Origin of the sequence: Paenibacillus agaridevorans (genome assembly GCF_003112455.1) — a bacterium.
Taxonomy (GTDB): Bacteria; Bacillota; Bacilli; order Paenibacillales; family Paenibacillaceae; genus Pristimantibacillus; species Pristimantibacillus agaridevorans.
Genome location: NZ_BDQX01000315.1, coordinates 24,121 through 79,209, shown reverse-complemented (window position 1 = coordinate 79,209; position 55,089 = coordinate 24,121). Strand labels below are relative to the sequence as shown.

The window sequence follows — 55,089 nt, the reverse complement described above, 5'->3', positions numbered from 1 at the left end:
GGACCATCGGCGTTTTTAACGCCTACAGCTGCTCGTTCGCCTACTTTTTGGAGCCATAGGCGTTGTTAACGCCTATGGGCGCTAATCAGAGTTACTTTCCGGTCCATCGGCGTTTTTAACGCCTACAGCTGCTCGTTCGCCTACTTTTTGGAGCCATATGCGTTATTAACGCCTATGAACGTTAATCAGAGTTACTTTTCCGGTCCATCGGCGTTTTTAACGCCTACAGCTGCTCGTTCGCCTACTTTTTGGAGCCATAGGCGTTATTAACACCTATGCACGCTAATGAGAGTTACTTTTCCGGTCCATCGGCGTTTTTAACGCCTACAGCTGCTCGTTCGCCTACTTTTTGGAGCCATAAGCGTTACTAACGCCTATGGACGTTAATCAGAGTTACTTTTCGGTCCATCGACGTTTTTAACGCCTACAGCTGCTCGTTCGCCTACTTTTTGGAACCATAAGCGTTACTAACGCCCATGGACGCTAATCAGAGTTACTTTCCGGTCCATCGGCGTTTTTATCGCCTCTCAGCACATTTGTGCATATCTCCCTAATTTTCTTAAACAGAGGGGGCTTCTGCACAGCAAATTGTACGAAAATACACAAATTCTCGCTTCACATCTTCGTTTGGGACCTCTTTGAACCAATATTTGTGTATATATGTACAAATGTACGAATGAATGGCCCTTACCTCATCTTAATTGTGTATTTTTGCTCAATTGTTGTACCGTTTGTGAAAATATCCAAGGGCGCACACTAGCACCAGCACTCCAGCACCAGCACCACCATCGCCTCAATTCCCCCCGCACACAGCCGTTATATTGGCACAGACTGTGGCAAACTAATCTGCTTCCGAAATCAAAATTCATTAAAAAAGAGGCCCAAAGCATCTCTGCTTAGGCCCCTCTATTTCACAACGATTCCTTAATCACCCGCTTGTAATACAGCACGGAGAGGATTCCGAAGACGGAATACAGCGCCGTGTACAGCACCATGACAATGAGCATGGGGGCCGTGAGCTCCGTGCCGAATAGGAACCAGCCGGATTTCACGGCAAAGTAACCGTGGCTCAAGCCGACAATAAGCGGAATGCCGAAGTTAAACAACTGCTTGTACGCGATTCCGCGGAGCAAGTCGCCCTGCGTAAATCCCAGCTTGCGCAGTATCGTATAATTCGGTTTCTCCTCTTCGCTCTCATCCATCTGCTTGAAGTAAAGGATGCAGCCGGACGTGATCAGGAACGCAAGTCCGAGAAATCCGACGATGAACATGATCAATCCCATATTCAAACGTCCGTTCATCATAAGCTCATGCTGCGAAAACGACTCCTGAGAAGAGGATGGCTGCGTATCCGCATAGGCTTGCCGCGCCTCTTCCTTACGCGATGAATCCGGTATGTCCACGCCGTAATAATCCGCATATCTTGTATTCTGAACAGCCGGATCCAGATTCTGAAGGAGCTTCTCGTACACGCTGTCATCGACGATCGTCGTCGGTATTCCCTGTCCGTATCTGTAGATCAAGACGCTTTGTTCCTTGGTGCCGACGAGCTTTTGTTGAAGGCTGCCGTGCAGCCCCATAAATTGAAAATCGCCGGTCGACTTGAGCGACATGAAATTCTGCATCGCTCCGCTGTAGCCCATAAAAATCGCTTCGTTCGGCTCCACCTCTACTCCCTCCACCATGGCCTCGCTGAGTACCGGGGAGATAAACGTGTTGCCCTCCAGCGAGTCGAGCACGTTGGAAGACGCGATGCCCGTAACGTCGATTTCCATGTAAATCGGCACTCTGCGAATAACGTCGTAGGCAACTTTCCTGGCATCAAGCTCCGCGATAAAACGATCCTTCGCCTCTGCGTTCGCGAAAGCAAAATCATTCGGAACATCTCTTTGTGCTTGCGCTTCGGCCGAGTAATAAGAAATATAACTTAACGACAATAATCCGATGGCGAGCGCGGATACGGTCGTAATGACGGTGAGCAGCAATGCGTTCGACTTCATCCGAAACATGATGGAGGATATGGACAATACTTCCCCAATGGACAAGTATCCTTGTTTGCTTCTGCGGACGGCGTTGAAGATGACGCTGACCGAACCTTTGTAGAACAGGTAGGTCCCGATAATGACCGCTGCCAGAATAAAGATCATCGCCATCATGAGCTCGCCCATTCCCATGAACCGCCCTTTGAACAGCTCTGCAGATACGTAATAACCGACCAGGATGAAGACAATACCGCATAGTCCGAACACGAATTCCAGCATGGACCGCTTCTGAGTCCGCTGCTGCGCGACGGATACGGCGCGGAACAAGGAGAGAATCGTCTGCCTTCTAATAAATGCATAGTTCATGAGCATGATCAGAAGGTAAATGGCGGCAAACACGATAATCGTCTGAACAAGCGCTTCCGAAGAGAAACGCAGCTTGGCCATCTCATCGACGCCGATAATGCGGAACAGAATCATCAGAATCAATCTGGAAACCGCGAATCCGGCCGCAATGCCGACGATCATGGATCCGAAATACAAAATCAGATTTTCGGCGGTCATGATTCTGAAGATACGTTCCTTCGTCAGACCGATCAGCTGGAATAACCCGATTTCCTTGCTTCTTCGTTTAATGAAGATCGTGTTGGCATATAGCAGAAATACCGCGACGATGGCCACGAGCAGCACTGACGCTGCTCCAAGAGCGGCCGCTCCCTTGACCGAACCTTTGGCTTCGTCCATGGACGGATCGTATTGCAGCGTAACGAACGAGAAATAAAGAGCGACGCTGAAAATGAGCGCGAACACATAAAGAAAGTAGTTTTGAATGTTTTTTTTCAAATTCCGCAAGATGATCGTATTCAGACTCACCCTTGAACACCGCCCAGCACGCCTTGGGTTTTGATGATGTCGCCGAGCAGCGTCTGCCTGGATTCCTCGCCCTTGTGAAGCTGGCTGTAGATTTGGCCGTCCTTGATAAAGACGACGCGGCTGCAATAGCTGGCGGCTACCGGATCGTGCGTGACCATAATGATCGTCGCGGCGTGCTTCGCGTTCATGTAGCTGAGCTTATTCAGCAGGTCGGAAGCCGACTTCGAATCTAGCGCCCCGGTCGGCTCGTCCGCGAAAATAATGCCGGGATCGTGCACGAAAGCCCGTGCCGCGGAGGTCCGCTGCTTCTGTCCTCCCGAAATTTCGCTAGGATATTTGTCGGCAAGCTCGTAGATGCCAAGTTCGGTCGCAATTTGCTTGAATTTTTCAAGCGCGGCCTGTTTGGATACATCCCGGATGGATAACGGCAGAAGCACATTTTCCTTCACGGTCAGCGTGTCCAGCAGATTGTACTCCTGAAAAATAAAGCCGAGGTGATGCTTTCGGAATTCCGCGAGTTTCTTCTCCTTCATGCCCGTAAACTGTTTACCCTGGATCTCGATAGTCCCTTCGCTCAGTTGATCGATGGAAGAGAGCACGTTAAGAAGCGTTGTTTTGCCGGAACCGGACGCTCCCATAATGCCGACGAATTCTCCTTTGGTTACCTTTAGGTCGATCCCCTTAAGCACTTCCTGCCTATTGAATTTATTGCCGTATGTTTTGTGAATTTTTTTGGCCTCTAAAATAATCATGGGGTTACACTCCTTCTTTCGGATGCCTTTATCGTACCCCAACGGAACCTGGATTTCCTGCGATTTAACGAACAAAATAAAAAAGCATGTGACATTGTTGTCACATGCCCATCATTACATCAAAATCGTTGGCGACGGGGAACAACAGCCGGAACGTCGTGCCGCTGCCGTAGGTGGACTCCGCCTCCATTCGGATTCGAAGCGAATCCGCCGCTTTTTGCGCCAAATAAAGTCCCATGCCGGTGGCCGCGCTATCCTGATGCATCGTCGTGGACGTAAATCCCCGTTCGAATATGCGGGGCAAGTCCTTGGCGCTAATGCCGCGGCCTTGGTCCTGGATCTCGACGACGACATGCCCGTTCTCCTCGCAGCTGCTCACCTTTATGTCGGAGGACTCGCTGTATTTAACCGCGTTGGTTAAAATTTGCCTCAATATAAATCCCAGCCATTTGGCATCGGTCAGCACCTGCTCAGCCTGGAGGGATACGTCAAAGCCAATCCTTTTTTGCATGCACCAGGATCTCAAATCCTTAATTTCCTGGAACAGGATCGGCTCTAGCTTCGCGGACTCGACGTACAGGTCGTTCTCCATAAAAGGAATCCGCCTTTGATGCAGCTGCCGGTCCAGCAAATGATGAATGCGAAGCCATTCGTATTCCAGCTTGCTTTTGGCCGATTCCTCGGTTAAACGGTCGATCACGAGCCGCATGGCGGTAAGCGGCGTTTTTACCTCATGAATCCAGGCCGTCAATTCGTCCTTCTCCTGTTCGAGCAGCAGCAGATGTCCGGACGCTTCGCTCTTGTAATGAAGAGCTTGCGCGGACATGGACTCCTCCACCACCCGTTCGAACGGACTGCCGGCCTCCTTTAGGGATTCCGGACCGCAGGTGTGATCCCAGGCCTCCAACTGCTTGATGAATTTGGTTTCCTTATAGTATCTGGCAACCAGAAAGACGATGCAAACCATCGAGGACAACAACGTACTGTACAAGATCGGCATCAGCGGGATGGAGACGTCAATGGACGCTATGAACAGGGGCAGCAGGTGGACGACGGCAAGCAGCAGCAGCCAGCTTCGCCTTTCCGCGATGTATTTGCGAATCATGCCCCCGCCTCTTCCGTTGCCATGTAACCTCGGCCGACCTTCGTCTCGATATACGGGTCCAGTCCGATACTTTCGAGTTTTTTGCGCACACGGTTTACATTGACGGTAAGCGTATTATCGCTCACGAACTGCTCGTTGTTCCATAGGCTCGCGATCAGCTCGTCGCGGCTCACGATTTTATTTTTGCGTTCAACGAGATAAGTCAGAATAAACATTTCGTTTTTTGTCAGCTCTGCCGTTCCCTCGTCGTTCGCAATCGTATTTTTCATATAGTCGACGGCGGCCCCCCGCCACGTTTTCAGCTGGGTCGGCTCATTATTGTAGTTGTATGTTCTGCGCAGAATCGCCTGTATTTTGGCAATAAGCACGTCAAAGTGGAACGGCTTCTGCACGAAGTCGTCGGCTCCGAGCTGCATCGACATCACCATGTCCATGGGATGATCGCGGGAAGAAAGGAAGATGATCGGCACATTGGAATGCGCGCGAATCATCCGGCACCAGTGGAAGCCGTCGAATTTGGGCAGTTGGATGTCGATGATGACAAGCTCGGGACCCGCCTCCGCGAACTCCTGCATAACTTTATCAAACTGCTTAACGCCGAAGACCTCGTAGGACCATAAGGACAATCGCTCCTTGATTTCCTGGAACAATGTCGTATCGTCCTCTATGAGCATGATTTTGAACATCGTTGGTCACCACGTTTCTTAGGCAAACTCTTCTCGCTTACCTTACATTTCGCTCTTGCGATTCATATTATAGACGCCGTTCAGCATGCCGTGCAAGATGCCCGCAATGGGGAATACGGCCCAATTGACGTCCCAGCGATGATAGACAAAGCCAGTGAACAGGAAAATAATCGTCGCCAGCGGCCATATTACAGCGCCCACGGCTCCCGAAATTCTTTCCTCTTCCTTCTTGGCGGCAGCGAGAATCGGCTCTTCCAGAAGCTTCGTATATGCTCCCTGAATATTCCCGTAATAGACAAACAGGAACACCGCAACGGCCGCCAACAGCAAGAAAGCGGCAACGCCATAAGGAGCGTATTCTTCGTTGACATAAGATGCGGCGAAGATCAAGATGGGTGACAGCACGCTCAGGCAGACTCCGGTGATAAGAGAGAAACGATAAGTCGGAGCGTAATGAGCTTGACCTTGCCGCAACTCCATCTTGAGCGCATAGGATAATTGGAAACCTTGCTCCAAAGTCTTGAACCGGCTGAGCTTCATGCCGCTGTTAAAGAACATCCCTACTCCCACGGCGCCCAGCATGAACATACCGATCAGACCCAGCATCGAGCCTCGTTCAGAGTCGACCGTTGTTTCGAATAGCGTATCCAGAAAAATCAGCAACGCCACACCGCTTGCGCAGAAGAAAATTCCCAGACCAACCCACAATCCGGCGCTTCGCTTGGCAGCCGTATACGCGTAAGCCTCATGCTCTGTCAGCATAGGTGCTGCCCGCTCCGGTTCGACTGCACGAATGCCAAGTTCGGCAGTCAATTCCTCGATATTGCCGAATTCCGAAATGACGATGCCGATTGCCTCGTTCTCCGACTTGCCCTCCTCCTTCAGCTCCCTGTACTTCTCCTCCATCCCGGACAACAGCTCCTGCTTCATGCGCATGACTTCCAGTGTCTTGGGCAGACTGGCAAACATATGGTCCAAGTAGACGCTGATCGTTTCCATGATCCTTCACCACTCCTTTATAAATTGGTTGACAACAGCCTGCGTAACCATCCATTCTTCGCATTTCTCTTTGTAGTAGGAGAGACCCGGCGGAGTAATCCGATAATACGTGCGCCGTTTGCCGAGGCTCTCATCCCGGTAAAAGGATTCTATATAGCCGTTCTTCTCCAGTCTAGCGAAGGCGGAATACAGCGTGGTTTCTTTCATGACGTACTTCTCCTGCGTCAGCTGCCGGATCTGCTTGGATATCTCGTATCCGTAGGATTCCCCGCCCAGCAGCATGTAGAGGATCATCGTATCGTTATAACCGCGTATAACATCACTGCTGATCACTTCCGGCATCCTCCCCGATTACTTCATCTGTCGTAGTAAATGCAGTATAGCATAATTACTACGACAGGTGAAGTAGTAAGGCACGAAATGCTGGATTTTTTTCGCTTGCGGTCCCCTGGCGCAACTTAGGCAGCCACAAAATCACACTTCGACTAAATGGGGCGCCGATTTAGCACGCTTGGATCGCTGGGGTACACAGTATGCTTAGAACTTTTGCATAATTAGCATTCCTAGCACGATTTGGACACTATGTACGATTGGGACACTTTGCACGATTGGCAAGCTTTTTTGCACGATTGGGGCGATTTTTACGATTGACACACTTTGTACGCTTGGAGTGCTTTTGCACACTTTAGCCTGCAGGCTTGCCGCCTAACGGACATGAGCAACGCTATTCTACCGATTTGAGAGGTTTGTCAAATCTAACGGACTCCAGCGACGTTATTCCCTACTTTAGAGGATCATTTAGTATAATTTCGACCAATTAGCGTTTTTCCTGTCCGTTACAATTTGATTATTGTAAAAAACGGGCAATTAGCGTCTCTCATGTCCGTTAAAAAGATCAACGCTACTAGCCCATACCTGTTGTCTCCGTCCAGAAGCGCAACCCCGTTTTCTCCCATGAAAAAGAGGACATACCGTTTGGGTACGCCCTCCGACAATGGGTTCTTGTAACCGATCCTTCATTACTTGCTACTCGACGAAGTCATCCTCATGCTTTTGCCTGGCAAGCTGAGACTTGGGAAGCCCCGACTCCCTCGTCTTGATCCTGCAATAGGAACAAGAACAGTGAATCTTGCCTTTCGCAAACTTCCCCGTGTGTTTCGAGAACCATCCGATTTGTTTGGCAAGTTTGCTTTTCCGCTGGATGATCCAATAAGCTCGAACGTCGGTCAGGGAAGCCCGGCGCTTGAGCTTTTTTAAATGCCGAAAAACGCCGCCGCCGTCTTCGTCGTCGCCTTGGCGACCTCTTCGGCAGGTCTACCGACGCACCGCGCCACGGCTTGCAGAATATGCGGCAGAAACGCGGGCTCGTTCCTTCCATTCGCCGGCTTTTCCTTCAAGTCCCGCGGAGTCAGGAACGGCGCGTCGGTCTCGATCATCAACCGGTCGAGCGGAATGAGACGGACGAGCTCCTTGAGATGCCGGCCCCTTCGTTCATCGCAAATCCAGCCGGTAATTCCGATATGGAAGCCCATCTCGAGGTAGGCCTCCAGCTCGGACCGGTTCCCCGTAAAGCAATGGACCACCGCTTGTTTCACCGCATGTTCCTTAAGGATCGCCACAAAATCCGGGAATGCCTCGCGTTCGTGCAGAAACAGCGGCATGTTCAGCTCAGTGGCCAGCCGAACCTGCTCCGCAAACCATCGACGCTGGACGTCTCTCGGCGAGAAATCGCGGTTATAGTCCAGGCCGCATTCCCCGATGGCAACGACCTGCGGCAGCGCCGCCAGCTCTTTTAGCTTCGCAATTGTCTCTAGCGTACAACTCTTCGCATCATGCGGATGGATGCCCGCAGTAGCGTACAGCTGTCCCCGGTATCTTGCCGAATAGCGGGCAGCGTCTACGCTGTTTCTTAAGCTCGTTCCCGTAAGGATAAGCGGGGCAACGTTGCTTGCTATCGCCCTTGCGACAACCTCGTCGCGGTCTTGATGAAAGTTGCGATGCATCAGATTGACGCCGATATCAACGATGGGATGATTCGTCATTTCCGTCCTCCTTCCCCTTGCTCTCTGCAACCGAGCAGCACTCCGGCGGCACATGATCGGCCAGCCATACTTCGTTCCCCGCATAATAAAACAGAACGCCCGACTGCTTCGCTATCAACGCGTCAATCTCCAGCATGACAAGCTCTCCTCTGCGGCTTCCCGCGAGCGTAGCGAAATGAGTGCCTTCCGACAAATGGACATATTGCCGGGTCATCGGTTTCAGCCCTTCCTTCACTATCGTCGGGAGTGCCTTCCGATTCGTTCCGTGGTAGAGAATGGACGGAGGGTCGGCGGGCGCGTAGGCGACTTTATTATGGCTGTGGCCGTATCTCGCTCTGATGCGGCCGTCCTGTATGTCAAATCGTTGTTTGTCCGAATGACGGACCACCTGCTCGATATCCTCTTGTTTCACCCAATCCCATCGGGGCTGAGCCCGAACGGCTTCCAACAATATATCCAACGGACACGAGCCGTCCACGGGATCGAGGACGACGCCGAATTGCTCCGGTGCGTGTCTAAGCAGCTTGGTGATCATCTTGCTGAGGCTTTTTTCCGCCGATTCATCTATCATGATCCACGCTTCACTTCCTTATGGCTATCATACTAATCTCGATATTCGCATTATAACCTTTGCTTTTGCTCGCGAGGAGGGATTATTTGGTTAGAAACAAACATTACGAACGAACGCAAGCCTCGCGGCATAGGCGCGCCGGCTTTATCTCCAACCGCCCTCAACGCCTTGCTTGCGGTAGTCGGAGGGAGTAAGCCCCGTGTCCCGCTTGAACAGCCGGTTGAAGGAGCGGTAATTCTCGAATCCGATTTCCTCCGCGATCTCGAACGTCTTGCGATCCGTCGTGAGCAGCAGCAGCTTCGCTTTCTCCAGCCGCAGCTTGTTCAAGTATTGCACGAAACTATCGCCCGTCGTTTTCTTGAACATGCTGCTGAAGTAAGGCACGCTGTAATTGATGGACGCCGCGAGCTCCTCCAGCTTGAATGGTTCGTGCAGATTTTCGTGCAGCCTCTGCACGATCTTGGCAATCCAAGCATCGAGCTTCCGATTGTCTCCCTGCAGCAGCTTAAGCTTGCGGAAGAAGGCGACCGTGGAATCGTGTACGGCGTCGAAGGTCTGGCATTGCTCCAGCCTTTTGCGGAAAGCCGCTTCCAGATCGGCCATACCCTCGGCTTCGTTGGTGAATTGGCTGAGGTCAAGGAATATGCGGAGATACAGCGACTTGATCTGCTCGGGCTCCCAGCCGTGTTCCATAGCCTGCTTGCGGAAGGAGCTTCGTTCGTGCTCCACTGCGGAGGAAACCAGATGCGACTCCAGCAGCGCCCCCTTCAGCACCTTCCCCCAAAAGCGAATGTATTGTTCCGGGATATGGACATACGCGATACGTTCCGGCGCGAGGGATCCGCTCCCAAGAGCCGGAAGGCTATCGTAAAAAAACGGGTAAGCGGCGGACACCCACGCCTTCAGCTCGCCCATCCGATCCCGCAGCCCCGACGGGAATCTCCTGATTATGGAGAGCGAGTCCATCTTCAAGTATTTCGAGAAGGAATCCACGACCTGATCCAGCAGCGTCTCGAGCGAGGACTCGCTCGTCGGGGCGAAGATCGCGACGAACCTGCCCTTGTCCAGGGCGATCACTTTGTGCGGGCCCAGCGCGCCGAGCAACTCGTTTAGCACGTTCACTCCCGCGAACTGCCACAGCTTAAGTTCCTGCGGCTGCTCGATCGAGAAACGCAGCGAGCTGCGATCCAGCTCCAGCATCAGCGCAAACGACTGGGAGCCGCGAGCCGGGATGCCAATCCTCTCCAGCGATTGCAGCCATTCGTCTCCGGCTGCCGGATTGCGGAGCATCTCCAGAAACAGGTTTTGCTCGATCACGATTTCATTGGATCGCACCTTCTGTTCCAGCTCCAGCTGCTTCTCCCTCGTCTCGTCCCGCCCGACAACCTGCTCAGTCAGCTCTTCTAGCGTACGAGCCAGCAGTTCCGGATCGTTTAGGCAATCATCCTTGATCAGATAAGCGGCCGCCCTGAGCTGAATGGCCTGCTGCGCGAACTGAAAGTCCTGGTGGCAGGTCAGAATAACGACTTGCGGCATTGTCCCGCCGCCGCTTTCGATCGCCCTAAGCATCTCGAGTCCGCTCATGCCCGGCATCGTAATATCGGTTACGACCAGCTGCGGCTTATGCCGATGGTACAGCTCCAGGCCGTCCGCGCCATCCTCCGCCTCTCCGACAAGCTCGAACAAATCGCCGCGTTCCTCGATCATTCCGCGAAACACCGTTCTGGCGGGAATTTCGTCTTCGACGAGAAGTACCTTATAGCCGCTCATGCTCTTCCTCCTTGATCTGAATTTGATCGGCCTCCAATTCGATGCGAATGAGAAGCCCCTCTCCCTCGCCACTGACCAGCTCCATGGCCGCCGACTGGCCGAACATCAGCTTCAGCCGCATCTTTACGTTCTGCAATCCGATGTTTTCGCTTGACTCTTCACGCATGAGATGCACCCGCAATTTCTCCATTTCCGCTTCCGGCAGTCCGAGGCCGTCGTCCCGAATCTCGAGGACGATTCGTTCCCGTTCCCGATCGGCGAACGCCTTGACGGAGATCCGTCCGGTCTCGAACTTTTTCGGCAAGATGCCGTGGAACACGGAGTTTTCGATAAGGGGCTGCAAGCTGAGCTTCGGGATCTGCATCCTGCCGAGCGGCTCCTCGATCTCGTAATCCAGGGCGATCTGGCATTTGTAGCGCATATTAAGCAGACCGACATAATCCTTCAGATAATCCAGCTCTTGACCGAGCCGGACGGTTTGGTCGTAATTTTCCATGGAATAGCGCAGCAACCCGACGAAACGGCCCATCAATGTGTTAATCTTGTCATAGTCCTTAAGCATGGCGAACATTCGAATCGTATTCAAAGTATTGTACATAAAGTGCGGGTTGATCTGCGATTGGAGCGCCCGGATTTCGAGACGGCGCTTAAGCTCCTCCGAATCCTGCAAATCGTTGACCAGCTCCTGGATTCGGATGGCCATCGAATTGAGCATGCGCCCGAGATCGCCGATCTCATTGTTCGCGAACGTGTCCACCCGGGCGTCGAACTGTCCCTTCTTGATCGCGTTGACCTGCCGCTTTACCGCCTGAAGCGGCCGATACAAGTGATATCCGAAGCCGAGAACGGACGCGGCGCCGAGAACGATTAGAATCGCCAGAAAATATACGACTGTCTCCCGGATAATGCCGGTATTCTGGGTCAGCTCTTTGGACGGGATCTCGGAGACGACAATCCAGCCGTCATAGGTTCCGGTCTGCTTGACCGAAATAATCGAAGAAGCCTCCGCGAATTGATTGGGCTTGCCTAGCTCCCGCCAATGCTCGAGGATCGTTGCGACCCGGCCCTTGTCGTCCTCGTCGCTCAGCTTGCTCGTCGTGGCGATCGGACTCCCGGACGGCGTAAGCAGCGTAATGGAACCTCGCGAGCCGAGCTGGATATTTTCGATTTGCTGCTGAAACTGGTTGTTCTTCATGGAGATCATCATAACGCCCTTCATCTCCTCGAACTTGTTGTACGGAATCCGCGCCATATAGATGCTGGAATCGCGGAGCATCTCCATCTCCGGGATGGAATCCTTGTCGAGAAACAGCTCCGTTCTGGGGGAGCTTAGGAAATGGTCGATCAACGGCCCGTAGATCGAGTGCTCGATCCGGGACGGGGCATCCGTGGAAGACAAAATTTCGCCCGTAATGGCGGAGTATACCTGCAGCCCTTCCACGTTGCCGATCACCACGGAAGCCGTGGTAAGCACCGAGATCAGCTCCCTTTTGAGCACGACGTCTTCATAATACAACTCCGATGGGGAGACCAGCGCGTTCTGAATCGAGGACAAACCCGAATATTGCACGCTCAGCTCGCGGAACCGGTTCATGGACAGCTCTACCCGGTCGATGAGCTGATTGACCAGTTGGGCGTTCAGCTTGTTCACCTGCTTTTCCACCGTCGAGCTGGATACCGAGATGGATATATAGGAGAGCAGAAGCAGCGGAATAATCGAAACGGCGAGCATGATCAAGATCATGCGTACATAAAAACTCCGCGTCAAAAAACCAAAAAAAGGTGACGGCATCCTTCTATCCCCTTCGTCAAACATGGTTGGCACGGGCGCCTCATCGCGCGCTCCGTGTTGCCGAAACCGCGTTTTAAACGGCCGCCTTCGGCTAACCTAAGTATAGTACAATCTCTCCGGCCAATGATACTCGTTACGCTCACCATCTTAAAAACGGTGACACTTTCGCTTGTTTCCGTCATGTCAAGGATGACCGCCGCTCCACTATAATCGAAATTGTAACCGCAAGGAAAACTTTGAAATGGGGGATACACATGCAAATCAAAAAAAATCTCGCGCAAGTCGTGACCGCATCCGTGCTGATGACGACCGTGCTAGCCGGCTGCTCCGGCAACGGCAACAGCAGCGCAGGAGAAACGGCCAATCCAACCAATGCCGCAAACGGTCAACAAACGGCAGCTCCGAGCGCGGAGCCGACTACCATCAAAGCGATGACCATCACCTTCGGCGATCCGCCGTCCGCGAACAACAATCAGGCAAAAGCCGATCTCGAGAAACGCGGCAATGTCAAGCTCGATCTGACCTTCGTACCATCCGAGGCATACGGAGACAAGCTTGCCGTCGCCGTATCGGCCAATGATTATGATCTGCTGCTGATCGACAGCGGCAAGGACAACAAATATACCAACCTTGTCAAAATGGGCGCCTTTCACGACTTGACGGATTACATTGCCGGTACAAAAAATATTAGCCAGATCGAAGACGCGGTATGGAACAACACAAGCGTGCAAGGAAAAATCTATGGCATTCCGAGACCGCGCGGTCTGTACGGCGGCGGAGAAGCCAGCGTCATTATGCGCAAGGATTGGCTGGACAAATACAATCTCGAGGTTCCTACAACGATCGACGAGTTGACGAACGCCCTCCAGGTATTCAAGGACAACGATCCTGCAGGCGGCGGAAACACAGTGCCTTTGACCGTCTACGGCGTGGACGGCGTATCGGGTCCAGGGCCGTTCGGCTCCGTCTTCCCGATGTTATTCGCCTTTGGCGTGCCGCATATTTGGGCGCTTGACGACAGCGGCCAGCCCGTTCGCGATTTCCAAACAACCGAATACAAAAACTATCTCGATTGGCTTAAAGACACATGGAGCAAAGGTCTGATCGATAAGGACGCTCCCGTTCTCAAAAACCAACAGCAAGCTCGCAACAAGTTCCAGGCCGGCGTAGCCGGCGCGTTCGTAACGAACGTAGGGGACATCTCGGAGACAAGTCTCGAGAAGATGAAGCAAGTTGATCCGAACGCCGAGATCGCGGTGATTGACGTGCTGGAAGGACGCGAAGGACAGAAGGGCGTAGCGCTGATCGGCGGCTACTACGGGATTTGGGCGATTCCTAGCTCCGTGCCGAAGGAAAAGGTGCAAAAAATTATCGACTTCCTGGACTTCACGTCCGCCGAGGAAAACATCTCTTTCTCCAAAGCAGGCGTTATCGGCGTACATGCCAGCGACTTCAAGGACGGCCTTCCGGTACAAACCGAAGACCAGAAGAAACTCTTTGATCTGGAGAAACCAAGCGCGTTTGTTCTGCAGAACCGCGTAGATCCTTACATCTATGCCAACTCCAAGGTTCCGGAAATTTTGGAGGTTCAAAAAGCATCCTTGGACGTTATTGCGGGCTACGGCATTCCGAATCCGTTCTTGAGCTACAGTTCGGCAACAGCGGCCAAAAATCCGGACACTTATAAAAAGATGAGCGCGGCCATGACACAATATGTGCTGGGCGAAACAACCTGGGAAGCCGTACAAAAAGAAATCGACGCTTGGACAGCAGGCGACGGCGCGGTTATCGCCAAAGAACTGCTGGAGGAATATAACGCAGATCAACAATAAAGACGACGTCTGCACAGAGACAAAAGATAGGGGTGCGAGACCCCTATTTTTTGTCCACGGATAAGGAGGAACGAGAGCTTATGGTGAGAAGCCATCGCTTTAATCGATTCAATCAATTATGGCCCTTTTATTTGCTGGCCGCCCCGGGCATTTTGTATTTTCTTATCTTCCATTACGTTCCCATGTGGGGATTGGTGCTCGCTTTCAAGGATTACAGCCCGTTTATCGGCATGATCAAGAGCCCATGGGTAGGCTTCGAGCATTTCCAGCAATTTTTCAGCACCAACAACTTTTTTGTTCTCTTGAAGAACACCCTGATGATCAGCTTGCTTAGCCTCGTCATCTATTTCCCGTTTACGATCCTGCTGGCGATCATGCTGAACGAGCTTCGATTAAAAATGTTCAAGCGCATTTCCCAAACGATCGTCTATCTGCCCCACTTTCTGTCGTGGGTCGTCATTTACGGCATTACGATTTCTTTCTTTGGCCCATCCGGGGTCTTTAACCATTATCTGGAGCAATGGTTCGACACGAGCGCGCTGTTCCTGGTCAGCAACGACTGGTTCCGGCCGCTGATCATCTTCCAGGCCATCTGGAAGGATGCGGGATGGGGCACGATCATTTTTCTCGCCGCGTTGGCCGGCATCAATCCCGAGCTGTACGAAGCCGCCAAGGTGGACGGCGCCAACCGTTTCCACAACATTTGGCATATTACGTTGCCGGGAATCAAAAGCACCATCGTCATCCTGCTGCTTCTAAGGTTGGGCTCTTCTCTGGATTCGAACTTCATGCAGATTTTCCTGATGACCAACAGTCTCAATTTGGATGTCTCGAACGTGTTCGACCTGTTCGTCTACCATACCGGGCTGCAGCAATTCAATTACAGCTTCGCCATTACGGTCGGCATGTTCAAATCCGTCGTCAGCCTTATTTTGGTGCTTGGCGCCAATTATTTGGCCAAGCTGATGGGCGAAGACGGCATTTTCTAAGACAAAGGTGGGACATCACATGAAACTTCGCATCACTTGGTTCGACAGCGCGCTTGCAGTCATCATCCTTCTGATCAGCTTGATGGTCGTACTGCCTTTTCTATATATCATCGCGGTATCCTTCAGTCTTCCGGGACAATCCATGTCGGGCGCGTTCTTCGTCTGGCCCAAGACGTGGACGCTCGATGCGTACAAATATTTGCTTAACGCGCACACGTTTATGACCTCGGTCAAAAATTCCGTTTATATTACCGCGCTTGGCACCTGCGTCAATCTGCTCGTATCATTGTCGCTGGCATACGCGCTTTCCAAAAAGATCATGCCGGGACGGAAATTGATCCTGCTGTTCATACTCTTCACGATGATTTTCCATGGCGGCATGATTCCGAGCTACCTTGTCGTCAAAGGACTCGGACTGCTGGATTCGTATTGGGCGATCGTACTGCCCGCAGCCTCCAGCGCCTTTAATATCCTGGTCATCCGAACCTTCTTTCAGAGCCTTCCCGAGAGTCTTGACGAAGCGGCGCGCATCGACGGCGCGGGCGAATTCCGTATTCTGTTTTCCATCGTGCTTCCTCTGTCCAAGCCGATCATCGCGACGTTCACGTTGTTTTTCATGGTGCAATACTGGAACGAGTTTTTCTCGGCCGTCATCTACATCAACGACACGACGAGATGGCCGATTCAGCCTCTGCTTCGGCAGATGGTTGCCATCAGCTCCTCCAACATATCCGCCGATGCCGCGCTCGACGCGCAGATGGCCGCCAATCTGGGGCCGAACGTACAGAATGCCGCGATCCTGCTGGCGATGCTGCCCGTTGTAGTCGTCTATCCGTTCTTGCAAAAATATTTCGCCCAAGGCGCTATGCTGGGCTCCATCAAAGAATAGCTGTTAATAGGAGGTATATAAAATGGGATACAAGGATCTGCGGCACGACCCGCACTATACGCAGCCGCTTCCCTCGGACGAGTCGTTTCTGCGCGAGGAACTGGATCTTGATCGCCCCGGGATGGAAGGCGTACGCGAAAGTTTAAACGCCGGCGACATCGACGGCGCCCGGGATGCTTACCTGGCCCTGATCGCATCGGGAGCGACAAAAAGGTATTACTTCGAGGCCGCCGATATGCCCGAATTGGCGAGTTACTCCCGCAAGCGGTATGCGGACGACCCTGAGGCCGTTCTCGCGCTGGAAGAATCGGAACTGTTGCTGAAGAGCAACTTCCCCCTCTTCAAGGGAAGAAGAATAACGTTCCCTGAAGGAACATACGACTGGAACGGCTGGTTGTTCGACAGCTCTCAGTACCAGCTGCATCTGACCCGCTTCGGCTATCTGAAGCATCTGTCCCGCGCCTATGCGCTGACCGGCAACGAAGCTTATGCGCGCTGCTTCAACGACATGATGAAGGATTTTATTCTCGACAATCCGATGCCGAAGGACGGCACCTTCCGCTCCGAGCATAGCACATGGGATCCGCTGTCGGTCGGCGTCAGGCTGTTTGTTCTGCCCGAGCCGTTTATGGCGCTGTTCGGTTCGTCTTCCTTCGAGCCGGAGGTCAAGATGATGATGATCAAGTCGTTCCATCAGCACGGTGTATATACCCGGAATTACCACGCGTCCCACGGCAACCACGTCTGCATGCAGCTTCGCGGCTTGATCACGCTGTCCCTGCTGCTGCCCGAGCTGAAGGACTCTCGGGACTGGCTGGCGTACGGCATGAAGGAGCTGCCCGGCTACATTCGCCAGAACGTTTACGAGGACGGCGTGCAATTCGAAGCCAGTCCCAACTATCATCAAATCGTTATGCGGGACTTGTACGAGCTTGTTGCGCTCCTGCAGAAGCTCGACATCCCGGCGAGCGAATACGACCAGACGCTCGAGAAGATGTTCGACGTGCTGATGCATCTCATGACGCCGGACGGTCAGCTCCCGAGATTTGGCGATACGGACGTCCTGTCGTCGCACGATCTCCGCGCGGTCATGAGTTTAGGCGCGTACATGTACAACCGACCGGATTTCAAATATCTCGGCTACGAGGAACTGCCCTTCTCGCTGCTGTGGAGGGTCGGGCCGGATGCGCCCGAGATCTACGGGAAGCTCGAAGCTCGGGCGCCGCAAGCGACGGCGGCTCGATTCCCCATCGGCGGTTATCTCATATCCCGCCAGGATTGGAGCGGCGACGCGCTGTACATGGCGGCGCGTGCCGGAGTAGGCGTCGCCGGGCACGCGCATGCCGACACGCTTAGCGTCATTGCGCTAGCCGGCGGCCGGGAGCTGCTCGTCGACTCCGGGATCGGATTGTTCGAGTGGAACAAGGAGCGCAAATATGTTCTTTCGACAAGGGCCCACAATACGGTCGTCGTCGACGGCGGCGATCAGCATGTCCGCAGCGCCCATTGGAACACGCCGCAGACGGCCCCCTGCCGCATCTGGGATTTCCGCAGCACGGAGCGCTACGATTATTGGTTTGCCAGCCATTACGGCTATACGCGGTACGACGATCCCGTGATCCATTCCCGCAAGGTGCTGTTCGTCAAAAACAGGTATTGGCTGATCGTGGATCTGTTCGAAGCGCGGGAGCAGCACGTCTACGAGCAATACTTTCACTTGCCTCCCGGCGCAGCAACCGCCGACTTCGGGCGCGGCCGTGTCCGGACGGACCGCGAGGACGGCGGCAACGTGCTGCTGGCCTATCCGGAGCTGGATTCCGCCCAGCTTGCGCTTGAGCCAGGCCTGTACTTTCTCCAAGGGCAATACCATGCGAAGCCGGTCGCCAAACGTACGCTGAAAGCCACGGGAAGGGCGGTTATGGAAACGGTCGTATTGCCTTACGGTCCCGCGAAGCCGAAGCTGGAGCTATCGCGGATCTCCGCCTTCTCGGAAGGCGCGGAGCTGGACCGCCTCGACGCGACCGCAATTCGTATCACGGGCGACGGTTGGACGGACGACATCTGCCTCGACCACCGCGGGCTGCGGGTTGCCGATTATCTCGACCATACGGGCAATCCCGTAACGGAAGGGTTGCTGCCGAAGCCGACGATTCGCGAGATCGAATACGGAGGACGGCGCGGCGTCGACGATGTTCTGCTCCATTCTCTGACCTAGACTTTCCTATAATTGAACAAACAAAAGCCCCGGACTCGCGACTTGATCGCTTGCCTGGGGCTTTTGCAACTATCATTAATTGGGAGAAGCGTCGCGCTTCAACACCCGAATGCCGTTAACAGGCAACGGGACGACCGCTTCCACGGGTTCCCCGTTTTCGAGATCGACGTAGGCCCGTCCGTCCAGCGCTACCTCCGCCGCCTTGTCGCCGAAATTCATCAGGAAAATAAAATCCGAGCTGCCGTCCGTCCGCTGCTGCGCGGTAACGCCCGCCGGCAGCTCCGTATCCAGCACGCGCGTTACGCCCGCTTGTGCCGTCACCGCTCGATAGAATTCAAGGAGGAAGTCGCCTTCAAAGCGAGTCGCCAGATAATACGCTTTTCCTTGTCCCAAGCTATTGACCGTAAGGGCTGGCCGCTCCGCGTAGAAATCGTCGGTGTAGCAACCCAGCGCTTCCGCTCCCTCCAAATGAATCAGCTCGCACAGCTCGCGGGATTGGTAACGGCCGGACAGCCCTAGCGGGTTGCCTTCTATCAGGGACAAGCCGTTGCGCTCGCGATCTTGCAGCGCGTCGATCTCCTCCGCCCAGATGCCGAGCGTCTTGCGGAGCGGCCCAGGAAAACCTCCCAGATGGCATAGGTCATGCTCGTCGACGATGCCCGACCAATAGGTAACGACAAGAGTTCCGCCGCGCTCCACGAACGACTCCAGCTTGCGTCCGGTTTCTTCTCTGCACAGGTAGAGCATCGGCGCAACGATCAGCTTGTAAGGCGAAAAGTCGTCCTCGCTGCCGATCACGTCAACGGGAATGCCCTGATTCCAGAACGCGCGATGATGGTCATGCACCGTCTCCTCGTAATGCAGTCCGGCATTGCGCGGGCCCTTGGCGTCCTTGACGGCCCAGCGGTTCTCCCAGTCGAACAGGATCGCGGTCTCCGAAGGAGTAAGCGAGCCCGCAACTTCCGAAAGGTCGGCCAGCGTTCCGCCTAATTCCGCGACGTCCTTGAATACGCGGGTATGCTCGTGACCGGCATGGTCGACGACCGCGCCGTGCAATTTCTCGCTGGAGCCCCTGCTTTTCCTCCACTGGAAATATTGCACGGAATCCGAGCCGTGCGCAATCGCCTGCAGGGAGGACAACCGGTGCATACCCGGCTTCTTCAGCTTGCTCACCGCCTGCCAGTTGGTCATGCTTGGCGTGCTCTCCATTAATAGAAACGGCTTGCGCAGCATGGAGCGGAACATGTCGTGCATGAAGGCGAACGTCGAAGCTACCTTGACGTTGTCCGGCTCGCTATGCCAGTCCGGATAGGCATCCCATGAGATGACGTCCAATATGGCGGCGAATTTGCGATAGTCCAGAGTCTCGAGCGTATACATATTGGTCGTAACCGGCAGGTCGGGATTAGCCCATTTGACGGCGTCGATCTCATGCTTGCAGAAGGCGACCGTCTGCTCCGTCACAAAGCGGCGCCAGTCCAGATTCAGGCCGTGAACCATCCGTTCCCCGTGAGGGGCAGGGGATTCGATCTGCTTCCAATCCGTATACGTATGGGCCCAGAACGAGGTCCACCAAGCAAGATTCAACGCGTCGAGCGTGCCGTATTGACGTTTCAGCCAGCTCCGGAACGCCTCCTGGCACAGGTCGCAATGGCACTCGCCCCCGTATTCGTTGGAAATATGCCAACCGACGACCGCGGGATGCGTCGCGTAACGTTCCGCCAGCTTGCTATTGATCATGGCGACCTTCTCCCGGTAGACAGGGGATGTAAAGCAGTGGTTATGTCTCCCCGCGTACAAATTGCGAACCCGGTTAGGGCCTACCCGAAGCACCTCCGGGTAACCCTCGGCCAGCCAGGCGGGACGCGCGCCGCTCGGCGTTGCTAGCCAGGCATATATACCGTTGAGACGGAAGCGCTCCAGCACTTGGTCCAGCCACTCGAACCGGAATTCGCCTTCGGAGGGCTCCAGCGCCGCCCACGAAAATATGCCGATCGCCATCACGTTGCAGCCGGCAAGCTTCATAAGCCGTATGTCTTCCTCCAGCACGGCGGGATCATGCAGCCATTGGTCGGGATTATAGTCGGCTCCGTGCATGAGCACGGGAAGTTTCGGGCTTACCGGAGCTTTTAAAATTGTCATCTACGTTCCACCTCATCATCTTATATTTCACTTATGCCTTGATCATAGTCCATAATGGAACGCTGATCATTGACCAGAACCGTCAATAAATCGTCCAATCTTATCATATAAGGAGTGTCGTTTCCGATGATGCCATTCTTGTTCGCCGACAACGCCAATCTGGAGCAGCGCCTCCCCCTGTACGTCAGGTGCGTGGGCAGCCATGAGCAGAGGGAGATCAATAGGCTCGGCAGCGGTTATCCCGCGCATCAGCTGTTCCTGACCCGGAGAGGCAAGGGGAGCTTCCGCATAGCCGATGGGCAAGAGTACGGGCTGTCGGCGGGCATGGCGCTGCTGATGCCTGCGCATACGAGACATCTCTATCAACCGGATTCGTCAGAGGATACCTGGAATCTCGGCTATATCGCCTTTGGCGGAAGCGCGGCAGACGGATTGCTTTCACAAATGGGCGTGAGCAATCCGTCGGCCGTCGAGAAGACGTCGCAGCAGGGTGAACCGGAACCGGTCGCCGTCCACACGCCGAATTTTGAAGAGCTATGGCTGAAGCTGGAGGGTATCTGGCATACGATAAAGCAAGGCGGCGAGCATGCCTACGAAGCTTCAAGGCGGTTGTATGATCTGTTGCTCGCCTGGATGGAGGGGCAATACCCGGCTGCAAAGCCTTCCAAAAAGAACATGCCGTCGGATCTGCCCAATTCCGCATTGCAGGCGGCCGTGCAATGGATACACGACCACTCGACCGAGCGGCTGCTTCTGTCCAACGTAGCCAAGGCGGCCGGCTATTCGGTTCAGCATTTTCACCGCCTGTTCGTCGCGGGCTACGGCATGACGCCTCAGCAATACATGCTGCAGCTGCGCATGAATCGATCCTTGCAAATCTTTAAGGACCATCCCGGCATTACGGTGGACCGGGTCGCGGAGAAGCTCGGCATGGACGTCAGCCACTTCATCCGGGTGTTCAAGCGCACGTACGGCACGACGCCGAAGCGGTATGCCCTAACGGGCAAACTCCCGAAGCCGAAGTAAAGCTCGCCTGAGCAGGGCGCAATCAAGTTCAAGTCTATTGGCAGCGAGGAAGTGCAAATTAGAGGCACGCCATAAATAAGACTATGAGAAAAACAGGCTATCCAGGAGCCAGTTTCCACTGGTTTCTGGACAGCCTTGTCTCGTGATCAAGTATTCCTCACGGTTACACTCCTGATTGCACTGGAAGTCACACCCGCATCATTAACAAGCTCCACGCGATACTCATACGTACCAGCTGGCCTGCCATTGATCTGTGTCTGTGCTATCTGCGCACCTGGCGTTGCCGCAACAAGAGACTGCTCGTCGATCAGCACTCCGTTCTCGTACAAACGATATGCGGTTCCATTCGTTCCCCACCACATATTCATTGTAATCTTGTAATTGCCGTCTCCATCCCAGTTATCATCAGAGAGAACCGGAACACCTGGCGCTGCATCAGTCACTGTGATTGTCAATATATTGCTAGTCGTCACTCCAAAACCGTTGATCAATTCTGAGCGATACACATAAATACCGTTCGCCCGGCCGCTAATAGCGGTTGCCGTTGTTTGCACTCCCGGCGACTGATCGCTCAGTAATTTTGTTTCTATTAATACATCATTCTCATACAAACGGTAAACAACACCGTTGTTTCCCCACCACATATTCATAGTGATGGTATAATCGCCATCGCGAAGCCCTGTATCATGACCATTATTATCGACCAATGTCGGCTTGCCCGGAGCAGCATTACTTGCCGCAGTACCGATGACTTCAACCAACACCGCCTCTGCTGTATGTGTGCCATAGGCTGCACTAATGACTGCTGTACCTGCTGTCTTATACAAGACGATCCCATCAAAGAGCACTTCAGCAACTGTATGATCTGAACTTGAATACACAACCTCTGTGCTTACATTTTCATCTGTACCGTCACTGTAAATAGCATGAACCGTTATCTGTCCTGAGCCGCCTGCCGGGGCGGACAAGTCCAGACCGCTCAACTCCAGACGAAGCAACTGCGGTCCTTCATTTGTATTCGATACAACCAGTTCATATGAAGCTGTCATTCCCTCATAGGTTGCAGTTATCGTCGTTGTACCTGACGTCTTCGCCGTTACAACACCACTAGCGCTTACCTCTGCCACTTCTGGATTGCTGCTTGTGTACGCAACTCCATCAGCAGCTGTCACTTCTTCACTGCTGTCATCGCTGTACGCAGCCGTCACTTGCAGTTGCACCGTCTCATTGACTTCCATCGAAGCAAGAGCGCCGACGATTTGAATGCTTTGCAGTGTTGGCTCTTCCTCTTCAGAAACTATTTCCAGTCGGATATCATCAAACCATATCGGTGAGCCTGCGTTTGCAGGTATGCGTACATATACTTGTAAAATCTCGGTCTGGCTTCGCGGAGTCAGCTCCATTTCGTAATAAACCCAATCTGCCACACCTTGAATCCCGCTTGCCCACTTGTAGCTTATTGTCGCTCCCGCATTGTTCGTTTCCCTTAGTCCAAAATCCACATCACCTGACGGACTGTAGATCCAGCCACTAAGAAGATACGTCTTGCCCGGAATAACCGCAACATCGTTGGATCGACTTTGCTTCACCGCAGAACCTGGCACAAACTTGAAAGAATAATTTCCGTCATGAGCTTTGTCATCAACACGTCCCACGTCATTACTACTTATTCTCCACTCTGTAGGAATTGCCGGGTTATCGGGCATCCCGTTCTCAAAACCCGGATTTCCAATCAGGTTGCTGGTATAATCTACTTGAAAATCAAAAGCTTTTACCAACACACCGCCTATGTTGACTGTTAATGCAGCATCGTACCGATCTTCTTCCAGTCCCGGAGTAATGGTCAGGTTTCCTGCAACGGTAATTTTTTCACCGGCAGGGATCTGAATCGGGTTGTTAAAAGCCAACTGCATCCCTTCCGGCACTATACCTTCCAACGAGAGTTCAAGCGGCTGCGTTTCTTTGTTGTGCAAGGTAACCGCAATCGGATGCGCTCCTCTGACACTTACACGTATATCCTTTGAATCCAATTGGACGGCAAGAGATTGGTTTAATATTTTATTGCCATCATTATAGAGGACATCGACAAGCTCGTTCGGGCCCCCCTCTTCCATCCTCTGTTCCAATAGGGCTAAGAATTGAGCTAACTGTTGTATATAAGACGCCAGTTCATTTTGATCATAATGACCTTCCGCCAGATCGAGATGCTGCAGCAAGGCTGACGCCAACACTTCTTCTTCTTCAGCCAAACGATCAACGAGCGGCCTCAAATCTCCCACAGAAGATGCGGATTGATAAACAACTACATCATCTAAATGTACAACAACATCTTCCGTATTGCTGACCTGTGTATTGATCAAAATGCTGGTAAGATCACCGCCATTAAAATGCTCCGGCAATTCTTCCAGGAAATTCACAGTTGCCCATGTTCCGGCTGTATCTGCAAAAGCGACTCTGTCCGATCTATATACAAGTTTTTTTCCGGCAGTATTGTAGGCCTCGATAACAATTTGCAGTGTTCCGCCGCTCTCCGAGCCCTCAGGGGTATAGTAACGAACCGAAGACGCCAGCAATCCTGGCGTGACCGGGATCGTCTGATACACCCCGCCAGCTTGCGTATTCTCAAAACGCATACTGCTATTTCCCTGCTCATCAGTCACCCTCGTAATTTGTGCGGATTGATGCGGATTCCAAATGTTCCAGGAATCAGGCCTGGTGCCGCCCCACGTAAAAGAAGGATTCATCGACAAGGATGTCACTGAATCAAGCGCCAGCAGCAATCTTGAAAACTCTCTCAGTTTAGGCGTTTCATAACTCTGCAATAGGGATTGCAACGCATTCGTTATCATCCCGCCCTCAGGCTCATACTGCTCAATATATTTCACCAAGTTCCAAAATTCATACGCGTTCCATCCCGACCAACTCTCTCCAACCGGAGTGGCAGGATATCGCAATGCAGGGATCTCTTCGTATTCTGCAAGCAACTCATTACGGCGTTGAACCACGTTCAACCGAAATTCCAACGTCTGCTCCAACTCATCCAATATGTCCAGAGCTTCCTGCTCCGTTGTTGGCATATCTATTTTACCCGGATAGCTCAAAACTGAAATTTCATAGTATTCAAACTGATGAAGCAACTGCTCCGCCCGTAATTTTTGCTGTTCCGTTTCTGCTTTGGCGAGCACCGAGTCAAGTAATTCTCTGCTCCTCCGAATCTCATCTTTCGCCAAAGCAAGATATCCATTTTCATTAAATGATAAGTAAATATAATCCTTGGAAATTTGGAACCAACCGCTATTTACCGCTTTCTCATACCAAAATGTTTCCCATATTTCAAAATATTCTTTTAGATCGGCAGCAGCTTCCTCGCCAACAGCGCGTTCATACCAATGTTCCAAAAGTTCATCTACATCTTGATCCCGATTCCATTGCAATTTTGCAATAATCCATGGCTGAGGTCCATCTCCCAGTACAGGGTGCATATCCCAATGATGCACCAGAACATTGTTTTCTTCTGCATATTCGTACAAATCAGCCAGTAAATGAGGATACACGCGAGGCAATGGGTAGTGGTAACTCAACATATAATCATACCAGCCCAGTTGTGAAGCAACCTCGCCCCACTGATCCATCAGATCCTGTTCTTTTTGCCTGACCTCATCATCCATCCAGGCAAGACGGTCTTTCGTAATTACCGGAATCACTCGTTCATTCAATTCAAATTGAGGAGGCTCTGCAACTTGATCGTAAGCGTAGACGCCAAACCATTTATCCGGATGTTCGACAAGCACGCGCTCAACCACATCATTAACCCATTTATAATAGATTTCAGACATATGGGTTCTGCCGTAAGAATTTATCCTGTCAGGTCTGTCCGGATGACCGGGCACATCTTCACAATAACCTTGTTTGTCATTGACGGCCAAAGAATACGAGGTTGCTTCAGGATTTCGATCAAAATAAGCGTTAATTCTTTGAACAGCTACGTCCACCGTTCCCGGTACAGTAAAGCAAGGCTGCCAGCCGTGTATCACTCCCGGTGCCGGAGGAGTATTGTTGGGATAGAACTCCGGATTGGTTTGCCCATATATTTCCACGTTCCTTGCGGCACATCTTCCCAGTCCTCAGTGGGCATCAACCAGGTTACTCCCACAAAACGTTCAAGGAAGTCAACTACGCCGTTGCGTGTTCCGATTGATGTCGGACCCACAATGGTAAGGGAATCACCGTCCGGGTGGATGAAAAAACCGTCCGGATGCAAATTTTCCAATCCGTCGGCAACATGCTGATCTGCCGGATAAGAGCCGGCGCCAATTTGAATGCGAACAACGGACTCATCATAAGCCGACTCATCAAATTGACCTAGCTTATGCACAGGCAGTTCTACTCCTGTCGACTTAGATAAATATTCGACCAAAGTGTCGGCGGCATCTTGCGTTACGGCATCAGCATCGTCCGCAATTAGAATAACAGCATGAGCTTCACCGTTACTAATAATCACCGTCCCTGCTATCTCTTCCGCATGCACATGCGAACGGTCGATCATTGTAAGCGTTAACATAATTATGATTAAAGATACAAAGAAAAATAGTATGACAGAAGGCATCTCTGATACTCTCTTCAAGTTCATCATCTTTTTCCTCCCTGTAATACAATATCGTTTACTCTGAAAACACCAATGCTATCCCCTCAACTCAAGTCATAAAACTTTCATTTCCCCTCCCTTGCTCTTTTGGTGGACTGATCATTTGCTCGCAAACATAAAGGAAATCGTTTTCTTTTATGCCCGTACAAACCAACTACTTTGGTTGTCTCCTCCAACCTGCCGAATACCCAAGTTTGATAGCTTTTATCTCATTTTTTTCATTCAAAGATATGCTCTTCAAACAGCAAGCACTCAGCCATGAGTCTTTTTGACTAAATTGTGGTTAGAAATATCAGAGAATAAAGTAATCGATTTCTGAAATATATTACCATGAAACCGCTTTTTTTGTACACATTTTTTATTTTTCGTGGTCAATTTACCATAAAACATGCGATTATAATTTACACCAAAAAACAGGGTCTGTTCCACAAGTCAAACTTCCCTTGCTATCGAACAGACCCATCGAATCGTTATTAAGTTACCCTGTGAACACCGACGCTCCTGACACAACAGTCTCTCTGACCAAAATCTTACCGCTCTGTTCATCATAATCGAACAACGTTAAATCGGCCGGACTGCCGACTTGCAATCGCCCTGCCTGCTCATCCCGCATCACCTTCGCGGGTCTTAACGTCACAGCTTCGACCGCTTCTGCCAATTCCATATCCGTATAACGAATCGCATTAGCGATACCAGTGTCGAGAGAGGCGGCAGAACCCGCCAAAATATCCGGATTCGCTGCCGTATGCAGCCAGCCGTTCTCATGCAGTACGACTTTACCGCCGATCAGACTGCTGTATTCTCCGGGAGGCATGCCTCCGAACTGTGTGGTGTCGCTCACCAGGATGCTTTTCTCCCGCTTGGCCCTGAGCATGGCCTTCAGCACCGGAGGAACCAGGTGGTGGCCATCCGGAATAAACGCCGCCCATAGCCGATCATCCGCCAATTGATGCCAAATGTAATTCGGATGGCGCGGCAGCATCGGATGCGAGCCATTGCCCAAATGCGTACATAACGTCGCTCCAGCACGAACGGCCTCATTCAGTTGCTCGGCCGTTGCCGCCGTATGCCCGATCGCCACGACTACACCGGAGTCCGCCAAGCGTTCGATGAACGCGGCAGCCCCGGCACGTTCCGGCGCCAAGGTCACCATGCGGATTCGTCCTTCGGCAGCATCCTGCAAACGCCTGAACTCTTCCCAATCCGGGTCCCGGGTATGGAAGCGCGGATGCGCGCCTCTGCTTCCGTCCTCACTGGATAAATACGGTCCTTCCATATGAATGCCGCTTATCGAAGCAGCCGCATATTGATTTGTACGGCTATAGTCGGCAATAACCGACATCGCTTGATGCATGCGCTCAAAGCTTCCGGTGATCACAGTAGGCAAGTAAGTGGTCACGCCTTTGGCATGCAGTGTTCGGGTCACGCCTTCCACGTCCTCAATGGTCGTCCGCTCTGCATTCAAGTCATATCCGCCAAAACCATTCACTTGCAGATCCGTCCAACCTGCCGAAATCCAGGGCAATGACTGGTGCAACAGCTGCTGGTCTACCGCCGATGGCGAGGAAAGGGCGGCTAACGGGGTCATCCCCGTAATCACACCGTGCTCCGCCTCAACTTGCACAGCTTCGCCTGTAGTTGTCAGTTTCCCTTGCCATTTCATCTCCGTCGCCTCCGCTTCAGCACCACGCATAAATGAGCGAAGAAGACTGTTTATCCAGATACAAGCTCCAATTGGCATGGGTTTTCATAATCGTGGCTGGAGTATTCACGTCAACTTCATTCTTCAACGTGTCTTGAATCGCACGCGCTTTCGATTGACGAGGCACAACCGATATAATATTGCGGCTCTTCAAAATTTGCTGCACCGACATCGAGATGGCTTGCTTCGGCACGTCTTCCATCGTTGCAAACCAGCCTTCGCCAACCTGCTGCATTTTACAAGTGTCCGATAAATCCACCACTTTGAACGGCCGCTCATCCTCAAAGTCTGCCGGCGGATCATTAAACGCAATATGCGCATTCTCTCCAATGCCAATCAACGCCAGATCGACCGGAGCCTTGCTGATTTCCCGGTTCAAGTGGTCAAGCACTTCATTGGTATCCCCTTCGCCATCCACCAGCCAAAACGTTCCTATATTTACATGCTGCAAGAAGCGTTCTTTCAAATATTTGCGGAAACTGGCGGGATGCTCTACCGGCAACCCGATATATTCGTCAAGATGGAACATCTCCACCTTCTCCCAGGCGATATCCATTTTCACAACATGCTCCAAAAATTCAAACTGCGATGCTCCCGTCGAAAGCACAATTCTGGCTGTGCCATTCACCGCTATCGCTTCATTGATGATTCTTGCACTCTCGCGAGCTGCCTCCAACCCGGACTGATCTGCTGATTCAAAGATATGAATTTTCACTATAATTGCCCTCCTACATAAAATTCCTCTAGCTGCACCATTCTTTTTTCTACTCTGGAACGTTCTGCGGCAAACGCAATCAGATGACTCTGTACCGATACTTTGGCTGATGTTCGTCCCTCACTCGTCCCCTGACCCGATGCCGCAGCTCGAACAGTTCGCCCAAAGTCCTGTACAAGCCGAGCATCGCCGCCGCCATGACCAACATGTCCATCCGCTTCCTCAAGCTTGATTACATCGGTTCGGTCGGCTCCGAACGTACGAATCTCGATTTCATTCGTTTCCATCGTCGCCCGAATCTCGCCCGTTGTCCCCATCAGTTTGAGCGTGCGGTTGCATTTCTCCGTAAATGCGGTCATCGTAAACACGGCTGTCACTTCATTATCAAATTCCATCGCCACGACTTGATGATCGACGACATCATTGTCGCTTTGGAATACACAACGCCCGAATGGACCTTCTTTCATTGCTTGATACATCGTTTCGAAACGGGGATCGGCACTTGCCGCTTCCGCTTTCCAGCCGCCATTTTCGATCATATAAGTATCCGGCGCGTAATAGACGCACGAATCGGCCACCGGGCAACCGTCGATACAATATTTAGGAGCCCCTTCCGGAGCGTTCTCTTTGTTGAAATAGGACAGATGTCCATAAGATGAAACGCTCAAACACTTTCCGCCTGCGAACCATTGGATAATATCTGTATCATGACAGGATTTGGCCAGAATCATGGGACTGGAATTGTCCACACGATTGAAATAGCCGCGCACGAAGCTGTGAGCCTGATGCCAATACCCGACATTCTCATTATATTGAATCGACATCAAGCGGCCAATCCGCCCTTCATCCAGCAATTGTTTGATCGTCTGGAAGAAAGGCGCGTAACGCAGCACATGGCAAATAGTCAGAATACGATTATGTTTATCCGCTACACGCTCAAGTTCCACACATTCTTCCCAATCCGGCGACATCGGCTTCTCCAACATGACATGATAGCCCGCTTCCATCGCCTTGATAGCTGGCACATAATGATCTTTATCTCGCGTGCAAATAAATGCCGCATCCGCTTGCTTGCCGGCTGCAAACAGCTCATCCCACGTTTTGAAGCATCTCTCTTCCGGGATATCAAATGCTTCTTTTGCGCGATTGCGCTTAACATCATCCGGTTCGGCCACAGCTACAATCTTCATCTCATGCGATCGCTTGCTGGCATATTCACCGTACCTGATTCCTCTAAGACCCGCACCGATCAATGCAATTGTAATTGGCTTCATCGAGCTCTCCCCATTTCCTTACCTTATCCTGAGCCTATAGCTGATCTATTTGTACGTCATAATATTGCAAAATTCCAGGTATTATCACGCTCATTACGTCGCGGTCATTCACTATTCCCTGAGCCAACCAATCAGACAGAGCGATGGATGGCGAGTTGCCGTCTGCCGACAAAGATACTTGGTGAAGTCTTGCATCCAGTTCGGTAGCCAGTTCAGCATATACGCGGAACAAACCTTTTGCGTACAGTTCAATCTGACCACCGCCGTTGTTGAACAAAGAAGCTGCAAAATCTGCTGCCCGAAGCACATCATAAGTACGCAGCGCCGCCAAGCTGTCACCCAGCCAAATCAATTCATCAGTAAACTTATGAAGCATGCCAAAGAAACGGTCATTGGATCGTCCATAAAGCAAGCCGGATGATTCATGCGGTCCCACAGCAGATACATTAAGAACCAGTACCGTACGCCCCGAAGCGCACATCGATTGAATCCAGCTCCACTGCGACTCCAAATTGGCCGTACCGCCCGGCCATAACGCAATTGTGATTGGTGTTGAACAGCTATGCCCATCTGCAACTTCCGCATGCTCACTTGAGCTGAACAAATATCCGCTGTTCATGACTTCCGGCTGCGACCACCATAACGCATACCTGATACACAGACCATCGCGAGACGGCAATTGGACAAAACGAGCGTTCAACTCGCAACGTTCACGGTCAGCCAGCACGGTGCGCTGCAACCATTCTCTGGCCGCACCCTCATTCTCAGCAGAAGCACGGGTCACTGCAAGCCGCGCGGCATGAACTGTGAAGGCATCACTAACCGTTTTGGCATCCGCATATTCCCGATTCGCCTGCCCGCTTGCTGTACACTTCAATTGCTCAGCCGCAAGCGGAGCAAGCTTGCTTCGCTTCATCTCGTTTCGATACAAATTCCGTTCGGCTTCATTACGCCCCAGCAAATGCTCAGCGAAGAAATCCGCCGCCTCTATAGCCAGCACATCTGTGTATTTATGCACGGAGTCATCTTCGGCCAAACGCAATCTTTTCCCGTATCCGAGCATTTCCCAGAACCGACAGCAACGCTGAACTGTGCGACGTGTTGCTTCAATCGGGAAAAAATCATATTTCACGGCACAGACAAGCAGCGGCTTTGGCGCAAAAGCCAGAAGCAGATCCTCATGATCAAATCCAAGGCCGCTTAGTCCCGGCCATACTTGCTCCGCATCCTGCACACCTCCGGCATGCATATACTGTTGTCTGTTCATAATAAAGGTCGCAGGCGCAGCGGCAGCAATCCGCTCATCACATACCATCATCATCGCTGTCTGCGTCCCGCCCCCGGAATTGCCTGTCACTCCGATTCGCGTATGATCCACATCCGGACGAGACTCCAGGTAGTCCACCGCACGCATCGCATCGTGAATAAAATAACGGGCAACGCTTTGCCCAAGCGCATGACACTGAACGCCCAGACGCTGATGTTCTGCCGTACCCCACACCTCTCGCCCTTCTTCATCATGCAGCAATGTCATACGTTCTCCTTGACCAATCGGGTCAACAGCGAAAACGATGAATCCTGCCTGCACCATACGCAAACACACTTCATGGTAAGTGCTGTCATGTTTGGCTTCCAAGGAATGACCGCTCAGAAACAAAATAGCGGGCGAGACTTCGGCTCTCTGCGCAGGCAGATACATATTTCCCGTCACATATTCCTTCGGTCTTGATTCGAAGACTATCTTCTCCACGGTATAGCCTTCGGCAACTACTGTATTCACAACAACAGCGTTCAAAGGAGCATCAATGGCAGGCAAGCCGCCAATCGACTTGATGAACGCCTGCTTCATTGCTTGTCGGCGTTCTTCCAAACTCTCGCAGTTATCTATGCGATCCCGCTGCTCATCGCCCGCTTCAAAAGCTTGATCGGCACGCCTATAGATATGTCGCGGCAACTGCTCCTTTGTCCAATACAACGAACATACATAACGTTCAAGCTCCCTGATCTGTTCTGTCATCTCCAACGCTCCTGTGCATAGGTAATTGAACCCTGTCGTCTTGTCTTAGTGATGCAACAACCGAAAGTCAGGTACCTGCAACAGTTTTCCTTCCGCAATAGAACGGTTCGCCGTCGCTCCGATCAAGCAAGAATACGCTCCCGCCAAACTGTCCGCTTGTTGACCTAGCGGGTCTTCCACACCGCCTGCGAATATCGCCGTGCGCAGCTTGGCATCGCCGCCGCCATGCCCACCCATTTGCGCGGACACCTCAATAAGTTCTGAAGTACCATCCAGCTTATAGTGTTTGATTGTGTCGACACCCACCGCGCTCATATTAGCATCACGATATATATTGCCGACTTCCAGCCTCCCCTTGCTTCCATTAATAGTCGCTCTCCACCCCTCATACGGACTGTAAGCTACCAAGGAATAATTGAGGAATACCCCGTTCTCGTATTGCAAATTGACGCTCATCGTGTCATAAATATCTACACGTTCATCGAACACGCAGCGGTCTCTCCAATAGCCGTCTTCATGCTCGGCTTCTGCGTAATATTTTGTCATGAACGGATCTTGCGTAATATCCTTGTAAAACTCGCAGGTTGCTGTATATTCACACGTCATGCAACGCTCGCCTTTTGGCTGACCTTGATCACCGTATACTTGCCGGGCTCCAAAAGCTTGAAGTTGCTTCGGTCTGCTGTCCACCCACCAGTTGATAATGTCAAAATGATGCGTAGACTTGTGCACCAGCAAGCCGCCGCTGTTCTTCATCTCGGAGTGCCATCTTCTGAAATAATCCGCACCATGATCGCGGTCAAGGAACCACTCCAAATGGACATGATGGACCTCGCCAATCGTCCCGCTCATGATTAATTCTTTTATTTTTGAAAAATAAGGCGCAAACCGCAAATTAAATGTCACCGTTACTTTTTTGCCGCTCTTCCGCTCAGCTTCCAGAATGGCCCGCGTCTTTTCTTCATCAATCGTCATCGGCTTCTCGGACACAACGTCGCACCCGGCTTCAAGCGATTCAATAATATATTGATGATGCGTGTAATCTGTAGTAGCAACCACAACGACATCCGGTTTAACTTCACCAAGCATATGATGGAAATCATTATACACAGGCACCCGACCGCACTCTTCGCTTAATAGTCTCGCACGCGTCTGATTGGTATCAAACACACCTTTAAAATCCACATACTCCTGCAATTCCGTGGCCATCGGCTTTGCGAACATATACAGCGACCTTCCGCCCGCACCGACAATTACATACTTTTTCTTTGTCATGATTGCTCTCTCCTTGTCCTAACCCTTCATACCTGTAGATGCGATTCCTTGCACGAACTGCTTCTGCGCAATAAGATACACAGCTACTACCGGCATTGTCGTAATCACCGCACCAGCCATAAGCAGTGCCTGATTCACATTTTCTGATTTCAAATACAAAATCCCCAGCGGCAGCGTATATAACTCTTTCGATTGCAAATAAATAAGCGGTCCCAGCGTATTATTCCAGGCGCCCATAAAGGTAAATACACCAAGCGCAGCAAGTGCCGGTTTGCATAGCGGCAAATAAATTCTTGCGAAGATGCCTGGAGGACTGCAGCCGTCTATGACCGCTGATTCGTAAAGCTCCTTGGGCAATGACTTGATGTACTGATGCATCAAGAAAATTCCGAACGCACCCGCCAGAAAGCTTGGAATAATAAGCGGAGAATAAGTGTTCAGCATGCCGAACTGTTTCCAGATAAAATAAGTCGGAATCATTGTTACTTGACCCGGGATCATCAAAGTCGCCAACATTATAATGAAAATAGTAGCACGCCCCTTGAACTCGAACATGGCTAATCCGAAAGCCACAACCGAACAGGACAATAATGCTCCTATCATATCCAAAGTTACAATCAAGAAGCTGTTAAACGTGTAACGAGCAAAATTAACTTTATTCCAAACTTCCACAAAATTCCCAAAATCAATAGGATTGGGTATAAGCTGCGGCGGCATCGCTGCCACTGCCCCACTTGTTTTCAACGATGTCGAAACCATCCAGATAAAAGGAAAAAACATAACAAAAGCGCCGACTATTAAAAACATGTAAATGATCATTTTAATCGGTAGGGGTGTCGACTTAGTCATAATGCACCCACCTTTTCTCAAAGTAACGTTGGAACAGCGTCACAACAAGAATAACAAAAAATAATATCCAGGCCATCGCTGATGCAGGACCCATCTTGAATAGTACGAACGAGTCTCGATAAACAACCAGATTTGGCACCACACTCTGTTGCGGAATCCCCGCCTGAATGCCCCCGAATAAACCAAGAAATATATCAAACGCTTGAAATGCAGATATCGTAGATAGAATCACAACCATATAAACCATTGGCGTCACAATCGGGAAGACAATATGAGTAAGCTGCTTCCAGCCGGAGGCGCCGTCAATCTGACCTGCTTCCAGCACTTCCTTCGGAACATTCTGCATGCCCGCCAGAAGTATAATCATCGATTGTCCCACGCCTTTCCACACATTCACAATTGCAATGCTGGCCATAACGACGAGCCATGATTTATTATCAATCCAGTGCACCGGATCAATATTGAACAGTCCAAGAAACCAGTTTATAACACCATATTGATGGTTAAACATCCAGGCCCAAACAACCCCGCCCGCAAGCCACGGCGTCACGACTGGCATGAAATACATGAGTCGAAATAAAGATTTGGCACGAAGCGCCTGGTTCAGCAGGAATGCGATCAAAAAAGCAAATAACGTTTGCAAAGGTACAAAAATAAGCGCAAATGCAAAAACATTTCGCATAGAAATCCAGAATTCATCTTTATTAAACATATTGATCCAGTTCGTTAACCCCGTCCACTTGGGAGCGTTGAACAAATCATACTGCGTGAACGAAATATAGGCGGAGAAAACAACAGGAAATATCAGAAATACAACAACATTAATGACAAATGGCAGAGTAAATATATAGCCCCAGTAATTTTGCTTACGCATGAAAGACCTGCCTTTCTATGCATTGAAAGGTGCTGGTCCCAGCGAGGCCGCACCTTTCAACATGATATGAACGATTAATTATTTATTTTCATCCAATACTTGCTGCACACCCTTATGAGCGGCCGCCAAAGCATCTTCTACACTTTTATTTCCTTGTACAATCGCCTCATTCACCTCTTGCTGAACAAGCAATCTCCACTCTGCCCAGCTAGCGTTCTCATCCAGTGTTACACCGCCCTCGGCTACACCTTCGGTGAAACCTTTCTTATTCAACGGTTTAGTCGTACTGTTGTCAAAAACAGTATAAGCGGATTGTTTTACTGGCAGCGATGAGCCACTTTCAGCTAGAATAGTTTGCGCTTCTTCCCCCAAATAGAACTTCAAGAATTGCCATGCAGCCTCCTTGCTGTCATCCGATGCTCTGGATGAAATTAGCCAGGAATTCGTAACAAACGGCACATAACGTTTGCCATCTACAGCTTTCGGCGCTTTCACTACATCCCAATCCGCATCCGGGAATTTCGAATTCATAGACACTTGCTCACTGTACTGCATCATATACATAGCTGATTTGCCTGTAGCGAACACTTCCAGCGCGCCGCCATTGGCTGTCAAAAAATCGTTATTTGTGAAATAACCATCTTGAATACCTTGGCGCAATTGGCTCAAGCCTTCAAGTGTTTTCGGATCATTTAGCATCGACTTGGTTTTTGTATCGTCAAGAACCATGCCGCCTGCTTGCTTTATCCAAGGGAACCAGCCAGTTGTAATAGAAGCAGTTCCAATAAAACCGAATTGCTTCACATTATTGCCTTCTTTAATCGTCAGCTTCTTCGCCGCTTCTATCAAATCAGCATATGTCCAATCATCTGTCGGCAAATCAACATTGGCCGCTTCGAACACACTCTTATTGTAGGCCAATGCTACGGAGTTGACGCCATGAGGAATCCCCCACACCTTGCCATCAGACGTCTGTGCCGAGAATAGAGCATCGACATAATCTGAAGCATTCAGATCGCGCTCAATGTAAGGTTTCAAATCTTCAGCGACGCCGCGTTTGCCATAGCCAAGAATGGCGGCATTCTCCTGGAACCACACATCAGGCATCGTGTTTCCCGCAATTTGCGTTGCGATCTTGGACGTGAAATCACCCCAAGGAGCATCTTCAATCTTTACCGTAATATGCGGATGAGTTTCTATGAACTTGTCAATAATTTCTTTCTTTGTAACTTCATAACTGCCCGGTAAACCAATCGTCAGTGACAATTGCTTAGGGGGCTTCTCTGACGGCGCAGCAGATTCAGTTCCAGACGAAGGAGCGCTCGATGGCGAAGTAGATGGCGTATTTTTGGAGCCACCGCCGCCAGACGAACAAGCCGTGAAGACCAGAACCAAAGCTAACATCATCATCCATAAACCAGATCTTTTTTTCAAAACATACCAACTCCCTTTTTTGAATTAATTGCTTTTCACTCAAAATCCATTCAGAAATCGTCATAAGCTTAGGAGCACTACGAATACGTTTGGTAATCGATTTCTATAAAAATTATAGCATGAAACCCCTTACAGAGCAATAACTTAATACAATTTTTATGGTTTATCTACAGGTTTTCTTTTGGTATCCGATGATTCACAATAAAATACTGCAATCGAGTACTTTTTGTTGCAGGACTTTAGCGTTTATCGCTATCATCCTCATATTGTTAAGTTAGCTGCATCTGGCACTGTGCAACAGAGCTTCGTTCTAGTAATTCAGGCTGAAGAATAATATCAAACGACGGAACGTCTGCTTCATTCATTTTATCAAGCAACATTTTACAAGCCAGCTTTCCCATCTCATAATCCGGTTGTTTAATTGTTGTCAGCTGCGGATTCATCATCTGGCCAAAGTCGATACCGTCAAAACCCATTACCGATATCTCTTGCGGCACACGAATATTCCGCTCCGACAATTCATTAATGACGCCGAATGCCATCATATCATTACAAGCAAATATCGCCGTTGGCGGCACAGCGCCATCCAGCAGCCTCTTCGTCAAGAGCTTTCCTGTATCAAATTCTGATAGCGGATTGTCAGAAAAAGTTACTTTTGATTCTTCCAACAATGGTTCAAGACCCTCCGCCTTCATAGCCTCCATATAACCTAGCATTATGCTTTTACGACTGGGCCGATCTACCTTCGAAGTCACATAGCCAATCCGTTTATGTCCTTTGGATTGAAGATGCTTCGTCGCCAAGTAACCGCCTTTATGATAATCGAATTCTATCTGGTTGATCTGATCTTCTTCAATCTTCTGGTCAATGGCAATCACATGCACACCTGCTTTGATCATGCTTTTGAGTTGAGACTTGTCGCTGGAGATCGAGGATATCACAAGACCTTTAATTTGTTTTTCCATAATCGTCCGAATATACTCATCTTCCAAAAGCGGATCATGCAGTGAATTACATGCTATTACAGTAAAATCATTTTTCCGGGCAATTTCTTCAATCCCGAATAAGACAGACGAGTAAAACGGGTTCATGATCGAAGGCACAATGACCCCGATTGTCGTGCTCCTGCTCCCCTTCAACTGCCGGCCAAGCAGATTGGGAACATAATTCATCTCCTTCGCAAGAGATAATATTTTCTCGCGCTTTATCTTACTGACCGGATAGCTGCTGTTGCTAAGCACACGCGACACCGTCGCCGATGAGACGTTCGCCGCTTTTGCTATATCATGTATCGTTGTTGGCTTATTCATAATGTCCCTCTCTCGTAATCAATATTGCGTAATGCATGGTGAAACTCGGCTGCCGCTTGTAACAAGGTTGCCATACTATCCCCCTCAACTTCATTGTATGCAATACCACTTGTAAGTTTATTAGATTATAGCAATAGAAATAGTATTAAAGCAATCGTTTTCTATTTTGTTTCTATCGTACTGTCGAACTAAACCTGATTAACAGTTAGAAGATGTTTAGTTTTTTCAATTCAACCAACACAAAAAACGCGTAGACCGTATACAGCGGCTCTACGCGTTAATAAGTTATTATGGTGGCTTTTACTAAGGCACTTCTCTCAGTTCGACATCATCTAGCCAAGCCGGACCATCGACATCTGCTGTTGCTTTGAAGTAAATCCACAATTTCGTCGTGCCTGGCTGAACTGTGATTGGCAGCTCGTATTTTGTCCAGTCGCTGCTTTTGGAAGCTGCGGCCCATGAATATTTCACCGAGACATCATTGGCGCCTGCCTCGCGCACCCCAAGCTCGATCAATCCGGTCTTAGAGTCATTCTTGATCCAGCCAGATAACATATATTTCTTACCGGGTTCTGTATCAATTGTTCGACCTGCTGTTGAACTCATTACATTCCAAGTATTATTAGCATTCGGCAATATCTTGATGGAGGAGTTGCCGCTATGAGACACCGAATGGTCCCAAACCGTATCCGGCCGCAGCAGCCAGCCGTCCAGCGAGCTTGTGTTCGGAATAGAAATTTCAAAGCCCGGATTATAGATTTGATTCGGATCTGTCTTAATTTCCAACGGAATACGCTTGATTACGTTTCCTTCGGCACTAACTTCGATTTGAAGCTCATATATGCCCTCTGTTAATGCAATGCCTTCGGGCACTACAATGTTACCATTTACAATAACGGTCTTCTGTCCCTCCAGATCTGCAGATGGCGGCAACGCTATGCTCAATTGATCGGCTTCACCCGTGTATCCCAATGCTGCATGAACACTCCGGGTGGCATGATTGCTTAGCTCAAGTGTGAACGGATAGATGCCATGAGTATGAAGAGTCATCCTTTCCGGCTTTATCTTGGCAGACAGTAATTCAGAAATTTTTATGTTCTTTATTAGAGTTGTCGTTAATTCATTATCCTTATAAAGATAATTTACTGTAACGTCCACTGCATAGTTACCGGTTAGCGCCGCAGCGGGTATTGGAATCAGCTGAGTAAATACAGTTTCTTTGCCGCTGGCCAATTCATTCCATTCCTTCGTTTCCGGCTGAACGCCGTCAAGAGAAGACGTAATCGTAACTGTTATGTTGCCAAACGAATCCTGACTATGATTTTGCAAACGGACCGTCAACTCAAGCGTATCGTTTGCCACAATTTGTTCGGCAGAAAGCTCTGCCTCAACACGAAGCACCGCTTGAATGATACGCTGCATGCCATTTTTCAGCTCATTAAACAAATCCTTCAGCTTTGGATTTGTTTCCGCATCCCATTCTCCTGCATGGTCAATTACCCACGCTTCCGCTGCAGTAATCTGATTCAATATCGCTGCTGTATGTGTCAGCGTCTGAGCCATATCTAGCTGTTGCTCTCCTTCTGCAAGCTCCTGCCGCAAGCTGTCTGCATTTTGCTGCAAAGACGCGATCATTTCAGACCAAGCACTATCCTCAATCCATGCAGATGCTTCTTGCAGGCGGTCAGACATATGGGCTGTGCTCATAGAAAATGGAGAAATACGATAAATCACAGCCTGCTCCGATTGTAGTGCGACTTGCAATTGGTTATCACCGCTGCTCCACTGGGTTACAGGCGCCCCGTGCAGCAGCTCGATATAATTGCCTGCCTGCGGCAAAGTAATTTCAGCGGATTGCACATTCTGAGTCGTATTGATCGCTACTGCATATTGCTCTGTTCCTTTCTGCCAAACGCCCCATTGTATAGGACCGTCAATATGCTCGGACAGCTTTGTTCCTTGCATGGCAAGTTCTCCAAAAAGCGGCAGTTCATTCTTAAAATCTTGCAATCCAGCCCATAATTCGGAATCAGGCAGCCTCCAACCCGGATCATTGATCGAGTAGAATGCCAGACCTTTGCTTCCGGCAAGCAGCGCCTGATACCCCATATTGCGCACTTGTGTAATGGTTGGCAGATAGTCCCAGCCCGTGGTCGGCATTAGGAACGTTTGCAGTACTGTCCAAACCGGCTTTATGCCATCAACATCTGCGACCGCCTTGCGAACTCCGTCCCCAACAGCTGAAATAGGTTGATTATTACGGCTGTAATACGGATATACATCCGTAACCAGGATATCTGTTGCCTGGCCAGTCGAGCGATAGGCGTCCAGCTCCGACTCTACCATGTATGCCGGGTGGATCGGATCCAGGCTTCGGATCATTTCATAAGCATCCAACAGCTCTGCCTGGTTAATTCCGTTCAATTTCGGTTCATCCATAATCATGTAGCCTAGTACAGCCGGATGATCTTTAAACTTGGTCACAATCTCTATGTTTCTTTCCATATTTTCTTTAACCTGCATGCCCTCATATAACGTAACTAGCATCTTCAAATTATTAGCATGCGCAGCATCAAGCATCTTCTTTAGAGCGTCGTCGGTCAATCCGTTCACTCCTTGAACGGTATTTACGCCAATTTGCTGCAGCAGCGGATAGTCCGGAACGTTGGCGTGATATGCGATAACCGGAAAAAACGGTTCTCCATCGACCATGAGTGGTCCGCTTGTCGGCAGGGATTGAGGACGCTCCAAACGTTGCAGCTTCTTCTCCTGGCGCTCCAGCAAAGTGCCCGACACGCTTCTGATTTCAGCCGATAAGACATAAGACTTATTCAGTGTCATTACGGAAGGATCGAATGCCGCACTCCACTCTGAAGCAGCTGCAGCATTTTTCGAGAAGAGCACCTTCCCTCCATCCGGATCCGTAAGTTTCACGTCCAATGTTTTTCCGCTCATGCTCCCATCCCGAGGGGTGAATCTAATCCGAATTTGTCCAGCTGTCAGATCTTTGTAATAGTAATTCTGGTTAGGCAGAAGCTCTACCTGAGGTAAATCCTTTATTTTCTTCACAGAAGCATCATCAAAGTATACCTTGCCGATTCCGTACAATCTGAGAAATACTGCTACATACTTTGAACCTGGCGGCGCAACAACCTCTGTTGTCATTTCGTGCCACTGGCCATCCATTTCAGATGCTAACGCCCTGTGATTATAGTTTTGAAGCAAGGTTTCGTCCGTCATAAATTCTGAGGAATAAAACTCGATTTTAAATCCTACCTGTCCGGTTGCTCCAGCCGATTTGAACCAGGAATGAAGCTCGTAAGTTGCTCCTTCATCCACCGCAAACATTTGGTTAACCCATGGATTATTGGCTTTGGCTGTTTCAATAACTACTCCGTAGCTGCCTGTTTTTGCAGCTTCACTTGCAGCGCTGATGCCTTCATTCCACTTATTCCCTATAACTCCCCAATGTAGCGGTACTCCTTCGGCATCGAGCTGCTCGAATCCGCCATTTTGAACGAGCTCGATTCCTATATTGGAACCTGGACCTGGAGTTGGGCTTGGTCCTGGCGTCACTGCAGAGCCTCCTCCATTGCCAGCTATAACAGGAACCGTTCCAGCACCCTCTACAAATTCCGGCCTTTGTTCAAAGGTTGTGCCGCGTCCATTTTCGTTAATAATGGCCCTTTTTATGCGAATCTTCCCTGTTACAGCAATAACTTGATCCGCCGTCAATTTCTCAATCGAGGATCGGGCTTCGCCATGCGCACGGCTTATGCCTGCCGTTTTATCGATAATGAGCTCCTGAATAAAGCCATTCGGGATGTCCAATACAACAGAAGACTGGATAATTAGAATAGCTATCCGCGTATTATTGTCAAGAACAGCGCGTAGCTGACCTGATTTTTTGGCGATAATTACTTTTTGCAAATTGGATTGAACCAAATAAACGCTTTCCGCACCCCCGCCATTCATAACAGTTGTGCCATCTACCGTCACTTTCTTCAGTGTAACGTCGCCTTCGCCAATTCCTTCGGCCAGCTCCAAATTACCCTTGATGTGGAGATTTCGGAGCGTTACGCCCGGTACTTCAATGACTACATTCCCATTAACGACTTCCACTTCGGTGTCGGTACCCGGACCGAATGTTCCAGGCTTACTATATGAACGATCCTGCTGTCCAGTCTGTTGATTGAACTGCACCGTACGATCCAAAAGCACAATTGCCTCTGCCCTTGTCAGAGTTTTCTTGGGCATAAATGCTCCTGCTTGATTGCCCTGCATAATTTTCGCAGCAGCTACAGCTTTAACGGCACCGATACTCCAGTTGGCAATGTTTGCGGCGTCAATAAAGCCTGCAGCGCCCGGCAAATTTGCTGACGTATCAAACTGCATTAGGCGAGATATCATAACAGCCGCCTCTTCCCGGCTTAGCGGACTATTTGCGCCCACCGTTCCATCAGAAAATCCGACAATATAGCCTGCATGAACAGCTTTTGAGATCTCTGGATATACCCAGCTTCCCGCAGCAACATCTTGAAAGCTGATTTCAGCCATTGCTTCAAACTGAAACGCCCGATTAACCAAAGTAATGAATTCGCCGCGATTAATCGGCTGATCGGGTCTGAATGTACCATCTGTATAGCCAGAAGCCAGCTTCTGTTCCAACCATGACGCAACGGATTCCTCGGCCCAATGACCTTGAATATCTTGAAACGCATTTTTCCCTTGCCCAGCTTTAACAGTATTGTCTGCAGCTGTGCCTATAGATGTACTAAATAGCGATACAATCAATCCTACTATGATTATTAACGCCAAATGACGGCTATAATGACGAAAGCCTCTCATATGCAACCTCCCGAATTATAGTTGTTAGCCTTTCAAGCCTGTTGAAGCAATTCCTTGGATGAACTGCTTCTGCGCAATCTAATAGACCAGCACCACAGGAATCATGATGATTGTCGCACCCGACTACTAAAAACTAACGTCCAAATTTGTGTTTTCCCCCTTGTATAGAAATCGTTTTCTATTGTTATCTTATTACAATAATAGCAACAAAAATTAAAGGTCGTCTATGGAAGCGCTTGCTAACATTTTGTATATTCTTGCTCATCTTCACATTTTTCAAGAAATTCAAGTATAATAAAATCCATCTGGTAAAGCGGTTACATGAAGGGAGTTTTTATAATGACAACTCAAAGACAAATTGTTGATTATAAACAGCGGTTTCCATTCAGGATTTCAAATGTTGGAAGAAATGCAATGGTCGATCATTACCTCGTACTCCCGCACTGGCATGAACATTTGGAATTAATCAAAATCGTTAAAGGCACCGTACAAGTTAAAGTCGATGATCAAACATACATCGGTGAAGAAGGAGATGTTTTTTTCTTCAATAGTTGTCAGATTCACTCCGTTTCTGTACTGAATAATGATATAGAGTCAAGAATTCATGGTATGATCTTCGATCGAATTTTATTGTATCGCGCTATGGCAAACCAAGAGACCGAGCAATGGATTTCATCACTTTTGGGACATAGAACGATAAGAAATCAATATACGCCTGCTCATGAGCTCTGGCCAAAATTAAATGAAGGATTCAATACCGTCATTGAAGAAAATACGACGAAGTCTATCGGATATGAATTAATTATTATTTCTGAAATTTATTCGTTAATCATGTCGATTCTACGCATATACGCCAGTGAAATAAGCTCGGACGTAAATCCAAGCCGGTACATTGAACGATATTCAAAACTAAAGCCTGCGCTCGATTACATTGAGGAAAATTATGCAAATAAAATAAGCTTGGAGGAAATTAGCAGTCAGTCCAACATGAGTCCGTATCATTTCACACGTGAATTCAAGAAGCTATTCGGAATGACTCCGATGCAGATGGTTACAGATGTCCGTCTACACCGTGCCAAACGATTATTGTTGGATTTAAATACGAGCATTACAGAGGTTTCCAGCTTGGCGGGGTTTTATGATGTAGGTCATTTCAGTAAAGTGTTTAAACAAAAAAATGGATGCTCACCGTTACAATTCCGAAAAGGATTTAATCAATAACAATATTAAATTCTACAAGCCACATCCTTTCCGTGGCAACAACCAAACGGCAGTTAATTGCCACTTATCCATAAATAATCATGGTCTGCTGTTCATCGCCAGCATTGGAAACACGCAATATGAAGGTATTCCCTTAGCCTTGCCAAGAGTAACCTAAAGCTTGAAGCCATGCACGGGCAATAATCATATGACCGATTTGTGTAGGATGCACCCGATCCGAGGCGATTTCCAACGAATAATGGTGCTCCAAATATTGATCGAAGGCCTGCTGCACATCAACCAATATTGCATTATGACGCTGAGCGACCCTCTTGGCCGCTTTTCCATAGTTGTCCGTCATCTCGCGAAGTCGATCGCTGCTATTTTGTTCTATAAAGAATGGCGTCATTAGGATCACGCCTTCCACCTTGCTTTGTTTGGCGGAGGTAATCAATTCATCCAGGGTATTTTCATACTCTTCTACTGAGATATGCATCTCGCGCAAGTGGCGGCGATTGAAATATCGCATAACATCGTTAATCCCAATCATAACGGACAGCCAATTCGGAGATAAATTCAATACGTCGGTTTGCCAGCGCTGCTTTAACTCACGAACAGTATTACCGCTCACCCCCATGTTGACGATACGGATTTCATGCAAGGGATATGTAGCTTCTATTAATGCATTAATAAGGGAAACATAACCATGACCCAAAGTGTCGCCTTTGCCTTCGCCTATCGGTCTTGCTCTATCGCAATCCGTAATCGAATCACCAATCATTACGAGCTTGGAACGTTGAGGGATAATCATAGTGGTTAATCTCCTTCTTTTAAATGCGAGTCTAGAAAACCGGCAATATATGCCGCTTGAAGCCGTCTGACTTCTTCCGTGAAATGCACATGATCGTTATAAGCAGATTCACCGAAGATGCGCGAGAACCGATATAAATCCAGGATGGGTACATCGCGTTGTCCAAAAACCTGATCGGCAATTTCGTTGTAAGCAACTACATCCCGGTGGTACCGGAAAAAAAGCTGGCTCCGCTCATTATGAATCCGGTCCACTACATCCGTCGTTCGGACCCATACGGTTTCCTTCGCCATTCTGCTTGTTAAAGCAAGTATCTCTTCCAGATTCGTTCGATACTGTTCAGCCGTTATTTGGATGGAGTGAGTACTCATATCCGTCTTGATATCATGCAGCCCGCAATTGAGTAACAATAGATCATAACGAGCCCCCTTCTCATCTTCCTTCTGCAAATATTCCAGAACCAGCGAGCTGTCTCCCCCGTTCGCACCTGCCGGTCGATCCAGATCAGCAAGCGCTTCTTGTTCGCCTCTTTTGCGGTCATAGCGATAAGCGCCTTCAACCATCCTTTTTAAATGAGGACCATACTGAATGGATATACTGTCCCCAATAACAAATAAAGATCGCATGTAAAACCCCTTTCTATTTTTCGTTATTACGTCAGTAAATATTGCTACGATGCCTATTGATAAAAGTATAGCTTAGAAAAGACAAGGGAAGTAATCGATTTCTCAAATAGATTATCACAAAACGCTTTCTTTTACACACTTTTTTTCGAGACCTGTCCATTATTGCGAAACACATCAATTGAGCCGCAGCTCATAAAAAAACTGTACAATGGGATGCTTTGACTTCATATTCTCAGCTATGTTTAGTAATCGTTTTTTTCCTACGCGTCTGTCCACCAAAGCTAGAACATTTAACAAGATATCATTGCTCTCCATGCTTTCTTCTATAGGGCTGGACAAAAATTGATTGGCGACAACGACAAAGTTGGATTTGCTTAATGCCGACTGCGCCGACAGAAGATCCTTGGCGTATTCCGTCATTTTTCTATTTCTCGCAATGACGATCAGGCGATCCTCCGGAACGGCCCCTTTGGTCTCTTTTCTGATTGCTTCGATTTCCTCATGGTTAACAGGGATTTGGATATCCGGATCATTTTTAATTTCAAGCTCCGTCTTATACCATCTGATCAAGCTCGTTGCATCCGTCATATTAAATACATTCTTTTTATCGACTGCAATATAACAAAGCCCTGCTTTGTCAGGTAAATAACGGTAGCTGGTCGAACGGTATTCTACCCTTCCGCTTAACGCAGGACTAAGAAAACTATCCAGATTTTGTTTCAATTTGCTCCAGGACATATGCTCCTCCTTGTTCTACATGCAATACTCTACAGATAGGTCGCACTTTCACTTTACCAAACAAAGCGGTTTTTTACTATTTTGCAATGTAGTCGTCAACAGAAAAAGCGTCCGCTTACTGATAGAATCAGTAGCGAACGCTTCCGTCCGTGCGATTGCTGCAAACCGCAGCGTTATTGGACATACCTATCAAGATGTACATGCCGGCACAGCTCTGCCGGCGAACAGTTTACCACTCCGCCACAGTGCCGTCCGCATTGCGCCATAACGGATTTTTCCAGTCATGGCCAATCTGGGCCATCTCTCTTACCTTCTCTTCATTCACTTCAATTCCGAGTCCCGGGCCTTGCGGTATCTTAACAAAACCGTTTTCGTATCCGAACACTTTCGGGTCTTTCAAATAGTCGAGCAGATCGCTTCCCTGGTTATAATGGATACCCAGGCTCTGTTCCTGGATAAAAGCATTCGGGGAACATGCGTCGACATGCAGGCAAGCAGCCAACGCAATCGGTCCGAGCGGACAATGCGGCGCGAGAGCAACGTCGTATGCTTCAGCCATCGCTGCAATTTTGCGAGTCTCCAGAATTCCTCCGGCATGGGAAACATCCGGCTGGATAATATCGACGATCCCTTGCTGCAGCAGCTCCTTGAAGCCCCAACGCGTATACATGCGCTCGCCTGTCGCAATGGGAGCGGAGGTGTATCTGGCAATCTCCTTCAGCGCTTCGTTGTTCTCGGGCAACACCGGCTCCTCGATAAACATCGGACGCAGAGGTTCCAGCTCCTTGGCGAGAATTTTCGCCATCGCTTTGTGCACGCGACCATGGAAGTCGATGCCTATGCCGAATTGCGGGCCGCCTACTTCGCGGACCGTATATAAGCGATCCAGAACCGCCTGCACTTTGTCGAAGGAATCGATGTAATGCAATTCTTCCGTGCCGTTCATCTTTACAGCGGTGAAACCTGCATCAATCTGCTTCTGGGCCGCTTCTCTAACATCGCTTGGGCGGTCTCCCCCAATCCAGTTGTAGACGCGGATGCTGTCCCGGCAGGAACCGCCGAGCAGATCGTACACCGGAGCATTGTAAAATTTGCCCTTGATATCCCACAAGGCTTGCTCGATGCCCGAGATGGCGCTCGTAAGGATAGGTCCTCCGCGATAGAAGCCGCCCCTGTACATGACTTGCCACAGATCTTCAATCCGCATGGGATCCTGTCCGATCAGATAGGAGCTGAGTTCTTCGACGGCAGCGCGAACCGTATCCGCACGACCTTCGACGACCGGCTCGCCCCAACCGACGAGTCCGTCATCCGTTGTCATCTTGAGGAAGAGCCAACGAGGAGGAACTTTAAATAATTCGATCGATTTAATTTTCATCAGGAGTCCCATCCTTTGCAATATGAAGTAGACGATTGACAATCATTGTAGCCATCGGCTCATGTCCATAACGTTCGATCAACTTCCAGGTCACGACCGTCACATATCCTTTGCCAAGCGGATGGCGTACGATCGAACCTCCGTTTTGTCCGAGCCATCCCTGGAAGTAGCCGGATATAACTTCCCCGGCTTCCGCGGTGCCCGGATTGCCAAACATATTAACCGTCCGTTTTACGCCTACCTTCTTGTAATCGCCGAACGGCAGTACGTAGTCCGGATACAAACCTTCCAGCTCCCAGCCCATCTCGGGCAGCAGCGGCAGTCCATCGAAGCAACGGGAATCCACGTAATTCATGGAGGATGCTCTCGGCCAGCTCTCGCCGGGAGCGAGCTGCCTGAAGGTAAACGGGCCAGACGCCTTAAGGCCGTCTCCCTTCTCGGCAAGGAACAGCACGCTGCCGCCCTGGCGCGCAAAGCTCTCCGCTTCCTTGTCCAGGCAGTCCGTTACCATAACAGCCTCGTTCGTTAGGGTACCGGCCGTATGCCAACGGTTGGCTTCCAACGCTGCCTGGAAACCCGCATTTAACCCGTGAATCGCCACGGCAGACTCCCGATCGGCGTTTACTAGCTGCTTCGGAGTGAAGGTCAGTTCGTATTCGTTGCGAGCCACGCAGGCTCCTTCGACGATCCATTCCAGCACCAGACGCTCTGCCAGTACCTCCTTGCTCTCTGGCACGGTAAACGTAATCGCGCCGGGAAGCTGCTTCCATACGTCGTCGATCTCTACTTGCACCGTGCCTTGCATAGCGCTGTTCGCCAGAGACCACTTGACCTCTCCGGACATCCGTCTTCCGTCGTCATTAGTCAGCACCAGCTCCCAGGAGACTTGTTCGCCCGACCATAGATTCGCACGCTCCACCTCGGCAAATACGCAACAGGCGCCATTGAAGTCGATCAGGCGATCGAAACCTTCCTTAGGCTGACGCAGGAAATCCAGCCATCCGTTCGTTTCCCACTCGATGTCGGTAAATTCGGTGACAACGTAGCCGCCGATGGCAGGACGCTTCCGCATCTCCTCGATTAACGACTTGACCGCGCGGAACATGCGGCGCTGCGAATGAACGGCTAATGTTTCGAAATCGCCGAAGGCGCTTGCCAAGCCGAACTTGTCCATATTATCCAGAGCCGTCGTAGGTTTCTTATAGTCGTCCTGATGGGTCTCTTCGCCCTGATTGATAAACCACCAAGGCTCGTTGCCGTCATAAAAGTCTTTCAAACGCTCCACGCTCGGCAGTCCCCAGACGCCGAATTCGGATACAATGATCGGCTCCCCCTGGGATCGATACGGCGCTACAAAGTTTTTATCCGGGTTGCCGATCAACAGCTCATCCAGATCCTCTCTCCACTCATCCAACTGCTCGGGGCAGGCAAAGTAGCGGTGATGATCATTGATGTCCGTCTTGATATGCGTCCATCCGCTGTTATCGCAGATCAGGCGGGTAGGATCCCATTCCTTCAGCCAATCGTAAAGCTCCGCGACATGCTGCTGCTTCTCGGGATCAAATTCCAGATCCCACTCAAGACCCCATTCTTCGTTATAAATGGACCATATAATAATGGAAGGATGATTGTAATCCCGTTTGAGCATCGCTTCGATCTCCGACACAAATCGGGTTCTCGCCGCTTCGGTCCACTTTACAAAGTTCGGCGGCTCCGCCCAAACGAGCATGCCTAGTCGATCCGCCCAATACAAGTACTCCGGGATTTCTACTTTGATATGTTTGCGCAACAAATTGAAGCCCATCTGCTTGGCCAGCTCAATCTCCTTGACTATCTCATCAACGGAACCCGCCGTGTAGATGGAATCGGGATAAAAAGCTTGATCCAGCGCCCCCCGAATATAGACAGGTTGGTTATTGACATAAATGCGGCCGTCTCTTTGCTCAACCTTGCGCATGCCGAAAATCGCAACAAACCGGTCAATGACGCCGTTCGCATCCGATAAACAAACTTCGATCTCGTATAAATGCGGCGCTTCCGTCGACCAAAGGAGCATCCCGGGAACCGGCTTGTCCCAATTCACTTGAATCGACCGATTAAGCCCCTCGGAGCGGATCTCGCCAAGCTCGCCCAATTCGCCACTATAGCTGGCCGCCTCGAATGTGTTCTCTTCGCCCAGCGCATGAGGGCGAATCGTATAGTCAAGCTTCAAGTCATGCCCGCCGCCGACAAGCAGCTCTGCCCGCAGTCCCAGCTTCATGCCGTCCAGATCAGGCGTGACCAACACGCTTTCTACGTAGGAGGATGCTCGCTCTTCTACCTTTACCGACTGCCATATTCCGCTCACCCGGGTATACCAGCTGCCTTGCTTGCCAATCGGAATCTCCGCATTATCCTTCGGATCGAATACGCTCAAAACGACCTGATTTTCCTCTTGCATCAACTCGGCAGGAATGGAGAGCTCGAACGGCGTAAAGCCACCTTCGTGTTCGCCGATATAGGCTCCGTTCCACCATACCGCGCAGCGGTAGTCTACCGCGTCAAAGCAGATGCAATGCTGCTTGCCGCTGTCGCGGCCGGGCAAGCTGATCGTCTTGCGATACCAGGCCACGCCGTGGTAGCCGACCAGCTCTCCGCCTTCCCGCTGCCAGATATGAGGAACGGTTACCTTCCTCGCCTCGTTCCATGGCTGTTCATTGTTGTACCAGCTTTCCCTCTCTCCCGCTTGAAGCGGATCGATCAGGAATTGCCATTCTCCATCCAAACTCCAACTTTGTCTCATTTCTCTCTCTCCTCGCCTTACTTAATTCCGGTCATCGTGATGCCCTTAATGATGTGCTTCTGGAATAGAATAAACGCAAGGATAGCCGGCAGGCTGGCAAGCACATTGGCTGCCATCGGTATAATTAATTCCGCCGTATAAGCGCTTTGGAATGTAGGAATTCCAACAGGCAGCGTCATCATCTTCTCTTCCGTTACAGCCAGGAACGGCCACAGGTAATTGTTCCAGGAGGTGACAAAAGTAAATATCGCCAAGGCCGCCATGGAGGATCGGGACAGCGGGAGGAATAAGCTCCAGTAGATCCGCAGCAGTCCTGCTCCATCGATTTTCGCCGCTTCCACCAGGTCCTTCGGAATTCCGTCATAAAACTGTTTTAGAATAAATACGCCCAAAGGTGCCGCCAAGCTGGGCAGAATTAACGCAGGGTAGGAATTGATAAGATTAAGGTCGACCATAATTTGGAATAGCGGTATGATTTTCGCTTCAATCGGAACCATAAGTCCCATTAGAACCAGCCAGAAAATCAATTGTTTGCCTACAAAACGTATCCGTGACAACGCAAAAGCCGCCAGGGAATTGATCAGCAGCGTAAGCACGGTTACGACAAGAGCGACCAGCGAGCTGTTTAAGGTCCAGCTCCAGACAGATGCATTTCCTAACACGTATTTGTAGTTGTCCAGTGTAAACGGCGCCTTAAACAACTCGCTCATCACCGTAACCGCGCTGCCCGCAGGCTTAACCGCCGTAACGATCATCCACACCAGGGGGGCCAGCCATATGACGGCTAGTCCGAAGCCGAGCACATAGAGGATCAGACGGCCGATGCTCATTCGTCGCAAGCTGTTAGTCATCAGGTATCCCTCCTTCTTCATTCATCTACGGCTAATCTTTATTGGTAAAAAACTTAAACTGAATAACAGCAAACAGGATGGTGACCACAAAGAGAACATAGGACATGGCGGAGGCCGTGCCCATATCGCGTTCGATAAAACCTTTTTCGTATATATATTGCACGAGCGTTCTCGTCGATGTTCCAGGCCCGCCCTTGGTCATCAGATACGTCTGTCCAAAGAGCTTAAATGAAGATATCGTTTGTAAAACCACGGTAAGCAGCATCACATTTTTCAGCGACGGCAGTGTAATGGACACCAATTGTCTCCAGGTTCCCGCACCGTCGATTCTTGCCGCCTCGTACAGATCCTCCGGAATTTCCTGAAGGCCGGCGAGGAACAGAACCATATTAAAGCCTACCGTCCACCATACCGTAGCGATAAGAATGGATATCCATGCAAGCGTCGGCTCATCCAGCCAAAAGATCTCCGACACCACGCCCATTTTGTGAAGAAAGGTATTAAGCAACCCCGTATAAGGTTGTAGAATAAACACCCAAATACTCGAAATAACCGAAATCGACAATACAAAAGGCAAAAAATAGACCGACCTGAGAAAAGTCGTGCCCTTCAGGTTCGCATTCACGATCAAGGCAAGGGTCAGTCCGACAATAATGAGCGTCGGGGTCGAAATCAAAACAAAGTAAAACGTATTCCAGAGCGCTTCCCAAAAATACTTGTCGCGTATCATCTGCGTGTAGTTGGATAAGCCTATAAAAGTGGATTCCATCGAGATCGAGACCTTATGAAAGCTGGTCACAAATCCTCTCACAATCGGATACAGCATGAACATCGAATAGATAATCAAAAAGGGGAGTAGAAACAAGTAACCCGCAATGTTTTCGCCCTTCGATCCCAGTCGTAATTTCATTTCGGCGAGACCTCCTCTCAAAAGCAGAGTGCCTGGATCATCACCCAGACACCCTACTAGTCAACCTTGCATTATTTGGCAAGCAGTTCGTTGATTTCCTTCTCGGCGCGTTCGAGAGTCTCTTCCGGCGTCGCCTGTCCGTTCATCATGACATTCAGATGTTTTTTAAAGATATCTTGTACAGCCGTAATCTTAGGAGAGTTCGGCATATAGCTGACATAATCGGCAATTTCAACATAATCGCTTCTGTATTTCAGCGCCTTGAATTCATCCGAGTTCACAACGGCAGGTTTACTTGGCACATGGCCGGCTTGCGCCCACACGCCTGCGTTGGAAGCGACCCAATCCGCAAATTTCAGCGCCGCTGCCTGTTTCGCGGCATCTTGGCTCTTTTGGATAGGAAGGACGAAGGTATGCGAATCGCCCCATGTCGCTTTCCGGTCGAATAGCTGTGGAATTGGCAGCGCGATAAACTTGAGGTTCTCGTTCTGCTCCATCGATCCTGTCATCCAGCCGCCGTTAAACATAAGCGCGCCCTTGTTGGCCGTAAAGATTTCGCCGCCGTTTTTCGTGTTTTTTGGCCACAGGTCTTCATTTACCATTTGGTTCATGTAGACAAGCGCTTGTTTCCCTTGTTCATTGTTAAATGCAGCCGTCTTGGCATCATCGCTCAAGAGCTTGCCGTTCATCTGGGAATACAATGTCCACCAGATACGCAGCGGAGAGTCGCCGTTCGAAGTTGCAGCTACCGGGAATACGCCTTCCGGCAGTTTGCCTTTAAGATCTTGCAGCGTCTTCATAAATCCTTCTTGTCCGCCTTCAAGCTCCAGCTTGCCTTCAGCGCCTACAAGGCCTGCCTCTTGTACCAATGTCTCGTTGGCATACAGAATCAATGCGTGAGTATCCAGCGGCACGGCATAATTTTTGCCGTCGAGCACAGTCGCGTTCAAGATGTTCTCGCTGTATGTGCTCCAGTCAATGCCGGCTTCTTTGGCAACATCGCCAATCTCATGGATCAAGCCGCCCTCCGTCAACTCCGACAATTTGGAAGCATGTGCGATCGCGATGTCGGGAGCCTGATTCGAGACGATGCTCGTTTGAAGCTTGGTGTAATATTCTTCAGCCTTCAAATTCAGAATTTCCACTTGAATGTCTTCGTGGCTGCTATTGAATTTGGTAACAAGCTCCTTCATAAAGTCTCCGTCCCCGCCGCTAAATGGAGCCCAATATTTAAGCTCCACTGGAGCTGCTGCCGGTGCTTGTGTGGAACCGCCTTCATTTGGGGCTTTTTCAGCCTCTTTGCCGCAACCCGCCAATGTTCCCGCTATCAATACGGAACTCAAAACCAAAGCGCTTAACTTTTTCATACCGATCCCCTCTCAAATGTGCAATATAAAATCTGTATCTTTATTATTACATCATTTATCGTTTTATTTCAAGTATTATTATTATAATAAAGATGGGAAACCCATCCGAGCAAGGAGCATTAGCTCCTTGCTCTCGGGCTGTATTTGATTTTCATCAAAAAATCCTGCTCATAATTGCCGAACTTGCGTCCAAAAATATTGATTCCTCCAACGTTTGCCGCGTTCTTTTTTACGCCTAATCGCACCGAAATATAAGGTTTGTCCAGCATAGCAAGCTCATCGACGGTTACTGGAGAGATCGGCACCCCGTCAATAAAGCTGCCCTCGCCGTTGATTCTCCAGCTCTTTAGCAAGCCGTATTGCGTATTCATCGTCCTCCACCACGAAGGTGTCAGAAACCCGCGTTCGCCGCCGAAATCGCCCGGCGAAGTCCACGTTCCGACCTCAATGCCGTTTACCCAGCAAGTAATATCGGACGGCCAATCCAGCTTATGATAGGGCGCTTCCGAGCACAGCTCAAGCGAAAGCTCAAGCTCCTCAACTTGCGTTCCATACGGGATGCGGTTGGGAAAATGGTATTCGACATAACCCGAACGGAACCATAGCAGCTGCGCGCGCTTGCGCTCCGGCTCATAGAAAGAGCGCGGATCGTCCTGGACCAGCAGGATGCCCTCTTCGCTCAACAAACCGCAGGTAGGCTGTATATCGCAATGAACAAAATCGCCGATCGGAAGCTCGACGATAAAGGAATTCTCCTCCTGCTTTCCCCTGTCCGTCAAATTGATAATAATCCGGTCATACTTTTTGGAATTAACTTTCTGGCTGCCACGTCCCGGCACAATCTCCGTCGAGATGATGCCCGCATCCTCCAGTTTCTTAATGTTAACCGCGGCCGTTGAGAAAGGAAGCTCCATTCGATCGGCTATTTCATTGACATTTAGCGGTCCTTCACTCAAAATCCTCACAATTTCCATCCGGTGCTCATGGGATAATGCTTTGCATATTTCCAATGCTTCTTGCAAGGTAAGCTCTAAAGTTCTCATAAGGACCTTCCTTTATAACAAGTTTTATTATTATAATAGTAACTGTACTGATAAAAGTTCAAAATAGCAAGCGGAGGGGAATCGTAAATCACCCCAACAAAATGATGAACCCTATGGAGGTTAACGCGATGGAAAAAAAGACTGGTCTGGAGCTGCTCGAGCAGACGAAGATTATTGCTATTGTTCGGGGAATACAGAGCAAGGATGCAGAGAATCTCGCCCAGGCGCTGCTGGACGGCGGCATCCGCGTCATGGAGATTACTTTGAACACGCCCGGGGCGGAGGGGATGATTCAGTCGCTTCAAATGAAGTTCGGGGAGCGCATGTATATCGGGGCCGGCACGGTGCTGGATTCGGACGATGCCAAGCGGGCGCTTGACGCCGGGGCGGACTTTTTCGTGACGCCGAATACCGATGAAAGTGTGATCCGATATGCAACGGAGCACGGAAAAGCGATTTTTCCGGGAGCCATGACGCCAACAGAGGTTGTCCGGGCTTGGAAAGCCGGCGCCACGGCGGTTAAAATTTTCCCGGGAGCAAGCTTGGGCCTCGGATACTTTAAGGAATTGATGGGTCCTCTCAACCATATTCCGATGGTAGCGGTTGGCGGCGTTCACGCGGGCAACCTCGGCGAGTTTCTGCGCATCGGCTGTTCCGGCGTTGGCGTTGGCGGTTCATTGGTGAACCTCCAAGCAATCGCATCCGGCCAATGGGATCAAATACGGGACAACGCCAAGCAATTTATCCAAGCTGTCGATGAATCAAAAAACGCCTA

39 protein-coding genes are annotated in these 55,089 nt (G+C 50.1%); 7 read left to right on the top strand and 32 right to left on the bottom strand.

Translation table 11 applies throughout. The features are described from left to right. Positions 1-911 precede the first annotated feature (911 nt). From PAT3040_RS25345 to PAT3040_RS25300, 10 genes are all read right to left on the bottom strand, one after another. Positions 912-2,855 carry an FtsX-like permease family protein gene (locus PAT3040_RS25345; protein WP_108994869.1) on the bottom strand — a complete coding sequence of 648 codons (1,944 nt, stop codon included), beginning with the start codon at positions 2,853-2,855 and terminating at the stop codon, positions 912-914. Beyond that, positions 2,852-3,607: an ABC transporter ATP-binding protein gene (locus PAT3040_RS25340; protein WP_108994868.1), complete on the bottom strand. Its 756-nt coding sequence runs from the start codon at positions 3,605-3,607 to the stop codon at positions 2,852-2,854. The genes PAT3040_RS25345 and PAT3040_RS25340 overlap by 4 nt, the downstream gene beginning before the upstream one ends. 100 nt (positions 3,608-3,707) lie before the next feature. Then, complete coding sequence (locus PAT3040_RS25335) at positions 3,708-4,712, bottom strand: sensor histidine kinase (RefSeq protein ID WP_108994867.1); 1,005 nt, start codon at positions 4,710-4,712, stop codon at positions 3,708-3,710. Further along, positions 4,709-5,398, bottom strand: coding sequence for a response regulator transcription factor (locus PAT3040_RS25330; protein WP_108994866.1), 690 nt, complete (start codon positions 5,396-5,398; stop codon positions 4,709-4,711). Before PAT3040_RS25330 ends, PAT3040_RS25335 begins: the two co-directional genes overlap by 4 nt. 42 nt (positions 5,399-5,440) lie before the next feature. Further along, positions 5,441-6,397, bottom strand: a complete 957-nt coding sequence (locus PAT3040_RS25325) for a permease prefix domain 1-containing protein (RefSeq protein ID WP_108994865.1) — start codon at positions 6,395-6,397, stop codon at positions 5,441-5,443. Between the two features lie 6 nt (positions 6,398-6,403). Further along, the gene (locus PAT3040_RS25320; protein WP_108994871.1) at positions 6,404-6,730 is read right to left on the bottom strand and encodes a PadR family transcriptional regulator; all 327 of its coding nucleotides are present in this window, start codon (positions 6,728-6,730) and stop codon (positions 6,404-6,406) included. A 920-nt stretch (positions 6,731-7,650) separates the two neighbouring features. Then, a complete protein-coding gene (locus PAT3040_RS25315) occupies positions 7,651-8,439 on the bottom strand; it encodes a TatD family hydrolase (RefSeq protein ID WP_108994864.1) in 789 nt (262 codons plus the stop codon). Continuing rightward, positions 8,417-9,010, bottom strand: coding sequence for an RNA 2'-phosphotransferase (locus tag PAT3040_RS25310; RefSeq protein WP_108994863.1), 594 nt, complete (start codon positions 9,008-9,010; stop codon positions 8,417-8,419). Before PAT3040_RS25310 ends, PAT3040_RS25315 begins: the two co-directional genes overlap by 23 nt. 144 nt (positions 9,011-9,154) lie before the next feature. After that, the gene (locus tag PAT3040_RS25305; RefSeq protein WP_108994862.1) at positions 9,155-10,780 is read right to left on the bottom strand and encodes a response regulator transcription factor; all 1,626 of its coding nucleotides are present in this window, start codon (positions 10,778-10,780) and stop codon (positions 9,155-9,157) included. Further along, positions 10,767-12,572, bottom strand: coding sequence for a sensor histidine kinase (locus PAT3040_RS25300; protein ID WP_181376826.1), 1,806 nt, complete (start codon positions 12,570-12,572; stop codon positions 10,767-10,769). Before PAT3040_RS25300 ends, PAT3040_RS25305 begins: the two co-directional genes overlap by 14 nt. A gap of 254 nt (positions 12,573-12,826) precedes the next feature. Between PAT3040_RS25300 and PAT3040_RS25295 the strand changes: the two genes are divergently transcribed. The 4 genes from PAT3040_RS25295 to PAT3040_RS25280 all read left to right on the top strand — a co-directional run bounded on the left by PAT3040_RS25295 (position 12,827) and on the right by PAT3040_RS25280 (position 18,497). Next, positions 12,827-14,404: an extracellular solute-binding protein gene (locus PAT3040_RS25295; RefSeq protein ID WP_108994860.1), complete on the top strand. Its 1,578-nt coding sequence runs from the start codon at positions 12,827-12,829 to the stop codon at positions 14,402-14,404. An 80-nt stretch (positions 14,405-14,484) separates the two neighbouring features. Next, the gene (locus tag PAT3040_RS25290) at positions 14,485-15,393 is read left to right on the top strand and encodes an ABC transporter permease (protein WP_108994859.1); all 909 of its coding nucleotides are present in this window, start codon (positions 14,485-14,487) and stop codon (positions 15,391-15,393) included. Between the two features lie 19 nt (positions 15,394-15,412). Further along, positions 15,413-16,282, top strand: coding sequence for a carbohydrate ABC transporter permease (locus PAT3040_RS25285; protein WP_108994858.1), 870 nt, complete (start codon positions 15,413-15,415; stop codon positions 16,280-16,282). Positions 16,283-16,304: 22 nt separating this feature from the next. Further along, positions 16,305-18,497, top strand: coding sequence for an alginate lyase family protein (locus PAT3040_RS25280; protein WP_108994857.1), 2,193 nt, complete (start codon positions 16,305-16,307; stop codon positions 18,495-18,497). Between the two features lie 75 nt (positions 18,498-18,572). Here PAT3040_RS25280 and PAT3040_RS25275 read toward each other — a convergent pair whose 3' ends face one another. Then, a complete protein-coding gene (locus PAT3040_RS25275) occupies positions 18,573-20,639 on the bottom strand; it encodes a beta-galactosidase (RefSeq protein WP_108994856.1) in 2,067 nt (688 codons plus the stop codon). Between the two features lie 126 nt (positions 20,640-20,765). On the opposite strand from PAT3040_RS25275, the gene PAT3040_RS25270 reads away from it, so the two are divergent. After that, on the top strand, positions 20,766-21,665 hold the full coding sequence (locus PAT3040_RS25270; RefSeq protein WP_108994855.1) for an AraC family transcriptional regulator: 900 nt from the start codon (positions 20,766-20,768) through the stop codon (positions 21,663-21,665). Positions 21,666-21,811: 146 nt separating this feature from the next. Here the strand turns inward: PAT3040_RS25270 and PAT3040_RS25265 are convergent, their stop codons facing one another. From PAT3040_RS25265 to PAT3040_RS25210, 12 genes are all read right to left on the bottom strand, one after another. After that, positions 21,812-25,762: a DUF4838 domain-containing protein gene (locus PAT3040_RS25265; RefSeq protein ID WP_108994854.1), complete on the bottom strand. Its 3,951-nt coding sequence runs from the start codon at positions 25,760-25,762 to the stop codon at positions 21,812-21,814. After that, on the bottom strand, positions 25,696-26,298 hold the full coding sequence (locus tag PAT3040_RS25260) for a beta-N-acetylhexosaminidase family protein (RefSeq protein ID WP_146200548.1): 603 nt from the start codon (positions 26,296-26,298) through the stop codon (positions 25,696-25,698). The genes PAT3040_RS25265 and PAT3040_RS25260 overlap by 67 nt, the downstream gene beginning before the upstream one ends. Before the next feature lie 490 nt (positions 26,299-26,788). After that, positions 26,789-27,973, bottom strand: a complete 1,185-nt coding sequence (locus PAT3040_RS25255; protein WP_108994852.1) for an N-acetylglucosamine-6-phosphate deacetylase — start codon at positions 27,971-27,973, stop codon at positions 26,789-26,791. 16 nt (positions 27,974-27,989) lie between these two features. Next, positions 27,990-28,727, bottom strand: a complete 738-nt coding sequence (locus tag PAT3040_RS25250; protein ID WP_108994851.1) for a glucosamine-6-phosphate deaminase — start codon at positions 28,725-28,727, stop codon at positions 27,990-27,992. Then, on the bottom strand, positions 28,727-30,001 hold the full coding sequence (locus tag PAT3040_RS25245) for a Gfo/Idh/MocA family protein (protein WP_108994850.1): 1,275 nt from the start codon (positions 29,999-30,001) through the stop codon (positions 28,727-28,729). Before PAT3040_RS25245 ends, PAT3040_RS25250 begins: the two co-directional genes overlap by 1 nt. A 34-nt stretch (positions 30,002-30,035) precedes the next feature. Continuing rightward, a complete protein-coding gene (locus tag PAT3040_RS25240) occupies positions 30,036-32,018 on the bottom strand; it encodes an alpha/beta hydrolase family protein (protein ID WP_108994849.1) in 1,983 nt (660 codons plus the stop codon). A gap of 45 nt (positions 32,019-32,063) precedes the next feature. After that, positions 32,064-33,293 (bottom strand): Gfo/Idh/MocA family protein, encoded by a 1,230-nt coding sequence (locus tag PAT3040_RS25235; protein WP_108994848.1) that lies wholly within the window; start codon positions 33,291-33,293, stop codon positions 32,064-32,066. Positions 33,294-33,311: 18 nt separating this feature from the next. Next, complete coding sequence (locus PAT3040_RS25230; RefSeq protein WP_108994847.1) at positions 33,312-34,142, bottom strand: carbohydrate ABC transporter permease; 831 nt, start codon at positions 34,140-34,142, stop codon at positions 33,312-33,314. Next, positions 34,135-35,016: a carbohydrate ABC transporter permease gene (locus PAT3040_RS25225; protein WP_108994846.1), complete on the bottom strand. Its 882-nt coding sequence runs from the start codon at positions 35,014-35,016 to the stop codon at positions 34,135-34,137. The genes PAT3040_RS25230 and PAT3040_RS25225 overlap by 8 nt, the downstream gene beginning before the upstream one ends. 78 nt (positions 35,017-35,094) lie before the next feature. Next, positions 35,095-36,450 carry an ABC transporter substrate-binding protein gene (locus tag PAT3040_RS25220; RefSeq protein ID WP_258235148.1) on the bottom strand — a complete coding sequence of 452 codons (1,356 nt, stop codon included), beginning with the start codon at positions 36,448-36,450 and terminating at the stop codon, positions 35,095-35,097. A 269-nt stretch (positions 36,451-36,719) separates the two neighbouring features. Further along, on the bottom strand, positions 36,720-37,760 hold the full coding sequence (locus tag PAT3040_RS25215; RefSeq protein WP_108994845.1) for a LacI family DNA-binding transcriptional regulator: 1,041 nt from the start codon (positions 37,758-37,760) through the stop codon (positions 36,720-36,722). A gap of 303 nt (positions 37,761-38,063) precedes the next feature. Next, entirely contained in the window at positions 38,064-42,608 is a 4,545-nt protein-coding gene (locus PAT3040_RS25210) for an S-layer homology domain-containing protein (RefSeq protein ID WP_108994844.1), read from the bottom strand. Positions 42,609-42,947: 339 nt separating this feature from the next. Between PAT3040_RS25210 and PAT3040_RS25205 the strand changes: the two genes are divergently transcribed. Continuing rightward, positions 42,948-43,829: an AraC family transcriptional regulator gene (locus tag PAT3040_RS25205; RefSeq protein WP_181376825.1), complete on the top strand. Its 882-nt coding sequence runs from the start codon at positions 42,948-42,950 to the stop codon at positions 43,827-43,829. 133 nt (positions 43,830-43,962) lie between these two features. Here the strand turns inward: PAT3040_RS25205 and PAT3040_RS25200 are convergent, their stop codons facing one another. From PAT3040_RS25200 to PAT3040_RS25160, 9 genes are all read right to left on the bottom strand, one after another. Continuing rightward, positions 43,963-44,619 carry an SGNH/GDSL hydrolase family protein gene (locus PAT3040_RS25200; RefSeq protein ID WP_108994842.1) on the bottom strand — a complete coding sequence of 219 codons (657 nt, stop codon included), beginning with the start codon at positions 44,617-44,619 and terminating at the stop codon, positions 43,963-43,965. Positions 44,620-44,624: 5 nt separating this feature from the next. Next, entirely contained in the window at positions 44,625-45,245 is a 621-nt protein-coding gene (locus PAT3040_RS25195; protein WP_108994841.1) for an SGNH/GDSL hydrolase family protein, read from the bottom strand. Between the two features lie 174 nt (positions 45,246-45,419). Next, on the bottom strand, positions 45,420-45,983 hold the full coding sequence (locus PAT3040_RS25190) for an SF0329 family protein (protein ID WP_108994840.1): 564 nt from the start codon (positions 45,981-45,983) through the stop codon (positions 45,420-45,422). A gap of 229 nt (positions 45,984-46,212) precedes the next feature. Then, positions 46,213-47,361: a galactonate dehydratase gene (gene dgoD, locus PAT3040_RS25185; RefSeq protein WP_108994839.1), complete on the bottom strand. Its 1,149-nt coding sequence runs from the start codon at positions 47,359-47,361 to the stop codon at positions 46,213-46,215. Continuing rightward, positions 47,351-50,143: a glycoside hydrolase family 2 protein gene (locus tag PAT3040_RS25180; protein ID WP_108994838.1), complete on the bottom strand. Its 2,793-nt coding sequence runs from the start codon at positions 50,141-50,143 to the stop codon at positions 47,351-47,353. Before PAT3040_RS25180 ends, dgoD begins: the two co-directional genes overlap by 11 nt. 17 nt (positions 50,144-50,160) lie before the next feature. Then, positions 50,161-50,994: a carbohydrate ABC transporter permease gene (locus PAT3040_RS25175; RefSeq protein WP_256975455.1), complete on the bottom strand. Its 834-nt coding sequence runs from the start codon at positions 50,992-50,994 to the stop codon at positions 50,161-50,163. A gap of 31 nt (positions 50,995-51,025) precedes the next feature. Next, entirely contained in the window at positions 51,026-51,904 is an 879-nt protein-coding gene (locus PAT3040_RS25170; RefSeq protein WP_087565861.1) for a carbohydrate ABC transporter permease, read from the bottom strand. Between the two features lie 71 nt (positions 51,905-51,975). Next, positions 51,976-53,271 carry an extracellular solute-binding protein gene (locus PAT3040_RS25165; protein ID WP_108994837.1) on the bottom strand — a complete coding sequence of 432 codons (1,296 nt, stop codon included), beginning with the start codon at positions 53,269-53,271 and terminating at the stop codon, positions 51,976-51,978. A 119-nt stretch (positions 53,272-53,390) separates the two neighbouring features. After that, positions 53,391-54,314, bottom strand: a complete 924-nt coding sequence (locus tag PAT3040_RS25160; RefSeq protein ID WP_108994836.1) for an ArsR/SmtB family transcription factor — start codon at positions 54,312-54,314, stop codon at positions 53,391-53,393. Between the two features lie 128 nt (positions 54,315-54,442). Between PAT3040_RS25160 and PAT3040_RS25155 the strand changes: the two genes are divergently transcribed. Next, the coding region (locus PAT3040_RS25155) for a bifunctional 4-hydroxy-2-oxoglutarate aldolase/2-dehydro-3-deoxy-phosphogluconate aldolase (protein WP_108994835.1) at positions 54,443-55,089 on the top strand (647 nt) is incomplete at its 3' end.

Coding starts and splice junctions, on each gene's coding strand:
- PAT3040_RS25195 (WP_108994841.1), bottom strand. CDS start 45,245: ATGCGATCTTTATTTGTTATTGGGGACAGTATATCCATTCAGTATGGT.
- PAT3040_RS25170 (WP_087565861.1), bottom strand. CDS start 51,904: ATGAAATTACGACTGGGATCGAAGGGCGAAAACATTGCGGGTTACTTG.
- PAT3040_RS25270 (WP_108994855.1), top strand. CDS start 20,766: ATGATGCCATTCTTGTTCGCCGACAACGCCAATCTGGAGCAGCGCCTC.
- PAT3040_RS25235 (WP_108994848.1), bottom strand. CDS start 33,293: ATGACAAAGAAAAAGTATGTAATTGTCGGTGCGGGCGGAAGGTCGCTG.
- PAT3040_RS25175 (WP_256975455.1), bottom strand. CDS start 50,994: ATGACTAACAGCTTGCGACGAATGAGCATCGGCCGTCTGATCCTCTAT.
- PAT3040_RS25330 (WP_108994866.1), bottom strand. CDS start 5,398: ATGTTCAAAATCATGCTCATAGAGGACGATACGACATTGTTCCAGGAA.
- dgoD (WP_108994839.1), bottom strand. CDS start 47,361: ATGAAAATTAAATCGATCGAATTATTTAAAGTTCCTCCTCGTTGGCTC.
- PAT3040_RS25325 (WP_108994865.1), bottom strand. CDS start 6,397: ATGGAAACGATCAGCGTCTACTTGGACCATATGTTTGCCAGTCTGCCC.
- PAT3040_RS25190 (WP_108994840.1), bottom strand. CDS start 45,983: ATGTCCTGGAGCAAATTGAAACAAAATCTGGATAGTTTTCTTAGTCCT.
- PAT3040_RS25165 (WP_108994837.1), bottom strand. CDS start 53,271: ATGAAAAAGTTAAGCGCTTTGGTTTTGAGTTCCGTATTGATAGCGGGA.
- PAT3040_RS25205 (WP_181376825.1), top strand. CDS start 42,948: ATGACAACTCAAAGACAAATTGTTGATTATAAACAGCGGTTTCCATTC.
- PAT3040_RS25240 (WP_108994849.1), bottom strand. CDS start 32,018: ATGACAGAACAGATCAGGGAGCTTGAACGTTATGTATGTTCGTTGTAT.
- PAT3040_RS25300 (WP_181376826.1), bottom strand. CDS start 12,572: ATGCCGTCACCTTTTTTTGGTTTTTTGACGCGGAGTTTTTATGTACGC.
- PAT3040_RS25200 (WP_108994842.1), bottom strand. CDS start 44,619: ATGATTATCCCTCAACGTTCCAAGCTCGTAATGATTGGTGATTCGATT.
- PAT3040_RS25215 (WP_108994845.1), bottom strand. CDS start 37,760: ATGAATAAGCCAACAACGATACATGATATAGCAAAAGCGGCGAACGTC.
- PAT3040_RS25310 (WP_108994863.1), bottom strand. CDS start 9,010: ATGATAGATGAATCGGCGGAAAAAAGCCTCAGCAAGATGATCACCAAG.
- PAT3040_RS25260 (WP_146200548.1), bottom strand. CDS start 26,298: ATGATGAACTTGAAGAGAGTATCAGAGATGCCTTCTGTCATACTATTT.
- PAT3040_RS25245 (WP_108994850.1), bottom strand. CDS start 30,001: ATGAAGCCAATTACAATTGCATTGATCGGTGCGGGTCTTAGAGGAATC.
- PAT3040_RS25295 (WP_108994860.1), top strand. CDS start 12,827: ATGCAAATCAAAAAAAATCTCGCGCAAGTCGTGACCGCATCCGTGCTG.
- PAT3040_RS25340 (WP_108994868.1), bottom strand. CDS start 3,607: ATGATTATTTTAGAGGCCAAAAAAATTCACAAAACATACGGCAATAAA.
- PAT3040_RS25180 (WP_108994838.1), bottom strand. CDS start 50,143: ATGAGACAAAGTTGGAGTTTGGATGGAGAATGGCAATTCCTGATCGAT.
- PAT3040_RS25305 (WP_108994862.1), bottom strand. CDS start 10,780: ATGAGCGGCTATAAGGTACTTCTCGTCGAAGACGAAATTCCCGCCAGA.
- PAT3040_RS25225 (WP_108994846.1), bottom strand. CDS start 35,016: ATGCGTAAGCAAAATTACTGGGGCTATATATTTACTCTGCCATTTGTC.
- PAT3040_RS25335 (WP_108994867.1), bottom strand. CDS start 4,712: ATGATTCGCAAATACATCGCGGAAAGGCGAAGCTGGCTGCTGCTGCTT.
- PAT3040_RS25255 (WP_108994852.1), bottom strand. CDS start 27,973: ATGAAATGGCAAGGGAAACTGACAACTACAGGCGAAGCTGTGCAAGTT.
- PAT3040_RS25315 (WP_108994864.1), bottom strand. CDS start 8,439: ATGACGAATCATCCCATCGTTGATATCGGCGTCAATCTGATGCATCGC.
- PAT3040_RS25290 (WP_108994859.1), top strand. CDS start 14,485: ATGGTGAGAAGCCATCGCTTTAATCGATTCAATCAATTATGGCCCTTT.
- PAT3040_RS25285 (WP_108994858.1), top strand. CDS start 15,413: ATGAAACTTCGCATCACTTGGTTCGACAGCGCGCTTGCAGTCATCATC.
- PAT3040_RS25275 (WP_108994856.1), bottom strand. CDS start 20,639: ATGACAATTTTAAAAGCTCCGGTAAGCCCGAAACTTCCCGTGCTCATG.
- PAT3040_RS25280 (WP_108994857.1), top strand. CDS start 16,305: ATGGGATACAAGGATCTGCGGCACGACCCGCACTATACGCAGCCGCTT.
- PAT3040_RS25210 (WP_108994844.1), bottom strand. CDS start 42,608: ATGAGAGGCTTTCGTCATTATAGCCGTCATTTGGCGTTAATAATCATA.
- PAT3040_RS25230 (WP_108994847.1), bottom strand. CDS start 34,142: ATGACTAAGTCGACACCCCTACCGATTAAAATGATCATTTACATGTTT.
- PAT3040_RS25160 (WP_108994836.1), bottom strand. CDS start 54,314: ATGAGAACTTTAGAGCTTACCTTGCAAGAAGCATTGGAAATATGCAAA.